General features: G+C 44.8%; 61 protein-coding genes and 1 tRNA gene (2 of these 62 only partly in view). 33 read left to right on the plus strand and 29 right to left on the minus strand.

Features of this window, described 5'->3' with window-relative positions; all coding sequences use genetic code 11:
• On the minus strand, window positions 1–584 hold the 5' portion of the coding sequence (secA, locus tag QH73_RS10835; RefSeq protein WP_039716417.1) for a preprotein translocase subunit SecA. 2209 nt of this gene lie to the left of the window's left edge; only the first 584 of its 2793 coding nucleotides appear in the window; its start codon is at window positions 582–584; the stop codon falls past the left edge of the window.
• A 42-nt stretch (window positions 585–626) separates the two neighbouring features.
• On the opposite strand from secA, the gene QH73_RS10840 reads away from it, so the two are divergent.
• On the plus strand, window positions 627–860 hold the full coding sequence (locus QH73_RS10840) for a hypothetical protein (RefSeq protein ID WP_039716416.1): 234 nt from the start codon (window positions 627–629) through the stop codon (window positions 858–860).
• A gap of 58 nt (window positions 861–918) precedes the next feature.
• Here QH73_RS10840 and QH73_RS10845 read toward each other — a convergent pair whose 3' ends face one another.
• Window positions 919–1449, minus strand: coding sequence for a diheme cytochrome C (locus QH73_RS10845; RefSeq protein ID WP_039716415.1), 531 nt, complete (start codon window positions 1447–1449; stop codon window positions 919–921).
• 212 nt (window positions 1450–1661) lie between these two features.
• Between QH73_RS10845 and QH73_RS10850 the strand changes: the two genes are divergently transcribed.
• Complete coding sequence (locus QH73_RS10850) at window positions 1662–2738, plus strand: DUF3616 domain-containing protein (RefSeq protein ID WP_039716414.1); 1077 nt, start codon at window positions 1662–1664, stop codon at window positions 2736–2738.
• 61 nt (window positions 2739–2799) lie between these two features.
• Here QH73_RS10850 and QH73_RS10855 read toward each other — a convergent pair whose 3' ends face one another.
• Window positions 2800–3204, minus strand: a complete 405-nt coding sequence (locus QH73_RS10855) for an NIL domain-containing protein (RefSeq protein WP_015156053.1) — start codon at window positions 3202–3204, stop codon at window positions 2800–2802.
• A gap of 140 nt (window positions 3205–3344) precedes the next feature.
• Here QH73_RS10855 and QH73_RS10860 point away from each other — a divergent pair, with 140 nt between their 5' ends.
• Complete coding sequence (locus tag QH73_RS10860; RefSeq protein ID WP_039716413.1) at window positions 3345–3935, plus strand: thioredoxin family protein; 591 nt, start codon at window positions 3345–3347, stop codon at window positions 3933–3935.
• A gap of 97 nt (window positions 3936–4032) precedes the next feature.
• Here the strand turns inward: QH73_RS10860 and QH73_RS10865 are convergent, their stop codons facing one another.
• The 6 genes from QH73_RS10865 to QH73_RS10885 all read right to left on the minus strand — a co-directional run bounded on the left by QH73_RS10865 (window position 4033) and on the right by QH73_RS10885 (window position 7738).
• Window positions 4033–4947, minus strand: coding sequence for a pyridoxamine 5'-phosphate oxidase family protein (locus QH73_RS10865; protein ID WP_039716412.1), 915 nt, complete (start codon window positions 4945–4947; stop codon window positions 4033–4035).
• A gap of 80 nt (window positions 4948–5027) precedes the next feature.
• The gene (locus QH73_RS10870) at window positions 5028–5624 is read right to left on the minus strand and encodes a glutathione S-transferase family protein (protein WP_039717643.1); all 597 of its coding nucleotides are present in this window, start codon (window positions 5622–5624) and stop codon (window positions 5028–5030) included.
• Window positions 5625–5761: 137 nt separating this feature from the next.
• Window positions 5762–6076: a nuclear transport factor 2 family protein gene (locus QH73_RS10875; protein WP_039716411.1), complete on the minus strand. Its 315-nt coding sequence runs from the start codon at window positions 6074–6076 to the stop codon at window positions 5762–5764.
• 56 nt (window positions 6077–6132) lie between these two features.
• A complete protein-coding gene (locus tag QH73_RS29140; RefSeq protein ID WP_309476470.1) occupies window positions 6133–6651 on the minus strand; it encodes an alpha/beta hydrolase in 519 nt (172 codons plus the stop codon).
• Window positions 6555–7001, minus strand: a complete 447-nt coding sequence (locus QH73_RS28130; RefSeq protein ID WP_236146962.1) for an alpha/beta fold hydrolase — start codon at window positions 6999–7001, stop codon at window positions 6555–6557. The genes QH73_RS29140 and QH73_RS28130 overlap by 97 nt, the downstream gene beginning before the upstream one ends.
• A gap of 74 nt (window positions 7002–7075) precedes the next feature.
• Window positions 7076–7738 (minus strand): DJ-1/PfpI family protein, encoded by a 663-nt coding sequence (locus tag QH73_RS10885; RefSeq protein WP_039716410.1) that lies wholly within the window; start codon window positions 7736–7738, stop codon window positions 7076–7078.
• A gap of 103 nt (window positions 7739–7841) precedes the next feature.
• On the opposite strand from QH73_RS10885, the gene QH73_RS10890 reads away from it, so the two are divergent.
• On the plus strand, window positions 7842–8390 hold the full coding sequence (locus QH73_RS10890) for a TetR/AcrR family transcriptional regulator (protein ID WP_039716409.1): 549 nt from the start codon (window positions 7842–7844) through the stop codon (window positions 8388–8390).
• A gap of 13 nt (window positions 8391–8403) precedes the next feature.
• On the opposite strand, the gene rnc is transcribed toward QH73_RS10890, so the two are convergent.
• Window positions 8404–9129 carry a ribonuclease III gene (rnc, locus tag QH73_RS10895; protein ID WP_039716408.1) on the minus strand — a complete coding sequence of 242 codons (726 nt, stop codon included), beginning with the start codon at window positions 9127–9129 and terminating at the stop codon, window positions 8404–8406.
• A 228-nt stretch (window positions 9130–9357) separates the two neighbouring features.
• Between rnc and QH73_RS10900 the strand changes: the two genes are divergently transcribed.
• Window positions 9358–10224 (plus strand): alpha/beta fold hydrolase, encoded by an 867-nt coding sequence (locus tag QH73_RS10900; RefSeq protein WP_039716407.1) that lies wholly within the window; start codon window positions 9358–9360, stop codon window positions 10222–10224.
• Window positions 10225–10357: 133 nt separating this feature from the next.
• The gene (locus tag QH73_RS10905) at window positions 10358–10963 is read left to right on the plus strand and encodes a cytochrome b N-terminal domain-containing protein (protein WP_039716406.1); all 606 of its coding nucleotides are present in this window, start codon (window positions 10358–10360) and stop codon (window positions 10961–10963) included.
• Between the two features lie 94 nt (window positions 10964–11057).
• Here QH73_RS10905 and fghA read toward each other — a convergent pair whose 3' ends face one another.
• Together fghA and QH73_RS10915 are read right to left on the minus strand one after the other, a co-directional pair.
• Window positions 11058–11903 (minus strand): S-formylglutathione hydrolase, encoded by an 846-nt coding sequence (fghA, locus tag QH73_RS10910; RefSeq protein WP_039716405.1) that lies wholly within the window; start codon window positions 11901–11903, stop codon window positions 11058–11060.
• A gap of 31 nt (window positions 11904–11934) precedes the next feature.
• A complete protein-coding gene (locus tag QH73_RS10915) occupies window positions 11935–13245 on the minus strand; it encodes an acetyl ornithine aminotransferase family protein (protein ID WP_039716404.1) in 1311 nt (436 codons plus the stop codon).
• Window positions 13246–13464: 219 nt separating this feature from the next.
• Here QH73_RS10915 and QH73_RS10920 point away from each other — a divergent pair, with 219 nt between their 5' ends.
• A complete protein-coding gene (locus QH73_RS10920) occupies window positions 13465–14490 on the plus strand; it encodes a hemolysin family protein (protein WP_039716403.1) in 1026 nt (341 codons plus the stop codon).
• 40 nt (window positions 14491–14530) lie between these two features.
• Here the strand turns inward: QH73_RS10920 and QH73_RS10925 are convergent, their stop codons facing one another.
• Window positions 14531–16027: an aldehyde dehydrogenase family protein gene (locus QH73_RS10925; RefSeq protein WP_039716402.1), complete on the minus strand. Its 1497-nt coding sequence runs from the start codon at window positions 16025–16027 to the stop codon at window positions 14531–14533.
• Window positions 16028–16593: 566 nt separating this feature from the next.
• On the opposite strand from QH73_RS10925, the gene QH73_RS10930 reads away from it, so the two are divergent.
• Window positions 16594–17898: an efflux RND transporter periplasmic adaptor subunit gene (locus tag QH73_RS10930; protein ID WP_039716401.1), complete on the plus strand. Its 1305-nt coding sequence runs from the start codon at window positions 16594–16596 to the stop codon at window positions 17896–17898.
• Window positions 17899–17902: 4 nt separating this feature from the next.
• Here QH73_RS10930 and QH73_RS10935 read toward each other — a convergent pair whose 3' ends face one another.
• A complete protein-coding gene (locus QH73_RS10935) occupies window positions 17903–20098 on the minus strand; it encodes a pentapeptide repeat-containing protein (protein WP_039716400.1) in 2196 nt (731 codons plus the stop codon).
• Window positions 20099–20152: 54 nt separating this feature from the next.
• Window positions 20153–20506 (minus strand): hypothetical protein, encoded by a 354-nt coding sequence (locus QH73_RS10940; protein ID WP_039716399.1) that lies wholly within the window; start codon window positions 20504–20506, stop codon window positions 20153–20155.
• A 620-nt stretch (window positions 20507–21126) separates the two neighbouring features.
• Between QH73_RS10940 and QH73_RS10945 the strand changes: the two genes are divergently transcribed.
• Complete coding sequence (locus QH73_RS10945) at window positions 21127–21582, plus strand: hypothetical protein (RefSeq protein WP_039716398.1); 456 nt, start codon at window positions 21127–21129, stop codon at window positions 21580–21582.
• A gap of 101 nt (window positions 21583–21683) precedes the next feature.
• On the opposite strand, the gene QH73_RS10950 is transcribed toward QH73_RS10945, so the two are convergent.
• The 4 genes from QH73_RS10950 to petB all read right to left on the minus strand — a co-directional run bounded on the left by QH73_RS10950 (window position 21684) and on the right by petB (window position 24137).
• Window positions 21684–22055 carry a hypothetical protein gene (locus tag QH73_RS10950; protein WP_039716397.1) on the minus strand — a complete coding sequence of 124 codons (372 nt, stop codon included), beginning with the start codon at window positions 22053–22055 and terminating at the stop codon, window positions 21684–21686.
• A 180-nt stretch (window positions 22056–22235) separates the two neighbouring features.
• A complete protein-coding gene (locus QH73_RS10955; protein WP_015156070.1) occupies window positions 22236–22679 on the minus strand; it encodes an ATP-binding protein in 444 nt (147 codons plus the stop codon).
• A gap of 218 nt (window positions 22680–22897) precedes the next feature.
• Window positions 22898–23380 (minus strand): cytochrome b6-f complex subunit IV, encoded by a 483-nt coding sequence (gene petD / locus QH73_RS10960; protein WP_039716396.1) that lies wholly within the window; start codon window positions 23378–23380, stop codon window positions 22898–22900.
• 88 nt (window positions 23381–23468) lie between these two features.
• A complete protein-coding gene (petB, locus tag QH73_RS10965) occupies window positions 23469–24137 on the minus strand; it encodes a cytochrome b6 (RefSeq protein ID WP_039716395.1) in 669 nt (222 codons plus the stop codon).
• 323 nt (window positions 24138–24460) lie between these two features.
• Here petB and ctpA point away from each other — a divergent pair, with 323 nt between their 5' ends.
• Window positions 24461–25699: a carboxyl-terminal processing protease CtpA gene (gene ctpA, locus QH73_RS10970; protein ID WP_039716394.1), complete on the plus strand. Its 1239-nt coding sequence runs from the start codon at window positions 24461–24463 to the stop codon at window positions 25697–25699.
• Here ctpA and QH73_RS10975 read toward each other — a convergent pair.
• Window positions 25661–25960 carry a hypothetical protein gene (locus QH73_RS10975; RefSeq protein WP_132866905.1) on the minus strand — a complete coding sequence of 100 codons (300 nt, stop codon included), beginning with the start codon at window positions 25958–25960 and terminating at the stop codon, window positions 25661–25663. The two genes, ctpA and QH73_RS10975, sit on opposite strands and share 39 nt — an antisense overlap.
• On the opposite strand from QH73_RS10975, the gene QH73_RS10980 reads away from it, so the two are divergent.
• Both QH73_RS10980 and QH73_RS10985 read left to right on the plus strand, forming a co-directional pair.
• Entirely contained in the window at window positions 25949–26512 is a 564-nt protein-coding gene (locus QH73_RS10980) for a DUF2854 domain-containing protein (protein WP_039716393.1), read from the plus strand. The genes QH73_RS10975 and QH73_RS10980 overlap by 12 nt on opposite strands.
• A gap of 45 nt (window positions 26513–26557) precedes the next feature.
• Window positions 26558–27148: a DedA family protein gene (locus QH73_RS10985; protein ID WP_039716392.1), complete on the plus strand. Its 591-nt coding sequence runs from the start codon at window positions 26558–26560 to the stop codon at window positions 27146–27148.
• Between the two features lie 49 nt (window positions 27149–27197).
• Here the strand turns inward: QH73_RS10985 and QH73_RS10990 are convergent, their stop codons facing one another.
• Window positions 27198–28205, minus strand: coding sequence for an ABC transporter ATP-binding protein (locus tag QH73_RS10990; protein ID WP_039716391.1), 1008 nt, complete (start codon window positions 28203–28205; stop codon window positions 27198–27200).
• A 233-nt stretch (window positions 28206–28438) separates the two neighbouring features.
• Here QH73_RS10990 and QH73_RS10995 point away from each other — a divergent pair, with 233 nt between their 5' ends.
• Window positions 28439–28609: a hypothetical protein gene (locus QH73_RS10995; protein ID WP_165587659.1), complete on the plus strand. Its 171-nt coding sequence runs from the start codon at window positions 28439–28441 to the stop codon at window positions 28607–28609.
• Between the two features lie 43 nt (window positions 28610–28652).
• Here the strand turns inward: QH73_RS10995 and QH73_RS11000 are convergent, their stop codons facing one another.
• Window positions 28653–31481 carry a CBS domain-containing protein gene (locus QH73_RS11000; protein WP_039716390.1) on the minus strand — a complete coding sequence of 943 codons (2829 nt, stop codon included), beginning with the start codon at window positions 31479–31481 and terminating at the stop codon, window positions 28653–28655.
• 261 nt (window positions 31482–31742) lie between these two features.
• Here QH73_RS11000 and psbZ point away from each other — a divergent pair, with 261 nt between their 5' ends.
• The 6 genes from psbZ (at window position 31743) to QH73_RS11030 (ending at window position 35513) form a co-directional block, all read left to right on the plus strand.
• Window positions 31743–31934, plus strand: a complete 192-nt coding sequence (psbZ, locus tag QH73_RS11005; RefSeq protein WP_039716389.1) for a photosystem II reaction center protein PsbZ — start codon at window positions 31743–31745, stop codon at window positions 31932–31934.
• 128 nt (window positions 31935–32062) lie between these two features.
• Window positions 32063–32647, plus strand: a complete 585-nt coding sequence (gene ribH, locus QH73_RS11010; protein ID WP_039716388.1) for a 6,7-dimethyl-8-ribityllumazine synthase — start codon at window positions 32063–32065, stop codon at window positions 32645–32647.
• Between the two features lie 284 nt (window positions 32648–32931).
• The gene (locus QH73_RS11015; RefSeq protein ID WP_039716387.1) at window positions 32932–33246 is read left to right on the plus strand and encodes a hypothetical protein; all 315 of its coding nucleotides are present in this window, start codon (window positions 32932–32934) and stop codon (window positions 33244–33246) included.
• Between the two features lie 240 nt (window positions 33247–33486).
• A tRNA-Gly gene (locus QH73_RS11020) sits at window positions 33487–33558 on the plus strand.
• A gap of 277 nt (window positions 33559–33835) precedes the next feature.
• Complete coding sequence (locus QH73_RS11025) at window positions 33836–34243, plus strand: hypothetical protein (protein ID WP_015156083.1); 408 nt, start codon at window positions 33836–33838, stop codon at window positions 34241–34243.
• A 4-nt stretch (window positions 34244–34247) separates the two neighbouring features.
• Window positions 34248–35513, plus strand: coding sequence for a glutamate-5-semialdehyde dehydrogenase (locus tag QH73_RS11030; protein ID WP_039716386.1), 1266 nt, complete (start codon window positions 34248–34250; stop codon window positions 35511–35513).
• Between the two features lie 38 nt (window positions 35514–35551).
• On the opposite strand, the gene QH73_RS11035 is transcribed toward QH73_RS11030, so the two are convergent.
• The gene (locus QH73_RS11035; RefSeq protein WP_039716385.1) at window positions 35552–36373 is read right to left on the minus strand and encodes an acyl-CoA desaturase; all 822 of its coding nucleotides are present in this window, start codon (window positions 36371–36373) and stop codon (window positions 35552–35554) included.
• 87 nt (window positions 36374–36460) lie between these two features.
• Here QH73_RS11035 and QH73_RS11040 point away from each other — a divergent pair, with 87 nt between their 5' ends.
• Window positions 36461–37693 carry a methionine gamma-lyase family protein gene (locus QH73_RS11040; protein ID WP_039716384.1) on the plus strand — a complete coding sequence of 411 codons (1233 nt, stop codon included), beginning with the start codon at window positions 36461–36463 and terminating at the stop codon, window positions 37691–37693.
• On the opposite strand, the gene QH73_RS11045 is transcribed toward QH73_RS11040, so the two are convergent.
• The 3 genes from QH73_RS11045 to QH73_RS11055 all read right to left on the minus strand — a co-directional run bounded on the left by QH73_RS11045 (window position 37690) and on the right by QH73_RS11055 (window position 41197).
• Entirely contained in the window at window positions 37690–38745 is a 1056-nt protein-coding gene (locus tag QH73_RS11045; RefSeq protein WP_039716383.1) for a DUF4082 domain-containing protein, read from the minus strand. The two genes, QH73_RS11040 and QH73_RS11045, sit on opposite strands and share 4 nt — an antisense overlap.
• 369 nt (window positions 38746–39114) lie before the next feature.
• Window positions 39115–39915, minus strand: a complete 801-nt coding sequence (locus tag QH73_RS11050) for a hypothetical protein (RefSeq protein ID WP_132866907.1) — start codon at window positions 39913–39915, stop codon at window positions 39115–39117.
• 295 nt (window positions 39916–40210) lie between these two features.
• Window positions 40211–41197, minus strand: coding sequence for a DNA-methyltransferase (locus QH73_RS11055; protein WP_039716381.1), 987 nt, complete (start codon window positions 41195–41197; stop codon window positions 40211–40213).
• A 120-nt stretch (window positions 41198–41317) separates the two neighbouring features.
• On the opposite strand from QH73_RS11055, the gene QH73_RS11060 reads away from it, so the two are divergent.
• From QH73_RS11060 to QH73_RS11080, 5 genes are all read left to right on the plus strand, one after another.
• Entirely contained in the window at window positions 41318–41500 is a 183-nt protein-coding gene (locus tag QH73_RS11060) for a hypothetical protein (RefSeq protein WP_132866911.1), read from the plus strand.
• A complete protein-coding gene (locus QH73_RS11065; RefSeq protein WP_039716380.1) occupies window positions 41472–42683 on the plus strand; it encodes a hypothetical protein in 1212 nt (403 codons plus the stop codon). The genes QH73_RS11060 and QH73_RS11065 overlap by 29 nt, the downstream gene beginning before the upstream one ends.
• A gap of 240 nt (window positions 42684–42923) precedes the next feature.
• The gene (locus QH73_RS11070) at window positions 42924–44417 is read left to right on the plus strand and encodes an OmpA family protein (RefSeq protein WP_309476471.1); all 1494 of its coding nucleotides are present in this window, start codon (window positions 42924–42926) and stop codon (window positions 44415–44417) included.
• Between the two features lie 55 nt (window positions 44418–44472).
• Window positions 44473–44688 (plus strand): hypothetical protein, encoded by a 216-nt coding sequence (locus QH73_RS11075; protein WP_132866913.1) that lies wholly within the window; start codon window positions 44473–44475, stop codon window positions 44686–44688.
• Window positions 44689–44778: 90 nt separating this feature from the next.
• Window positions 44779–47790 carry a CHASE domain-containing protein gene (locus tag QH73_RS11080; RefSeq protein WP_132866915.1) on the plus strand — a complete coding sequence of 1004 codons (3012 nt, stop codon included), beginning with the start codon at window positions 44779–44781 and terminating at the stop codon, window positions 47788–47790.
• Window positions 47791–47841: 51 nt separating this feature from the next.
• Here the strand turns inward: QH73_RS11080 and QH73_RS11085 are convergent, their stop codons facing one another.
• Complete coding sequence (locus tag QH73_RS11085) at window positions 47842–48102, minus strand: hypothetical protein (protein WP_015156093.1); 261 nt, start codon at window positions 48100–48102, stop codon at window positions 47842–47844.
• A gap of 38 nt (window positions 48103–48140) precedes the next feature.
• Window positions 48141–48593: a hypothetical protein gene (locus tag QH73_RS11090; protein ID WP_039716378.1), complete on the minus strand. Its 453-nt coding sequence runs from the start codon at window positions 48591–48593 to the stop codon at window positions 48141–48143.
• 368 nt (window positions 48594–48961) lie between these two features.
• Between QH73_RS11090 and QH73_RS11095 the strand changes: the two genes are divergently transcribed.
• From QH73_RS11095 to QH73_RS11120, 6 genes are all read left to right on the plus strand, one after another.
• Window positions 48962–50491, plus strand: coding sequence for a DEAD/DEAH box helicase family protein (locus tag QH73_RS11095; protein WP_039716377.1), 1530 nt, complete (start codon window positions 48962–48964; stop codon window positions 50489–50491).
• A gap of 353 nt (window positions 50492–50844) precedes the next feature.
• Entirely contained in the window at window positions 50845–52059 is a 1215-nt protein-coding gene (locus tag QH73_RS11100; protein ID WP_039716376.1) for a DUF790 family protein, read from the plus strand.
• Between the two features lie 13 nt (window positions 52060–52072).
• Entirely contained in the window at window positions 52073–52246 is a 174-nt protein-coding gene (locus QH73_RS11105; RefSeq protein WP_165587660.1) for a hypothetical protein, read from the plus strand.
• A gap of 24 nt (window positions 52247–52270) precedes the next feature.
• Window positions 52271–53836 carry a MocR-like pyridoxine biosynthesis transcription factor PdxR gene (gene pdxR / locus QH73_RS11110; protein WP_236146963.1) on the plus strand — a complete coding sequence of 522 codons (1566 nt, stop codon included), beginning with the start codon at window positions 52271–52273 and terminating at the stop codon, window positions 53834–53836.
• A gap of 177 nt (window positions 53837–54013) precedes the next feature.
• Window positions 54014–54436 (plus strand): pentapeptide repeat-containing protein, encoded by a 423-nt coding sequence (locus tag QH73_RS11115; protein WP_039716374.1) that lies wholly within the window; start codon window positions 54014–54016, stop codon window positions 54434–54436.
• A gap of 79 nt (window positions 54437–54515) precedes the next feature.
• Window positions 54516–55286 carry a Uma2 family endonuclease gene (locus tag QH73_RS11120; RefSeq protein WP_039716373.1) on the plus strand — a complete coding sequence of 257 codons (771 nt, stop codon included), beginning with the start codon at window positions 54516–54518 and terminating at the stop codon, window positions 55284–55286.
• 24 nt (window positions 55287–55310) lie between these two features.
• Here the strand turns inward: QH73_RS11120 and QH73_RS11125 are convergent, their stop codons facing one another.
• Window positions 55311–55895 carry a PAP/fibrillin family protein gene (locus tag QH73_RS11125; RefSeq protein ID WP_039716372.1) on the minus strand — a complete coding sequence of 195 codons (585 nt, stop codon included), beginning with the start codon at window positions 55893–55895 and terminating at the stop codon, window positions 55311–55313.
• Window positions 55896–56129: 234 nt separating this feature from the next.
• Between QH73_RS11125 and QH73_RS11130 the strand changes: the two genes are divergently transcribed.
• Complete coding sequence (locus QH73_RS11130) at window positions 56130–56387, plus strand: DUF3134 domain-containing protein (protein ID WP_015156101.1); 258 nt, start codon at window positions 56130–56132, stop codon at window positions 56385–56387.
• A gap of 162 nt (window positions 56388–56549) precedes the next feature.
• Window positions 56550–56819, plus strand: the 5' end (the start) of a protein-coding gene (gene mraY / locus QH73_RS11135; protein WP_039716371.1) for a phospho-N-acetylmuramoyl-pentapeptide-transferase. Its footprint extends 840 nt past the window's final position; only the first 270 of its 1110 coding nucleotides appear in the window; its start codon is at window positions 56550–56552; its stop codon lies off the right edge, out of view.

Raw genomic sequence — 56819 nt, forward strand, 5'->3', positions numbered from 1 at the left:
ACGACATCATCCATGTGGGTAGCCATGTTGTCCCGCAGATAATCAAAACCTACCTCACTATTGGTGACATAGGTAATATCGCAGGCATAGTTGCGCTTGCGCTCGTCTGGGGTCATGCTTTGTTGAATCAGTCCGACGCTCAACCCCAAGAAACGATGCACTTGACCCATCCATTCAGCGTCCCGCTTTGCCAGGTAATCGTTGACGGTGACTACGTGCGCTCCTTTACCAGTCAATGCATTGAGGTAAGATGGCAAGGTTGCCACTAAAGTCTTACCCTCACCCGTTTTCATCTCGGCAATTTGACCTTGATGCAGGATAATACCACCTAATAGCTGTACGTCAAAGTGCCGCAGTCCCAATACTCTACGTCCCGCCTCGCGCACGACAGCAAATGCTTCTGGCAGAATGTCATCCAAGCTTTCACCTTTTTCGAGGCGCTGTTTAAACTCTGCTGTCTTACCAATTAGTTGCTCGTCAGGGAGAGCTTTAATGTCTTCTTCTAATAAATTAATTTCTGTGACGTAAGGCTGATATTTTTTGAGCTTACGAGCGTTGGGGTCGCCCAGCAAGGTTTTTAGCATGGTAGGTCAGGAGAACTTAAGGATTTCTAGGAAGTTTAATTTGTGAGTTTTGATTTTGCCATCAGCTCGTACTGGTGGGACGCTAGAACTCAAATACTAGCCTTTTGGATGGACAAAATTGGTCAATTGTACAGTGTTTTGGCTATCGGTCTTGATATAAACTTTATAGATCGTATCATTTTACCCCAATTCTATAATGGTGCGGATAGGCGATCGCTTTTTGTCGGGAGTCGGGGAAGAGAGCTGAGGGAGCTGAGGGAGCAGAGGGAGCAATAACCGTCAACCGTCAACCGTCAACCGTCAACTAATGACCGATGACAATGACCAATGACCATTATTGCGAATTCTCCCATTCTGGTGTAAGGCTACGGAAGTTGAAGGCGTTGGCGCTGGGATGACAGGTGACACAACTGCTCAGGTGAGTTGGTTTTGGTAATTTGACTCTGGGATGCAAAGCTTTGAAATAACGCGAGTTGGCAATGCGGTATGGTATTTCTTCGTCTTGGTTGAGGGGACGGGAAGCAAATCTCAGATAATTCCACACTAGAATGCGGGGTGGATCGACCAATGGCTTGATTTGTACGCCGTAGTGTTGCGTATCTTGTAGCAACCGCTGCCAAGTCTGCACGGGTAGAACGGCTGGCGGAACGGCGATGTGGCAAGTAGCGCAGTTTTCCAAGTAGAGTTCTTGTCCCAATTGATAGCGTTGGGGAACTGCATCAATGGTGTTAGCTGGTTGGGCATGAGTCGCCATTGCTAAAATCCAAGCAGCAGCAATACTCCAAGCTAAGATTAACAGCAATAGGATCGGGGTCGATCGCTTGCTTTTTGGGCGGTGTGATTTTGATTTGAGGGCAGGTAACATAAATCAGTCTTTTTCAGCAGGGCTGATAGCAGCTCACACTGTAATATCACATCTAATGGCTAGACAGTTGAGTGTTGACAGTTATCAGTTAACAGTTAACAGTTAACAGTTATCGGTGAAAGCGTGAAAGCGCGACTAGTAACTAGAAGAGAGTTCAGTCACCAGCCATCAGCCACCAGCTACTCACACAATTACCACATTTATTTTGAGTTATGAATCATTCCACTAGCAAACGCGATCGCATTCTACTCAAATTTAATGACAGCTTCAAAAAAAGTCGAACAGATCTTTCAGCAGTACTACTTTTTCCCAAACCTCATTTGTGGGTTGGTTCGGATGAAACATCGACTATCGAACGTCTAACTTTTGTAGAGCAGCAAAATTGCTTTGCCGAACATCACACATTTCACGTTCAAGATTTTATTGAGTTACCAAAACCAGAAGATGAAGAAATTGATATTGAAGGATTAGCTTATCACGATTACTATCTCTGGTTTATTGGTTCCCATAGCTGGAAGCGCAAAAAACCAAAACCAGAACATACTGATGTGGAAAATATTGAACGATTAGCTAAGATAAAAACAGAAGAAAATCGTTATATTATTGGGCGTATTCCCTTAGTTGATGGCAGTTTGCGGCAGTCTTGTCCTCATCCTGAAAATCCAGATGTCACCTTGACTGCGGCAAAAGTCAAACTAACAGAGGGGGGAAATATGCTGACTGAAGCTTTAGCGACAGACCCTCATTTTGGCGATTTTGTCAAGACTAATATTCCTGGCAAAGATAATGGCTTTGATGTAGAAGGAATAGCAATCTATCAACAAAAAGTTTTTCTTGGTTTACGGGGTCCAGTATTGCGGGGCTGGGCAGCGATCTTAGAGTTAGAGTTAGAAATAGATACTACAGAAGACACTTTAAAGCTGAAACCAATTGGAGCAGAACAAAATCTTTATAAAAAGCATTTTGTTTATTTGAATGGTTTAGGCATTCGAGATCTACACGTAGATGAAAAAGATTTTTTGATTTTAGCAGGACCAACAATGGATTTAGATGGTCCAGTCCGAGTTTATCGCTGGCACAATGGTGTAAATATAGCTGAAAATACGCTATCTTATCCAGAGGTTATGTTAGAAATCCCCTTCGGTATTGGAGACGACCACGCAGAAGGAATGATTACGTTTAATGAATATACTCAAACTCCGTCGCTTTTGGTGATTTACGACGCGCCCGCCGCAGCTAGATTAGAGGGTGAAGGTGGCGTGTGGGCAGACGTATTCAGTTATCAGTAAACAGTTATCAGTTATCAGTAAGTCCCGATTTACGACTTACGACTTACGACTTACGACTTAATTAAAGGTTTGTTGAGATTGCTTGCGTTGGACAAGTAGGAATGCATTGTTCGCAGACAATACAGCGCGATCGCGTGAATGTCAGTTCAAATGTGGCAGAATTAAGGGTCAAGGCTTCGGTGGGACAAACTCCAGTACACAAACCGCAGTCTACGCAAAGTTCGCGATCGATGGTAATTTCAGCCATTGCTGAAGAGACGTTGATGTTTTGCGATCGCATCCAATCAACCGCCGCATCAAGTTGATCGATATCTCCTGAGAGTTCCACAACTAATGTACCAACTTGATTGGGAGCAACTTGAGCGCGGATAATATTAGCAGCAACGTTAAAATCTTTCGCCAGTCTGTATGTCACTGGTACTTGTATGGCACGGCGAGGGAAGGTCAGCGTAACTCTTTTTTTCATTAGGGAGCAGGGAGCAGGGAGCAGGGAGTAGTGATTTTCTACTTCCGAATTTTCCTATCTCCTCTTTTGTAACAAAAACCTTTTATGGCTGTTCGATTAAAATGAGAGCTGTTGCTCGATCGAATTTTAATAAAAGCCTTATGAGTGCCAAGACTCCCAATCCTTCAGCGCAGCCAACTGAATTGACGTTAGGAAAGCGCATCAGAAACTTCATCATAGTTTTGGTAGCGATCGCTCTCAGTGTCGCATTGTTTTTGGGCTTACGGACTCAAACGGGTGCGGTGACACTCGCAACATTAAGCGATCGCTCGACACCGCTAGAAGTGGCTTTGAGCAACAGCAAGCCGACGCTGATGGAGTTTTATGCTGACTGGTGTACGGTATGTCAGAAAATGGTTCCAGATATTGCTCGGCTAGAACAAGAGTACGCCGGCAAGGTAAACTTTGTCATGCTGAATGTGGATAACAGCAAGTGGTTGCCAGAGATTCTGAAATATCGAGTTGATGGGATTCCCCATTTCGTGTACTTAGGCAAACAAGGAGAGGCGATCGCACAGGCGATCGGAGAACAACCGCGCAGTATTATGGCAAGTAACTTAGAAGCGTTATTAAATGATGCCCCCTTGCCTTACACTTCCGCCAGCGGTCAAGTTTCCAAGTATGAAGCAAATGTCACCCCATCCTCTGAGACCGACGATCCGCGTTTGCATAGTTCTCAGGTAGTGAAGTGATGGATGGTAGTTGGTAGTTGGTGGTTGCTCAGAATTACTCTGTTCCCTGTTCCCTTTCTTCACTGATAACTGATAACTGATAACTGTCAACCGTCAACTATTTTGGATTGTACGGCGAGTATTCTGCAAACTCCCAGCTGAGATTAGTTGCATTTATTGTTTCCAACACGCGATCGATTTGGAATTCTACTAAGCGTTCTGCACCGATAAATTGTGCTATGCGATTTGTATCCCAAATAATATTAGCTGTGCCAGTTAGCTGTAGGGTATTTCCGCTGACGAAATCAACGAACAGTAAGCCGATTTGAGGATACTGGGCAATGTTACCAAGGGTATTAAACATATTATTGCCCGCATAATCGGGAAATACTAATTCAGTTGCGTTCAAAACTTGTACGAAACCTGGATATCCTCCTCGATGAGATGTATCAGCACCGCTTTGGGGGTGGAAACTAGCGATGAAAAATGTATCTGCTTGAGTAATCCATTGCTGTTGTGCCGGAGTCAAAGCCTTGTAACTATAAACTTCAGTTATAGCCGCTTGGCGATCGCTATGAGCTACTAAATCCCGTACTTGAATGTATTTGGGGCAGTTAAAGTAGACTTGCTGTGTACGCACATCAATATATCCATTTGGCTGAACCATCGCTTTGCCATTAATCCGCAAGCGCCGCCGAGTTGCTAAATCGATCGCCAGAATACCAATGTCATTATGTATTGATAGGTTCTCTAGTAGCGGATCGCTAGGATTGACTTTTGTTTGAATCTGAACTAGTTGTTCTGCTACAACTTCTATAAAACCAGGTTTTCCTACAAGCAGCGATGTCCAGACTTTACCATGCCGATAGATTGTACTAGCGATCGCCAGTCTTTGTGTACTTAGAAAATCTCGTGCTGTTGAATTAATACTCGCACCAATAATTTTGGTTAAACGTGCTGCTTCTGCCTGCACTCCCGCTTGTGCCTGAACTGCTAGTTCCCCAGCATGATAAGTTGATAAACTGTTACGCATTTAGTTTACAAAATGTCTGGAACCAAAATACGCTGCATAGTGAGTGTCACAATTTTGACTTTTAACTTTTGAATTTTGACTTACAACCCTGGCATACTGACGTAACCTGGAAGTTGCTTAACGCGATCGCACCAAGTGATAACATGAGGATAGTTATCTAAAGCAACTTTTGCGTCTGCGGCTAGTCCAACATAGGGGAAGCAGGCAAGATCGGCTATTGTAGGATGGCTGCATTCCAACCACTGGTTATTCGTTAAATGGCGATCGAGAATTTGCAATACCTGATGAGCTTTCTGTTGAGTCAAATCTATATCGAGTTGTCCTTGAAAAATAAAATATCTCCTCGCCGCCGCTAGACTGTTAGCAATCTCATTCGCGGCAAAAGATAACCACTGCATAATTTTTGCGATCGCTTCAGGCTCTAGATGTAACCAATCTTCGCCGCCGTAGCGTCGGGCTAGGTAAACTAAAATAGCTTGGGAATCTCGTAATATTACATCACCATCCATCAAAACTGGGACTTGTCCGCAAGGGTTGAGTTGCAGAAATCGTTCTGTTTTGTGTTCTCCTGCCTTTAAGTTGACGGGTACTGACTCATAGTCTAGGTTCAACATTGACAGCAACAACCTTACTTTGTGGCAGTTTCCCGATAATACAAAGTCATATAGCTGAATCATTAGTTCCTCTCCATTTGTCATCTTGGATAGCTATCAAATCTGTTATCGTATCATCCCTTTTAGGGACGCATAGCGTTACGCACGATCGCCGTGTCCGAAATCTGTAAAAACTGGACGAGTTGCCCGTCTGCACCCTCCTAGATGTAGGCAAATCGCGCATTTAGGCGTGGGCTGCTATCCCGATATGCTCCCATGTAACGTCCCAGAACTACTACCGTTGTACCTACTGAGATGAACCGTTCTGGCATCACAACAAACTCTATCCAATCAGCAAAACGGGCGAATACGCCATTGCAGACGGACTGAGGGCTGTGGTACGAACCACCAGTAGGAAATCCCTCGGTAGAAATCCAGTTCACATCGTCTGCTAGTAGATTGAGAGCGCCATCGAGATCGCTAGCGGCGAGGCGTGCGTAAAACGTGCTGACTAAATCGAGTACGGGTGAATTCATTTGACTTTCTCCTGCGAATTAAGGTGAAAAAATCAGCAACCAAAATTGGCACGGAGTCAGCGAGATTGTCCTGGCAGCCAACATCCGAGAAAGTCTTGGATTGCAGTTGCGATCGCCTCTCCATCTTCCTCTAATGCAAAATGTCCGGTATCCAACAAATGGATTTCAATTTGTTTTAGATCGCGCTCGTAAGGGTATGCACCTGCTTCTGGAAAAATAGGATCGTTTTTGCCCCAAACAACTAAAGTTGGCGGTTGATATTGCCGGAAATACTCTTGCCACTGGAGATAAAGTGGTGGATTGGAGCCGTAATTGTAAAACAATGCTAGTTGAATTTCCGCGTTGCCAGCTCGATCTAAAAAGTATTGGTCTAGATTCCAATTATCAGGGCTAATTGCTGCGGGCTGTCGCGTCCCATTGGTATACTGCCATTTGGTTGCTTCTAATGTCAGAAATTGTCTCAATCGATCGGCATTTTCTAGAGTTTTATCTTGCCAATATGCTCTGAGTGGCTGCCAAAAGTCTTGTAATCCTTCTTCATAAGCATTGCCATTCTGTACGATGAGCGCCTGCACTCCTCAGGATGCCTCACCGCAAGCCTGTATCCAATCGGTGCGCCGTAATCCATCACATAGAGGCTGTATTGTTGCAAATTCATTACCTCGATGAATTTTTCCATTACTTCTGCTAGGCGATCGAAAGTATAGTCAAATTCATCCACGGTTGGCATGGAACTATTACCAAAACCAGGATAGTCTGGTGCAATTAGATGAAATTTATCTGCCAGAGCTGGAATTAGATTGCGAAACATATGCGATGAAGTCGGAAAGCCGTGGAGGAGCAATATAGTCGGAGCATCCGGCGCACCTGCTTCGCGGTAGAAAATTTCCAAACCATCAATGGTAGTCGTGAGATATTTAGTCATGGTTCAATCCTTTACCGAACGTTCGGTACAGTAAATTCAAAAAAATATATCGATTCGCTTTGCAGTCGCGTATCCTAAGAATTAACCACTTCAAGATCGTGGCGATAAAGCTCGTATGCCTGGTGATATTCCATTGTTCGAGCTACTTCGCTAACAAATTCTTCTTTGTAACCAGCGCGTCTGAGTAGGTGAAAACCCATTTCCATTCCTGATGCAATTCCGCCAGCTGTAACGATTCGTCCTGCATCAACAACTCTAGCTTTGCTAATACGGCACGCTGGTGCAATTTCCGCTAAGCGATCGATGGGAACTTTACCAGCAGTAGAGGCTTCTAAACGGTCTGGTTCTTTGCGGTTAGTGGCTGGCAATCCATCAAGTAGTCCCATCTTGCCATAAATCCACGAGCCAGTACAAACGCTGGTTAACAAGCAGGACTCTGGTAGCTGGTGAATGAACTGATGCAGATTTTTGTTATGAAGTTCTTGGCGCGTGCCAAATCCGCCTGGAATCAAAAAGGCATCCATTGCAGGGCGATCGCTAAAGCCATAGTTAGGTACTACCATTAATCCAGCTTGAGTTTGAATTGGACGTAAATTTTCTGCCACTAAAAAAACATCTAATTCAGCATCAAAGCGTCGCGCTACCGAAAACACGCCGTAAGGTGCGGCAAAATCAATGACTTCTGCGTCTTTGAAAGCGTAGATTCCTAAGCGAAACCCAGGTATTCGGATTGACATTTATCTTTTCTCATCAAATTGTGTACCGATCGTTCGGTATAAATCTAATATACCGATCGTTCAGTACAATGTCAAGTAGAACCAGAAATTTTAATTTTTGTTGATGTCCAAAGCAGCAGCGATCGCCCAAATCTTAAAAGTCTTTCGGCAGTATGGTTATGAAGGAACAACCCTATCGCGCCTGTCAAAAGCGACAGGTTTGGGTAAAGCCAGTCTTTACCACTACTTTCCCAACGGTAAGGAAGAGATGGCACAAGCCGTACTCGATTATATTGATGAATGGATGAAAACTAATATTTTCGTTCCCTTAAAAGGTGCTGGTACGCCGCGCGATCGCTTAGAGAAAATGAGCGAGAATGTAGATCGGTTGTACTGCGGTGGCGAACAAACGTGTATATTAGCCGTGCTGTCTTTAGGAGAAGCAAAAGATTTATTTAACATTCAAATTCAACAAGCACTTAAGAGCTGGATCGATACCTTAGCCGAAGTATTAGTAGAAGCAGGTATTGACTCAACACTTGCCCGTCATAAAGCAGAAGACGCTATTATTCAAATTCAAGGCTCTCTCGTCTTAGCTAGAAGCATGGACGACACTGCACCCTTTCAAAGAGTACTGAAGCATTTACCAGAAATGCTAATGGATAATCGGTAATTAATAGTTGCCCTCAGCTCTCTTTCCCCGGCTCCCTGCTTAAAGACATAAAAGCAACTTGAGCCGCAGCTTGTTCGGCTGCTTTGATGGAACGTCCCGTACCTTCACCTAAGCATTTACCTTGAAGCCAGACTTCGGCTGAAAATCGTGTCGTGGCGCTATGGGGTTGGGGTGACTCTTGGACGCGATATTCTGGTAAGACCTTAAAATGAGCCTGAGTCCATTCTTGTAGTGCGGCTTTATAGTTTAGCCTAGCTGGATCGGAGCGAATTTCTGCTGCTAGTTGCTTGAAGTGCGGATCGAGCCAAGGACGCACGAGTTCTTGGGTGTGGGTGCTGAGATAAAGAGCGCCGAGAACGGCTTCAAAAGCATCTGCTAGGCGCGATTCTCGTCCGGCCTTATCGGTAGAGGCACTATTAGACACAAGAAGATAGAGTTCTAAACCGTATTCTGCTGCTAGTTGTGCCAAAATGCGATCGCTGACCAAAACTGACCGAATTGCGGCAAATTCTCCTACCGGACATTCAGGGTAAGTTTCCCATAAGACTTCAGCTGCTACGAGTCTTACAACGGCATCTCCGACAAATTCTAATTGTTCGTAGTTTGCTGTAGCTGAGACAGTAGGATGGGTCAATGCTAAATCTAGCAATTGCCAATTAATTTGAGTTGAGGTCGGGATTCCCAGTTTATTGACTAAGCTTTGTAGCTGCTTTTGCCGACGCGGATAGAATAAGGTCATTGGTCATTGGTCATTGGTCAATAATAAATAATAGACGATCGCTCGCCTGCTATATCTTCTATCTTGTCGCGATCGCGCTCAGGGAGACATGTGAGAAAGTCATCCTTAAGACAGAGAGAAAATTTAACTACTGTGGTCTAATTACTACGGTCAGCGTCCCCATAGCCAGATACAACTATCAGTTTTGACTTTTGACTTTTAACTTTTGACTTTTGAGGAGCGATTGCTATGTCCGTACTAGAAGGTACTTGGCAACACGAATACATTATCAGTAACGGGCTGAGGCTGCACTACGTCACCCAAGGTGAAGGTCCGTTGATGCTGATGTTACACGGCTTTCCTGAGTTTTGGTACTCTTGGCGACATCAAATCCCTGAGTTTGCCAAGGATTACAAAGTCGTAGCATTAGACTTGCGGGGATATAACGACAGCGACAAACCAAAAGCGCAATCAGCTTATGTCATGGCTGAGTTTATCAAAGATATTGAGGGTGTCATTAAGGGACTGGGATATGACAAGTGTATTTTAGTCGGACACGACTGGGGAGGAGCGATCGCGTGGAGTTTTGCTTACGCTCACCCTGAAATGGTAGAACGCCTCATCGTATTAAATATCCCGCATCCAGCCAAATTTGCTGAGGGTTTTCGCACGCCTCAACAATTGCTGAAGAGTTCTTATATGTTCCTATTCCAGCTTCCTGTCTTACCAGAAATGCTGATCCAAGCAGGAGACTACCAAGCACTTGAAAATGGCTTTAAAGGTATGGCTGTGAATAAGAGCGCTTTTACTCCCGCAGATATTGAGGCTTACAAAGATGCAGCAGCTAAGCGTGGAGCGTTAACAGCAGCCCTCAATTATTATCGCAATATGTTGCAACAAGGCATGACTAACCCAAATTGGGGTGTACTCAACGTACCAACATTAATGATTTGGGGTGAAAAGGATACAGCCTTGGGTAGGGAATTGAGTTATGGTACTGCTACTTACGTAAATCCATTCCAAGTTAGATACATTCCAGATGCTAGTCATTGGGTACAACAGGAAAAACCCGAATTAGTCAATGAGTATATGCGGGAGTTTCTGAGTAATTCTTAATAGTTGACAGTTGACAGTTGACGGTTAACAGTTAAATTAGCCGTCAACCGACAACCATTTGACATTTCAGTAATAAAAATTCATACTGAGGTAAAAATACCTAAACAATTTCGCTCGAAAGCAGGAGTCAGTCATGAAAGATGGCTATTACGCTTTTGTACTGCGACGACTGGCTACAGTTCTGGCTGTAGTGATGCTTACTTTAAGTTCGATCGCTGCACTGACAGGAATTTTACTGGCATTTTACTACGAACCAACAGCAGGGGGAGCCTACAATTCTCTGAGGGCGATCGCAACTCAGATCCCTAACGGTTGGTTAATCCAACGGATTCACTCTCTTGCTGGTAATGGCTTAATCGGAGTTTCCTTGGTTGAAATCGTTGTCATGTTTTTAGGTGAAAGATTTCGCTCTAGCTGGATAACTGCCTGGATTAGCGGTATTTTACTAACACTCACCGCGATCGGTTTAAGCTGGACGGCAATATTACTCGATTGGACGCAAATTGGTTACTGGCGATTCACAATTGAGTTAGGTACGATTGAAGCGCTTCCAGCGATTGGTTCTCAGCTTCGTAATATCCTTACGGGTGGCGGCGCGGTAAATACTGTCACAGTTCAACACCTGTTTACCATCCACAGTTACCTGCTTTCCGGTGGCGCGATCGTTTTAGCTATTATTCATTTAACGGGTTTATTGCTACAGGAAAAAGAGGTAAAGCAGCTCGAATCGGCAAATTAGATCCAGATCGTTGTAGGGGCGGGTTCACCAAAAAGCTTTACTGCCAACTGCAATTTCCCGCAAACCCGCCCTTCTGGAAATAGAGCAGTATATTTCATTGACACAAAGTCGCAGCGTGGTGGCGGATATGATCGCCCACAAAGGTAGCAATAAAGTAATAACTGTGGTCGTAACCTTCCTGAAAGCGCAAAGTTAAAGGTTGTTCTACCGAATGACAAGCTCGTTCAAATACCTCTGGCATCAACTGTTGACTTAAAAACTTATCTGCTGTACCTTGGTCGATTAGAATGGGAGAAGTGTATTTACTAGTGAGTATCAATTCACTTGCATCGTAATTACGCCAGGTTTCCCGCTCGCTTCCCAAATAATTTGTAAAAGCCTTTTCTCCCCAAGCACACTGCATTGGTGCAGCAATAGGTGCAAAAGCAGAAACAGATTTAAAGAGTTCGGGATTGCGCAAAGCACAAACTAACGCCCCATGTCCGCCCATAGAATGACCGAAGATCCCCTGTCGTTCGACTTGGACGGGAAAATGTGAGGCAATTAACGCGGGTAATTCTTTCACGACATAACTATACATCTGATAATGCGATCGCCACGGTTCCGCTGTTGCATCGACATAAAAACCCGCACCCGTACCAAAATCCCAATCTTTATCTTCTCCCTCAATTCCTGTATTGCGGGGGCTAGTATCTGGAGCTACTAAGATTAATCCATGCTCGGCAGCATACCTTTGCGCCCCTGCTTTAGTGATAAAATTTTCTTCGGTGCAGGTTAAGCCAGAGAGAAAATAGAGGACGGGAACGGCTTTCGATCGCGTCTGGGGTGGTTGGTAAACGGCAAATCGCATCTCGATATTGCAAGTTTGGGAATGATGGCTGTAAAAACCCTGCATCCCGTCAAAGCATTTGTATTCTGAGATTAAATTAATTTCGGTCATGAATTTTCCTGTATGGGCATTGCCCACCCTACTAGCGATCGCTCGCTTCCACGAATATATCTCTAAGGATTTGCAGGGCGACTTGAATTTGAGCGCTGTCGATAACTAATGGCGGACAAAAACGAATTGCTGCTTTGCCACAACCTAAGAGTAACAAACCCTTTAAGAAAGCCAGATCGACAATGCGATCGCGTCGCTCTGGATCTAACTTACCATCTGCATCAAAAACATCAACTGCCACCATCAATCCTTTACCGCGTGGAGGGGAGATACAAGAAAATTGCTGTGACAGCTCCGTAAGCCCGGACATCAATAAGTTGCCCATGTTTTGAGCATTTTCAATCAAACCATCTTCCAACAACCGTAAGGTTACGTTAGCCGCCGCACAAGCCACGGGATTACCCCCAAATGTCGTAGCGTGAGAGCCGGGTTGCCAAGTCATCAGGTGCGATCGCGCTAAAATTGCGCCCAAAGGTAGACCGCTAGCAATGCCCTTTGCCAAAGTAATAATATCCGGAACTACACCCCAATGCTCGATCGCGAATAAGCGCCCAGTCCGACCCATCCCCGCTTGCACTTCATCGACAACCATCAAAATACCGTGGCGATCGCAAATCTGCCGAATTCGTTTTAAAAAACCATCTTCCGGCACAATATAGCCACCTTCCCCTTGAATCGGTTCGACGAAAATTGCTGCAACATCTTCTGGGGGAAGAACGGTAGGAAAAAGCTTTGATTCTAAATAGTCTAACGCTGCATGAGTGCCATAGGGAATGTGAGTCACTCCTGGTAGTAGAGGACCGAAGTGCTGACGTTGCACGGCTTTAGAACCCGTCAGCGACATTGCCCCGTAAGTACGTCCGTGGAACGCACCCAAGAAAGCAACAACCTGAGAACGTCTTGTATGGTAACGAGCAAGTTTCAGCGCCCCCTCATTAGACTCAGCTCCAGAATTGCTAAAAAAGACTTTTGCCGGAATCAGAAAAGGGGCGCGAGTCGCTAAATTTTCCGCCAACTCCACCATCGACTCGTAGTAAAAATCAGTCCCCGACATATGTAGCAAATTGGCAGCTTGGGCTTGAACTGCTGCGACAACTTCAGGATGAGCGTGTCCAGTCGATGCTACGGCAATACCTGCGGTTAGGTCTAAAAATACGTTACCATCGACATCTTCCACCATGCAGCCTTCACCACGGGCAACCACAAGCGGATAGCCACGGGTATAGGAAGGAGAAGTAACAGCGCGATCGCGTTCTACCAATGCTTGAGCGCGGGGACCAGGTAAGGAAGTCACTAACTGAGGCACGCGCGGCAGAGGGCGTTTAGTTGGGATACTTAGCATAGAGAAAGGACAAGGGGGACAAGGGGGACAAGGGGGACAAGGGGAATAACTACCAACTACCAACTACCACTTTTCAGTGATAACTGATAACTGACAACTGATAACTGGTCACTGATGACTGATTCTGTCTCCTTTTTGACCAAAAATACACCATAAGCCCGATACCTTCACGATGATTTCTAAATTAATAATTATGAATTCTGAGTTCTCAATTCTGCCATGCTTGCCCTAGTTGTTGCCGTACTGATTGTCATTTCTGGTTCTGCCCTCTGTTCTAGCGTAGAAGCTGCTTTATTTTCTGTCTCTACACTTAAAGCCAGACAGCTAGCGCAGTCAAAAAATCCTGCCGCAGTCGCACTACTAGCAATTCGCGATCGCATGAATCGCCCGATCGCCACAATCGTGATTCTCAATAATATTTTCAATATTGTTGGTAGTATTGCGATCGCCCGTATTGCCGAGACAGTTTTAGGTAACACTTTATTGGGGGTTTTTTCTGGACTTTTGACTTTTCTGATCATCATCTTTGGTGAAATTATTCCCAAAACTTTAGGCGAACGATATTCTCAAAGATTAGCGCTCCTTGCTGCTCTACCTGTAACTGCACTGACTTTTATTTTCACTCCGTTAGTTTGGATCATGGAGAAAGTCACAGCACCTTTTACCCGCAAAGAAAAACTGCCGACTACAAATGAATCGGAAATCATGCTACTAGCAAAGATTGGCTATCAAGAGGGAATTATTGAAGATGATGAAGCCGAAATGATTCAGAGAGTGTTTATGCTAAACGACCTCACGGCTGCCGATTTAATGACTCCTAGAACAGCTTTAACTTACTTACGAGGTGATTTGACTCTAGCTGCAAGCAGAGTAGACATAATTAATTCTCAGCACACGCGAATTATTGTTATAGAAGATTCATTAGATCGAGTTATTGGAGTTACTTTAAAAGATGAACTTCTGACCGCAATGGTAGAAGGAAAGCGCGATCGTAAAATTGCTGAATTCACCCGTAAAGTTCGATTTGTGCCAGAAACGATTCATGCCGATCGCTTGTTGAGAGCATTTCAAAAAAGCCGCAATCACCTCGTCGTCGTCGTCGATGAATATGGCACAGTTTCCGGTGTTGTCACTCTTGAAGACGTATTAGAGATCCTTACAGGCGAAATTGTCGATGAAACAGATAGAATCATCGATTTGCAAGCAGCGGCAAGAAATAGATTAGCAAGAATGTTGAAAAGATAGGATTTTCTTTTTGACTTTTAACTTTTGACTTTTGACTTCCTCATTCTCGGTTATCAATTTGGGCGCGTTGCAAACTTCCAGAATAATCTACATAAACAGTCTTCCATTCTGTAAACACATCTAAAGCCGCAGTTCCTACCTCCCGATGTCCGTTCCCTGTCTGTTTCATACCACCAAAAGGCAAATGGACTTCTGCCCCAATTGTAGGACCGTTAATATAAGTAATTCCAGCTTCAATATCGCGCATTGCCTGGAACGCCAGATTGACATCGCGAGTGTAAACAGAAGAAGATAAACCGTATGGGGTGTTGTTGAGAATTGCGATCGCCTCTTCAAAAGAATCGACTTCTATTAGTGCCACTACGGGACCAAAAATTTCTTCTTTTGCTACGCGCATCTCTGGCGTGACTTTATCTAATATTGTTGGCTGAAAGAAAAAACCATGTGCGAGATTTTCTGTATTAGCTATCTCCCCACCAGTTAATACTTTTGTCCCCTCAGCACGGGCAATTTCTAAATAATGGTTTACCCTTTGCAATTGGGCAGAATTAATCAGCGGTCCTACTTCAGTTTGCGGATCTGTACCAAGACCTAATCGTAACTGATGAACTCTTTCTAACAACAAGTTAGTAAACTCTTCCTTAATATCGCGGTGGAGGATCAGCCGACTCGTAGCAGTACAGCGCTGTCCGCTAGTGCCAAAAGCGCCCCAAACAGCCCCATCTAGAGCCAGTTGTAAATCGGCATCTGCCATCACGATTTGAGCATTCTTACCCCCCATTTCTAAACAAGAACGCTTGTGAGTGCGTCCGCAAACAGAACCCACCTCAGCCCCCGTTTCTGAAGATCCGGTAAACGACACCAAATTTACGTCAGGATGTTCGACTAACGCCCGTCCTGTCTCTTCTCCCAAACCATGCACGATATTAACAACGCCATTTGGTAAGCCTGCTTTGTGAAATAACTGGCTGAGATAATGAACGCAAGTTGGAGTATCTTCCGCTGGCTTGAGAATGACTGTATTACCGCAAATCAAAGCGGGAAAAGCTTTCCAGCAAGGAATAGCCACAGGAAAATTCCAGGGAGTGATGAGGGCGCAAACTCCTACAGGTATCCGCATTGTCATCGCGAACTTATTAGGCATTTCTGAAGGGGTAGTTTGCCCAAACATCCTTCGTCCTTCTCCTGCCATGTAGAGGGCGCAATCAATGCCTTCTTGCACGTCTCCTCGCGCTTCTGTCAGGGGTTTACCCATTTCCCTGCTAATGAGTTGAGCGAGTTTCTCTTTGTGTTGGAGCAATAATTCTCCTGCACGATAAATTATTTCAGCACGGGCGGGAGCAGGTACGAGTCGCCAAGATTTAAAGGCTCTACGGGCAGCTACTACGGCTGCATCGACATCAGCAGCACTGGAACGGGGAAAAGTTGCTACTACGTCACGCCAGTCAGAGGGGTTACGGCTTTCTAAAGTTTCACCTGATGCGACAACCCATTGACCGTTGATGTAATTCTGGCACTCTAGCAGGGGGGCGGTCATGAGGCAGGACCTCCAACAATTTCTGTAATTCTATGGTAGTTGGTAGTTGGTAGTTGGTAATTGGTAGTTGACGGCTAACTCGCGCTACGCAGCATAAGTTGTTTGTAAAGCGAATGAGAGCGTCGATCTCAGTAAAAATACGATTATTTTGTTGATGGTGTTTATTAAAATGACAAGTTTCTATAGTTTTGAATTAAGTGAGTGTGAATTTACACTGTGATTTTAAATACCTATGCCATACTGATTTTAGTTCCACTAAGTTATAGATCCGAATTTCTACGTAGTTCTCTGGCAGTTAGTTAAGTTTACACAAATTGGTGTACAACACTTGTTTGCAGCAGTAAGGCTCTATATCTGATTGCGAGGCAGCTAAATTTATTTTTTTGTAACTAGGCTACTTCAGTAAAACTATGCCATAGAAGATCCCCCCAATCCCCCTTAAAAAAAGGGGGGGGTAAGAATGGTCTAGCTTTCACTTTTCTCCCTTAAAAAAGGGAGTAGGTTAAGAATGCTCTCCAAGTAAATATTAGCAACAAATCATAAACGTAATAGGTTGTAGTCAGACAATGCTTCTGTTTGGAAAAAACCCTTTAAATAACAACCAGCAAACCCCTAGCTGGAATGACAGCGATCGCCTCATTTTTAACTGGTTTAAAGATATCGGCTTGCGGGAATCATTATTACTATCAATTTATGCATTTGGCTTAACTACAGTAATTTATCTTACTTGCCAAAATACCCAACCTTCATTCGCATCATCAAGGGTTGTTAGACAAGATCTTCTGGTGGAAAATTTAGATTTTGCTGGTACAATTTATCCAGCCAAAAAAATGAATATTTCTGCTAATTCAGCAGCAGTTGTAAAAAAAATCTATGTTGATATTGGCGATCGCATTCAGCCCGGTCAACCGATATCAAAACTAGAAAATTTAGTGGATTTGCAAAAACTCGATCGGTTGCGAAAAGAACGATTTCAGACTGATTTAGAACTTGAAAAAGCTCGACAACAACACGAAAACGCTGCTCAAAAAACAGTGCAACTCCAGCTACAAACATCAATAATTAATCGCAAAATCGGAGCGATCGCCCAGCTGTATGATACAGAGTTACGTCTGAGTACGGCTAAATCGAGTTTACAATTATGGCAACAACAGCAAGGTGTCGTTCAAAAAGCTAAAGGCATATACCTAAGAGCAGCAATGCAGCACGATCGCCTTAAGAAATTAGCTAGACAGGGGGCAGTTTCTGCAAGCGAAGTCGAGCGATCGCAAGCTAAGTTAGCCGCCGCTAAAACAAATTTAGTTAAAGCAGAAACAGGCGCAATCATACAAGAAATCGAGCAACAACAACGCCGACAATGGCAACTTCGCAAACAACTAACGCTACTCGAACACCAACAACAACTTGCTGCGATCGAAGGGCAGACACAACTTGCTCGTTCGCAGTCTCGTCAAGCAACTCAGAGGCTCAATCTGCTTCACCAGCAGCGTTCTCTGTTACCAAAAGAATCAGAACTCACAGGATCGTTTCCAGTCACGGCTCAAGCAGCAGGCGTTGTTGTCAATTTGCCCGTAGTTGTGGGCGATCGCATTTACGCAGGTAAAAGTTTAGTAGAATTAGCGCAACTAAAATCTTTAAAAGTACGAGTTTCTGTTAGTACTAGTTTAATTAATACATTACGTTTAGGACAAAGAGCAGTCGTACAACTGGGCAAGGCAGCTGAAGCCAAACAATTTGAGGCAACAGTCGTGACAATTAATCCGATTCCAGAGCCAGATCGGACTCATATAGTCGAGGTACAATTTCAAAACCCGCAGGAAGCTTTATTAGTCGGTCAAACTGCTAAAGTTCGCTTTGTTGCAGAAGAATAGAGCGTTAAGGACAACGTGGATGGTATCCTCCGTAAACGCAAATATAAGCAATCTGCTGGGCATCTAAATTTTTCACCTGGCTAAAATTAACACCCTGCACTAATGCTGCTTGAGTATATTCTGGTGGCGTGGCAATGAAGCGATCGCCTGATGCCGGAGGTTGAGGACTAAACAGGATCGTCCCCTGGAAGTCAGCCCCTGCTAAATTTGCCCCACGCAAATCTGCCATTCGCAAATCTGCCTGACGCAGGTTGATGTTTTGCATTTGGGCATGACTTAAATTAGTGTTGCTGAGACGCGCTAGGCTCAAGTCAGCATGACTGAGATTGGAATGACTCAGATCCGCACTCGATAAATCTGCCCCCTGCCAATTCGATTTGGTTAAATTAGCTGACTGCAAGCGCGTGCCTAAAGCACTGACGCGGCTCAAGCGGGCTGCGTGTAAATTAACATCAGACAAATTTGCCGTACTTAAGTTTGCTCCTGTCAAGCTAGCATCTACGAGAGTTGCTGCTTGTAAATTAGCCCCTACGAGTTGGGCGCTACTGAGATTAGCATGACCGAGACTAGCAGCAGATAAATTGGCTTGGTTTAGATTTGCCTGCATCAGCTCGATCCGCTCCATCGGTACGCGGCTGAGATTAGCTTTAGTTAGGTTAGCACCCTTCATCTGAGCATGACTCAAATTGGCGATCGCGTCGTCAAAAGTATCCCAGTGCCGATCTGCCCCAGCATCGCGCCACTGGCTGGATGGTAGACTCGCGTGGTTCAGATTAGCACCTTTGAATCCTATGCCAGCAAAATTGACCCGTTCTAGCTCTAGAGTAAAAACCCGCTCTTGACTAGTGCTAGGGGCAAGATTAATGCGGCTCAAATCGATGCCCTGTAACCTACCACCATAAACTGCCAAAATTTTGCCGATCGCCTGTTGAGTGGCTTGCAATTGTTGCGTCCTGCGAGCTAATTCAGTAGGGCTACTACTATAACGTCCGGCAGCTATTTCATTGGCGACCGATTGGTTCAAGCGGTGTAAATATGGCAAAGCCGAGGAACCAGAACTAACCAAAGCTTGCTGTACCGTGGCGATAATTTCGCGACGTTGCTCTTGTCCGAGCAAATCGACAAGTAACTGAAGTACCTGCGGATCGCCAATCGTACCCAAAGCCAGAATTGCCCTTTGGCGATCGCTTAGGGTAGTCCCACTAGCATCTAGGTGTTGAATGAGAGTGAGAAACTGCGTGCTTTTATTCTCTGCTAACTGCCGTTGGTATTTTTGCGCCTGAATGTAGATTTGAATTCCAATCAAGGTTCCTAATACTGCCACCATGCAGGACAAAAAAGCTAAGAATAGTAATAAATTCGGATGTTGGCGCATCAACTGCCACCAACTACGCCGCACTTTCGGTTTATTAATGACAGATTTAGCAACTGATGGCTGAGTCTGTAGCTGAGGCGAAGGACTATTATAAAGCCCCTTGCTCCCTGCTCCCTGCACCGAAGCGCTCCCTATTAACTGTTTCGCTCTAGTCCCAGGCAAAATAGTCATAGCGCGATTGGCATCCACTACGTAAGTGCCTGCAATTAAATCGTGCCAACAACGCCGCTGACGGTGAAAACGGGCAGTCATGCCTTCACCTAGTACGAAGAAACAAGACAAACCGAAAAATATGCCCAAATGAGGAAAAGCCGTCGCCCGCCACATAATATAGGCTACGGAGAGTGGTAAGCCCCACATTCCCAAAGTTTCTCGGATCGCGATCCGAGATAGACCTGGAACCGTGCCAGCAGCAGAAACAACCCGTACCCCCAACCAGCGCTTGGGTAGAGTACTGCCTGTTTTTCCCAGTAAATACAGCTGCCATCCCCCTACTAACAAAGGAGTGATGACAGCGACAGACCAAAATATATTCGTTAGGGGTGTGACGAGACGGCGATCGCTCGGTTCGGCGGATATAGTTAGGGTACTGGCGATCGCTTTTTGAGTTAGGGCGACCACTGGATTTGGGGTGACTTGCTCCCCTGATGGCTCCAATTTTGCCTGTTCTCCTAAGCTATAGGGTATCAGTCCGCTGAGTGCAACGAGCGATACTTCTACTGCCCATGCCGCAAAGCGTCTAGTTGCTAGTGGTAGCGGTTTGCTTTTCGCCTGCACCGAACGACGAGCGCGATTGGCATTTCTCCTCACACTTGAATTCGCCATCTTAATAGTTCCCCTTCTCGTTGTTTTCACTCCTCGATCGCAGACATTAAGTTATCAGTTCTTTGTTTCAGTATTGCGACTGACAAAAAACCGATATCCTACATACAACACCAGTGCCAGCACTCCTAAGCTGATGACAGCTGCTACTAGGTTTAGCACCGCTCTGAGAATTGCAATTCCAAACACAGCTCCAACACTTATGACTATAAGCTTGCTGACACGCGATAGATGACTAAACCAATTAAAAAACTGTCCCAAAGGCGATGGCTCGCTAGCAGCGATTTTTGTCTCTTGTACTATCTGTGGCGTTGCAGGCTGCGATCGTGCTACCTCCGCAGATGCCGAATTTGCTTCTCTTTCTAGTTGTTCTAAGCGTTGTTGCAAATCTTGTTCTGATTGAGGATTCATATGCTTTTACCAAAAAGTAAGAGAGTGGCGAGCAGTCACGAGTCACAAGGTCACAAGTCACAAGTCGGAAGCATCTAGCCACCAGCCACTCGTCACTGCTCACTGTTATTAGGGCGATTGTAGCTAATGCAAAGCACAACTACACGCCGACTTGGATAGGAAAACTTGACAAACAACTAATATAGCGATTCTATTTGAGTCATGAACCGCTCGTTGTGGTGGTTGACGGTTAACAGTTGACAGTTGACAGTTAACCGTTAACCGTCAACCGTCAACCAGCAATAACCCAGATTCACAAATCATTTAGGCTCGCTATATATGTTCGTTATGAATGGTTTTCCGCCCAAAAAATGGAGAAATTACGCAAGTTTTTGAGAAAAGTCAATTGTTATAATTAGACTCAATAGCGGTCTAACGATCGCTGTAAATTAATTGCGAATTACAGCTAAAACTCTATCAAAAGAAGCAGATTTAACAGTGGAGGTTATGAAGTAGTAACAGATTCAGCCTTGCGATAGTTGCAGTAAATCCAAATATTTGATTCTTGAAAAGCAAATAAATGTCCTGCATTTCAGGTGATTTAAACCTAGTAATTGAAAGTCCGTAAGTGGATAAATAAAATGACAAAGCAAGCTACTATGTACAAGTTAATAAAGTGGACTATCCTACCTTCCATTTTAATTATGAGTTGTGCGATCGCAGCTACAACTTTCGCTCAGGAAGCAGTAGTAAAAGTCCCCCCCCAATTAGAAGCAGACCCTCTAGTTGTTAAAGGTAGATCTGGAGGAGAAAAAAACAGCGATTGCGGTAACATCAGTACGACTCCCAGTCAGGTGCTACAAGTACCAGAACCTTTACCATATCTCAAGCTACAAGTACAGAGCGAAGGAGAACCTACACTACTGATTGAAGGACCAGGAAAACGGCGTTTTTGCGTACTGGCGGATACAGCAGCAGGAGAAGCTCCCGAAATCTCGGGTTACTGGGAAGCAGGAAAATACTCGCTATACGTTGGCGATCGCACTCAAGGACAATATCCCTATACCCTTTCAATCTCTCAGAAAAAAGGTGAATAGATTTGTCATTGGTCATTCGTCATTTGTCATTGGTTAACACTGCACTCACGACCAATGACAACTGACAACTGATAACTGTTCACTGATAACTGACAACTGAATTATGACTCTTCCGCGCTAGCTGCGACTTCCACAGCTTGCACGTCAATCGTCCCTGGAGGTGTTAAGCGATTCAGCTTGCCTTGCTCTACTTTCAAAAGTTCGCCACAACTAGGACACTGAAGTTGGGTACGATTGAGTGCTGCTAGTTCGTAGCTACACACCGGACATTCAGACTGAACGAGGTTGCGTTGCAGCCACCAGCGAAACCAGACGAATGCGATCGCTGGAGCCAACAATAGCAGTCCCATTAAAATTAGAAATGAGTTGACCAACCAGCCAAGACCTACCGCACCCAATAACCAGATGAAGAGGAATAGGGTGAGCCAACCGGAGAGGCGGGAAAAACTAAGTTGAAAAGACTTGAGGCTCATGTTCTTTCTATTAAGCTGCTCTGCCTCTAGGATAGCTAGGGGTCGGGAGTTTTAGGGGCGGGTTTTCAGCATACCTATCGCAGAGCAAACAATTCTACGGTTAAACCCGCCCGTACAGGGGAGTAGGAGAATTGTAAAAAATTTGTCATTAATTACACAACACCAATTACCCTGCGCGATTTATGTCTTAACTTCTTGGCGGTTTTTATCACTTTTTACAATGAGTAAGCAGTTTCTGCCGTCAGCAGCCCGTTCGTATACGACTCGATCTGCTAAGCGCCGCAATAGAAACCAGCCATAGCCTCCTTCTTGTAAGGTTCCTGGTTTAGGTTCGGCAATTGCATCGGGATTAAAAGGCTGACCCCGATCCCAGATTCTAATCTCAATGCGATCGCTCCATAATAACAGGTCGATATCTATCGCCGTTTCTCGCGGTAGGGCTTGATGGGCGTGTCTGACCGCATTCGTAAATCCTTCTGCTAAAGCTAAATTTAAGCGATATAGTTGACCCTCAGACCAAGGTATTTGACCGCTATGTTGAAGACAAAAATCTTCAAACCAGTCTTGTACCTGGTTCAGTAACTTTAAATCGCTACACACCCTCAGATGATTTTGCTCCAACATGCCACGGCTTGACCGCGATCCGATGTTAATTGCTTGTCAACTCAATAAATGTTTACTTATTCTTTTTTTATTCTGTAATCGCGACTACTATCAAGCCTCTGTAACTAAAATTGACACCTGTTAACGTTTCTCATTCAGTAGATATACTTTTTGAGAAACCCACAGGTGTCAAGACAAATCCGTACTCAATACACTTGATTAAGTGCAGAACTGAACGATTAGAACAGACCGAAAGTGAAAGATTTGTCGATCGGGAAAGCAGCACCAATACCGAGCCACAAGGTAACTAAAGTACCAACTAAAAACACAGTTGTTGCGACTGGACGGCGGAAGGGATTTTGGAACTTATTGACATTCTCAATAAATGGAACCAGAATTAACCCCAGTGGTACGGAAGCCATCAGCACGACTCCCAATAATTTATTGGGAACTGACCGCAGAATTTGGAATACTGGGTATAAATACCACTCAGGTAAAATTTCCAGAGGCGTAGCGAAAGGATTTGCTGGTTCGCCTACCATTGCTGGGTCTAGTACGGACAAAGCGACTATACAAGCACCCGTTCCCAAAATTACCACAGGGAAAATATAGAGCAAGTCGTTAGGCCAAGCAGGTTCGCCATAATAATTATGACCCATGCCCTTAGCCAGCTTGGCACGTAATTGAGGGTCGCTCAGGTCTGGTTTTTTTAGTGTTCCCATCTTTAAAGTTGTTCTCCTTTGTTTCAGTTATCAGTTATCAGTTAACAGTTAACAGTGACAACTGATAGCTGTTAACTGTTAACTGTAATTACAACGGACCAGAAATACCTTGCTTGCGGATCATCAGGAAATGCAGCAGCATGAAGACAGCGATCGCCCAAGGTAAGACAAAAGTATGAGCGCTGTAGTAGCGAGTTAGCGTTGCTTGACCTACACTCGAACCGCCGCGCAATAAGTCAGCAATGAGAGTACCGACGACTGGAATTGCTTCTGGTACGCCACTAACGATTTTTACCGCCCAATAACCGACTTGATCCCAAGGTAAAGAGTAACCCGTTACACCAAAGGAAACAGTAATGACTGCTAAAATCACGCCACTAACCCAAGTCAACTCACGGGGCTTTTTAAAACCGCCAGTGAGATAAACGCGGAATACGTGCAGGATCATCATCAGTACCATCATGCTGGCTGACCAGCGGTGGATGGAGCGGATCAACCAGCCGAAGTTCACATCTGTCATGAGATACTGTACGGAAGCATAAGCTTCAGTTACAGTCGGCTTGTAGTAGAAAGTCATAGCGAATCCAGTCGCAAACTGGATTAAAAAGCAAACCAGGGTGATACCACCGAGACAGTAAAAAATGTTGACGTGTGGGGGGACGTACTTACTGGTTACATCTTCAGCAAGAGCCTGGATCTCCAAGCGCTCCTCAAACCAGTTGTATGCTTTTGAATCAGTTACCTGTTTACTAAACATCAACCAAAAGTTCCTAAAAATGGATTGCGTCTGTTCAAATTCCCGATCGTCTTTGCAGGGATCGTCTTTTCAAGGTCTTCTAATGGCTGGAAATCCAGTCACTTCGATCTTAATTGCGATCGCGAACAATTTGCTCGTCCAGACTGCATCAGATTCTATAAAAAAAGTAACATAGTCGAGAGGACAGTTGGAAGAAGTTGTAAGTCGTAAGTCGTAAGTCGTAAGTTGGCTGTTGGTTTTTTTCTCCCTCAGCTCCCCCAACTTCGCGGCTCTCCCCCTGCTCCCTGTCCCCTACTCCCTGATAACTGAATCACTGATAACTGATGATGTCAAAGCGAATTTTCCAGATCGGAGTTTTGTTGGTCATGCCAATTCTGCTAGCGTTGGGTATTTGGACTCAGCCAGCAACCGCCATCACGGAAGAGCAGAGAGTGGTAGTAGAAGCATGGCGAATTGTCAATCGCGCCTATCTGGACGATACGTTTAACCATCAAAATTGGTCGGCAGTGCGGCAACAAGCACTCAAACAACCCCTTGACAACCCAGAGTCAGCATATACAACAGTCGAGAAAATGCTGGCAAGTTTAAACGAGCCTTTCACTCGCTTTTTACGACCAGAACAGTATCGTAGTTTACAAGTTAATACTTCTGGCGAACTGACAGGTGTAGGACTGCAAATTGCCCTTAATCCAAAAACAGGACAGTTAGAGGTCGTAGCACCAATTGCTGGTTCTCCAGCGGAAAAAGCAGGTATTCAATCTCGCGATCGCATTCTCAAAATCGATGGTATTCCGACCACCCAATTAACTCTAGATGAAGCAGCAGCCAAAATGCGGGGTCCGGCGGGTAGTAAAGTCATGCTGATCGTAGAACGGGATGGTTCGCCAAAAGAAATCCAGGTAGCCCGCGATCGCATTGCTGTCAATCCCGTAGTTGCCCAACTTCAAACCTCACCTAGCGGAGCAGAGATCGGCTACATACGCCTGATTCAATTTAATGCCAACGCCACAGCAGAAGTTGCCCACGCGATCGCCAATTTAGAAAAACAAGGTGCCAATGCATACATTTTGGATTTACGCAATAATCCTGGAGGCTTATTGCAATCGGGAATTGAAATTGCCCGTCTGTGGTTAGACGAAGGCACGATCGTCTATACGGTTAACCGCCAAGGCATCCAAGGAAATTTTGAAGCTTTTGGCTCGGCATTAACTCACGACCCCCTAGTCGTCTTAGTCGATCGCGGTACGGCTAGCGCCAGTGAAATTCTCGCTGGAGCGCTGCAAGACAACGGACGAGCGAAAATTGTTGGTGAAAAGACGTTTGGTAAAGGCTTAATTCAATCTTTGTTTGAACTATCTGACGGTTCCGGTATGGCTGTTACCGTTGCCAAATACGAAACCCCAAGTCATCGAGACATTCACAAGCAGGGCATTGTCCCAGACCTCAATGTAGCTACCGATCGCCTCAGCCGCGACCAAATCGCCACCGCAGCAGACCCACAATACTTAGCAGCAGTAGAATTATTAAGCAATACACCAGCTATTGCTAAAAGCGACAAATGATTTGATGGGAATGGGTAATTGGTTGTTAGTTGACAGTTGACGGTTAACGGTTGACAGTTGACGGTTGTTTTTTGCTCCCCCAACTTCCTCTGCTCCCTGCTCCCTACTCTCTGCTCCCTGCTCTCTGCTCCCTGCTCTCTGCTCCCTGCTCCCTACTCTCTGCTCCCTGCTCTCTGCTCCCTGATAACTGATAACTGATAACTGGTCGCTGATAACTGATAATAAAGCAGAAGTTGTTAAGCGATCGTTATGTTGCGACAAGTATCTTTAGGAAAGCTAGGTTTAGTTGTTGGTGGTTTAATTACGATTGTGGGATTCGTTGCCTATTTTATTGATAATCCCACACTCAACCTTGTGGGTTTTTTTTATGGCATTCCCCTTTTATTAGGAGGTTTGGCGTTGACGGCAGCGGAACTGAAGCCAGTGCCATACACTCAACCAACTTCCCCTGAAGTAGTTGCTTTGCGCCAACAGCAAGCTACAGCAACTCAAAATCAAGTCCGTCTGGATATTACCCGCTATCGTTACGGTCAGTCAGCTCATTTAGATACAGCGTTAGAACGGCTGGGACTTGCGCCAACAGATGAAGAAAGACCGATTGTTAAAGGCGTGCGAGAAACACAAATCGATGGTGCTTATGGGTTGATTTTAGAATTTGATTCTCCCTTCGTGACACTGGAACAGTGGCAAAAAAAACAAGACAAAATGCAAAGTTTTTTTGGTCCTGGGGTACGTGTTGAAGTCACGCAACCTGCTGAAGATGAGATTGAAATAGCAATGATTGCGGCTTCTAGCCAAGAGACTTCCAGCTAGGTGTTAGAACAGTAGCTAACACCATACTTAGCAGGAAGCGATCGAATGCTAGAAGGAATGACCGATGCTATTAACTCTTTTGGATATCTGGGCATCTTCCTGCTAGTTTTAATCGCTCCAACTCCACCAGAAATTGTTTTACCCTTCGCGGGTTTTTTAGCTGCTCAAGGCAAGCTCAGCTTACCATACGCGATTTTAGCTGGAGTTTTGGGTTGTACTCTATCAATCGTACCTTGGTACTTAGCAGGTAAATACTTGGGCGAACGGCGCTTGAAAGTATTTGCTAGGCGCAACCGCAAGTGGTTAAAACTCTCCTTTGGAGAAATAGAGCGAGCCAAACAATGGTTCGATCGCCACGGTGGGAAAACTGTCTTTTTTTGTCGCCCCATCCCCAGCGTCCGCACGTTAATTGCGCTACCAGCGGGTATTAGTGGCATGAGATTGCTACCGTTCTTATTCCATGTCATATCTGGTGAGGCAATCTGGCAAACTGCCTTGGCTTATGCTGGATACCTGCTTGGCAGGCGTTATGCAGTCGTTGTTTGGTATACCGCTCCCATTGCCAGAATTTCAATTGCTGTACTCCTGTTAGCACTCCTATTCTGGTTAATTAGGCGTAACAGGTCGAATAGTTAAACTGCGGTGACGTTAAGCTAGTTTACCAGTGCGATCGCCTGCCAAACACTTACACCCTGCTCCCTGCTCCCTGCTCCCTACTCCCTGATGTAGCAGAAATTTGTTGCAAGAAAAACTCTTCCAAAGAAGGACGAGACAAATTCATGCCGACGATCTGCCCGCCGAGAGAACGCAACTTTGCCAGAAAATCGTAGGGTTCGCCACTAAGTTCGCCTTTCCAAGTCCCATCGGCTTCTATTTGCAAATTAGTTAACCATTGGCAGAGTATTTCTACATCACCACCTTTGCCTTTGACGTGATAAGCATCAGTCGTTCCCAATAATTCATCCAGGGAACCGCTACAAATTAAATTTCCTTGAGCTAGGATGGCAACGCGATCGCAAATTTGCTCGACTTCAGACAAGATATGACTGTTGAAAAAAATAGTCTTGCCTTGAGCTTTGAGAGAAAGAATAATCTGTCGCATCTGGTAGCGTCCTAACGGATCTAAACCAGACATCGGTTCGTCTAAAAACACTAATTCTGGGTTATTGATCAAAGCTTGTGCCATCCCTACCCGCTGCACCATACCCTTAGAATATTGGCGTAGTTGCTTTTTGCGGGCAGCAATTAAAGGCAGTCCGACTAATTCCAGCAGTTGAGGAATGCGCTGACGTTGAACGCTGCGGGGAATTTGAAACAGTCCCGCTGCCATTTCTAAAACTTCCCAACCAGTTAGATAGTCGTAGTAATAAGCATTTTCTGGTAAATAGCCAATGCGTTGTTTGATCGGGCGATCGCCTAAAGGTTGACCTAATAATAAACCTTGTCCGCTCGTGGGGCGAAGAATACCCAACAATAATTTTAAGAGCGTTGTTTTACCCGCTCCATTCGGTCCCAGAAGACCAAAAGTTTCGCCCTGATATACCGTTAGAGAGCAACCTTTGAGCGAGGGAATTTTCTGATTCATCCAAAAGCCAGTCCGGTAAACTTTCCGCAATTGAGAAGTTTGAATGACTGCTGGGCGCTCGGAAGGATTAGATTCAAAAGTAGGCGAATCAGTAGTAACAGTCTTCATCGCGTCAAACTACCTTTGCTCCAAACAAAAATGACAACAGTTATTATGGCTCACTCGATCGCTCCATGCCGACAGCGATCGCACCTATACTCATCCTAGTTAAGATTATTGGTGAGGATGAGCTGAGGAGGCTGAGGAGGCTGAGGGAGCTGAGGGAGTGAAGAAAGTTAAGTATGGGTAAAAATGCCAGATTATATATAAGTAGTAAAAAAAATTAACTTTTGAGGCAATTCATGAACCGCTCAAAAATCGTTGCTATTATCACAGGGGCAATTTCAATCCTACTGGCGATCGCCTATCTCCTCCTCGTGCAACTACTAGACTTTCGTGGCGAAATGCAACCAGCACCAGTCAGTCAGTTATCAGTTGTCAGTTATCAGTGGCTAGTGGCTGGTGGCTGGTGACTAGAAATGCTCCCTTGTCCCCCAAGTCCTCCTTGTCTCACACCTAGCGGGGATAATGCTCAAATAGATAACTCTTAGCCTCCGTGCGATCGCGGATAGTTCCATCTAGGGTGGCAGCAAGTAGATCGTCGAGAATTTGACGATATTGAGGTCCGGGTTTGTATCCCAATTGTTTCAAGTCGTGACCGTTTAATAGTGGTTGGACGTTAGCCCCATGGGTGACATATTGCCAGACAAGCGATCGCACAGGACGAGGACTGCGTAGAGCAATTAAGATTAGCATCGGTAGGTCGTATTGCCGCAACAAGTCAAATACTTGACTGGGTAGCCGACAAGAAGGTAAAGCTGTCAAAACTCGCTCCTGTGCCTGTTGCAAATGGCGCAAGCGATTAATACTGTCATCGGGTAATTGTAAATTTTGGGCAACGCGATCGCGGTATTCTGGGGCAAGATAGGCGATGAGAACCTCTAGACGTAACAGCCAATCAGGAGTGAGGAGTGAGGAGTGAGGAGTGAGTGGTAATATTTCTCCTCTGCCCCTCTGCCTCTCTGCTCCCTTTCCCGACTCCCGACTCCCGTACGGGCGGGTTTCCAAACCCGCCCGTACCGACTCTCGATTAAATCGTCTCAAACAACGCTCCAAAAACCGCAACTGCTGCCAAAGAGCTTTATCTAGTTTCAAAGTTTCATGCAGGCATTGCAAAGCATCTAAATCTCCCAGTAAACGTAAAGCTGCTTGCCAGTAGGGTGCTTGCAAAATGTATTTCAGCTCGTTTTTCAATCGCGTTTGTAAGGCAGGCGCTCTGGAATTATTGCCTTGTGTGCGTTTGTAGATACCGCTATTAATGGCATAGCGAATATAATTTTCCGTCTGAGGTTCGATCGCGAATTCTAAACGAACGGCAAAGCGGACGGCACGATAAATTCGAGTTGGGTCTTCGATAAAGCTGTTGGGGTGTAAAACCCGAATTTCCTTTGCCTGTAGATCGAGCAATCCGCCAAAGAAATCTAACATTTCCCCCGCTCTTGGTGGTGTCAAACGGACGGCAAGGGAATTAACTGTAAAGTCGCGTCGATACAAGTCTTGGCGAATGGAACTCGCTTCTACTTCAGGATTGGCAGCAGGATAGGGATAAAATTCCGTGCGTGCAGTGGCAATATCAATCCAAAGAGAGCCGAAAATAGGGTCTTTGTGCCACAACAATGCTGCTGTTTGAAATGCCCCATGAATTTCGAGACGAGCAGCAGGGTAAAGTTGCTGAAGGGCGCGAGCTAACTCTACTCCCGCCCCTACATCAGCAGCGCGATGAAAGCCATCTACAACTAGATCGATATCTTGTAGATACAGGGGTGCTGCACCGTTCTGTTTTGCCAACAGTAAATCGCGCACTCCTCCCCCAACCAAATACAAGTGCCAACCGCGTTGTTCTGCCTGGGCAGAAGCCTTAGTCAACAATTCCCAAAAAGGTGCAGCAAGGCGATCGCTCAACAATCTTAAGAATGCCCCAGGTGGAATAATCCCAACAGCATTCCCTCTCACCCCTCGCTCCTCGCTCCTCGCTCCTTCCTGATGCAATTCTCGCAGTACGTCGGTACGGGTGACGATGCCACGCAATTCTCCGTCTTGCAACACTGGCAAGCGTCCGATATCGTATGTCACCATCAACGCTTGAATTTCTGGCAAGGTTGTATCTGGGGTAATAGTCTTGATATTTGTCGTCATATACCCCTTGGCGGGAGCGTGACTGAAGCCGTGGTGCAGGGCAATATCAAGATCGCGGCGGGAAATAATTCCTACCAACTTGCCTGTAGGATCGACCACAGACAATCCAGAGTGACCGTAACGCAGCAAAATCCGTTGTGCCTCGGCAATAGTTGTATCTGGGCGGATCGTGCGAACGGGGGATGACATTAATTCCCTAGCTGTCGGCGGATGGGGAATCGTGGCTTTGAGTCGGTCTACCAAGTGTTGTAAAGTTGCCTGCCCATCGACACCCCGTAACGAGAGGGATGCAGCTTGAGAATGTCCCCCACCGCCGAGGGGCTGAAACAAGTCATTTAGATTTGTCCCAGGAATTTGCGATCGCCCGATAACTGTCAGCCTTTCCTCACCACTGTCTCCCAAAGCATACCTTGCCCCCAGTAGGACGGCATCGCTTTCGGTCAATTCCATCAGCCGTGCTGCCAAGCTAGATAATCCAGATACATAACCTGGAGTTTTTAGCAAGACCCAAGTGACTGTATATCCCCGCAAGCGATCGCAGTGGAAGTTATCCAGTGCCTCAGTTAACAATGCTTGCAACTGCGGTGAAAACCCAGGATCGATGTAATCCCGCACGACATGCAAGCTAGCTCCCTGCTGCATCAACCATGCTAGAGCCAACGCATCGCGATGGTTAGCTTGGTCAAATGAAAGCGAACCCGTATCAACGTGGATGCCTAACGTCATCACAGTTGCTTCAAACGGCGTAATTTCCACCTGCTGAACTTGTAATTCTTCGACAATTAGCGTCGTAGTCGCTCCCACATCAGCAATATGAGTTGCCGTAGCCGAAATATCGCTGTCAATTTCTAAGTGGTGGTCGTAAACAACAATCTGTTCGACTTGGGGCAAATCCAGCCACTCCGCCGCCGCACCCAAGCGATCGCGGTGTTGTGTATCGACGACGATCAGCGATCGAATTTGTTTCGGATTCACAGAACGGCGCTCGATCAAAGCATATTCGTCTCGATGCAGTGCCAAAAAATCCTTTACCGCTGGATGACTACCACCCGTCAGCACGATCTTCGCTCCCGCCCACAGCCGCGACAGCCCCACAGCCGCACCCAAAGCATCAAAATCCGCTGTTGTATGACAAAGAATTAAGTCCATGAATGAGGAGTGAGGAGCGAGGAGTGAGGAGTGAGGGAGACTAGGGAGTGTGGGGAGTGTGAGGAGAGGAGATTAAACAACTTCTGGCTCCTGACTCCTGACTTCTAACAAATAACCAATGACGAATGACCGATGACGAATGACCACTCCCTATATTGTGACAATTTCTGATAGGTTACATATAGGTTATAAGCAAAATTAGCAAGCTTTAAGCTTAATCTAGATCTGTTCTGGTTTGTTGCTGTGTAGGGAGACATACTGATGTTATCTGCTTTGTTTCAATTGACTTTAGTTGCCCTGGTATTCTTGTCCTTTGCTTTGGTGATTGGCGTTCCCGTGGCTTACGCTACTCCCCAAAATTGGGTGGAATCAAAAAGGCTGCTTTGGATCGGTTCGATCGCCTGGTTCGGTCTAGTGATCGTCATCGGTGTTTTGAACTTTTTGGTTGTATAAGCAACTTAAGGCGATCGCCCTTGTCGATCGTCGCGATTGACAAGCAAGCGATCGCTACTTTGTAGAGACTTACACGTAATGTCTTTACGCTGACAACTGACAACTGATAACTGACAACTGATTTAGTAATGGCAGTTTTCGAGGGAACTTTTACTCAGACAGAACCTTTACGGTTTGCGATCGTCATCGGTCGGTTTAACGATTTAGTCATTGGTAAGCTGTTAGAAGGATGTCAAGATTGCTTGAAACGTCATGGCATCGATCCGAATCCTCACGGCAGTCAAGTCGATTATGCTTACGTTCCTGGTAGTTTTGAAGTGCCAATTGTGGCGCGACAATTAGCATTATCTCATCGCTATGATGCCGTGATCTGTCTTGGAGCAGTCATTCGCGGTCAAACTCCCCATTTCGATTATGTTGCGGGAGAAGTAGCTAAGGGCATTGCTGCGGCAGGATTTCAAACTGGCGTACCAGTCATTTTTGGTATTTTGACTGTAGACTCGATGCAGCAAGCTCTGGAAAGAGCCGGAATTAAGAGTAACAAGGGTTGGGACTACGCCATGAACGCGATTGAGATGGCTAGCTTGATGCGGCAACTACATGCCGATATAACTGTAGAGTCTTACAACAATAATTCTCAATCCTTGCCCGCTGCCTCGTTGAAAAGTGCCGTTGCTAACGAGCGATCGCCAATTGCAGAAAGTGGCGAGTGACAATGCAGGAGTAGCAAGTGAAAAATGCTACTCAATACTCTGAAAAATGGTGGGTAGCGTTAGTTATATGCGCTACCTTTTTTGTCTAGTAAAAATCCTCCAATAGAGGTATATCAATAAGTCGAAATTAGGTTAAGTTCGTGGCAGTTGAAGTCTTTGCTTTGAGCCGATCTCCAGCGCATATATTGGCATTAATCTAGTGACAAACCACAAGTTATTAATGTACGCTATCAAACATAACTTTCCAGTTTAAAGCAGACCAGAATATATTTTAGGTAGCACAAATGCGAGGAAACACAATTGGTATTGAGTTAGAACCAGAAGATATAGAGTTATTGACAAGAATTGAACGGGAAACGGGTAAGTCAATTCACCAACTCACAGGTGAAGCCATTAGAAATACTTATAATACAAAATATAATAATAGCGATGGCGATGATGCTACTCCTCTGCTAGAGGCTATAGACAAAATCGGCAAACAAGTGCAGCAAGTCATGGTAGCTGTAGAAAGACAGCGCCAGGAGATCGAGCTATTTTCAACTAGCCCAAAAAAACACTTACAGCAATCGTACCCCCCCCCACATAGTATTTATACCTAGTACCAAAACTTAAGAAGGGACAAGGGGGACAAGGAGGACAAGGGGGACAAGGAAGCAGGGGAGCGCAAGGTTGCTGAGGGAGCGCAAGGTTGCTGAGGGAGATAAAATAACTAACTGGTCACTAGTCACTGGTCACTGTCACCCTACACCCTACACTCTGTTCCCAGGTTCCTGACAATCGCGGAAAAAAGCTTGACAAACTCAGCCAAATCTGCGACATTAATAAATGCACAGTAAATTGCGGGTATAGCTCAGTGGTAGAGCGCAACCTTGCCAAGGTTGATGTCGCGCGTTCGAATCGCGTTACCCGCTTAAGGTAAGTCGAAAAAATAAAGCAAAGTTCAAAGGAATAAGTTAATTAAACGATCGCTTCAGTCGGAGCCAAAGGACTTTTATCTGTTCTAGAATCTCAGATAGGAGGTAAAATCTACCAACCTCGCGTTGCGTTAAGCAACAACAAACAATCTGAGTCGAGCGCAAATAACTTGGCATTTGGAAAATGTAATGGAAAGCTGAGAATTATTTGGTTAGACTTAGGAAGTATTATGTAAACTCGTAGGATAGCCACATTTTGGTTCTACGGCGGCTCGTGCAACCTCAAAAGACCCAAAAAATCGATCTGAGTGTAGATTACCCTTGTCCCTGTCGCCGACACGGGCGATTAATTCCGATTACGCTGACAGAAGCATTTGGTTGCGATCGCTGTCAGCAACTCTTCGTTGTGGAAGAAAACGGGTATGTATTAGAACAATTATCCACCAGCTACCCTTACAAGAGAGCATGGCGCTGGCTGGGCAATCGCTGGAGCGTAGCTAAGCCACGTTTGGGACAGAGCTATCTTCCAGTAGCACTATTAGTAGTGTTTGGGCTGCTAATTTTTTGGTTGCCTTTGGCACTGCGATCGCCACACCATGCCAGTATTCTAGTATGGGCATTAGTAGCAGTACTCCTAGCAGTACTGCCAGCACTAATGGTCTGGCTGATTTACAGACGTTAAGTCGATGACAGGTGACACATCTCATACTCACTCAGGCTTGGTCGCTACTGCTCGTCGCGCCTACGGAGCTTCCCTAAAACTAGGAATTAGTAAGGGGGCAGACCGCAGTCGTGCCGTGCAAAAAATGGCAGAAGCACTCAAGCAATCTTTCGATGACATTTTGGAAGCCAACACTTTGGACTTGGAAGCTAGTCGCGAAATGGCAGTGCCAGAATTAATCGTGGATTGGCTGAAGTTGACTCCCGAACGCCTCCAAGCTGCGGTAGAAATTTTGCAACGCCTCGGCGAACTGTCAGACCCTTTGCGACGGATTAGAAATGCTGACTACCAGCTTGCTGATTCTCAAACTTACTGCCAGCTGATGCCGTTGGGAACGATCGCCCTAGTTTACGAAGCGTTTCCAGAACTTGGGGCGATCGCAGCAGGACTGTGTATCAAGACTGGTAACAGCCTCATTCTCAAAGGTGGAGGAGAAGCCAGTCACTCTAATGCTGCTATTGCTAAGGTGCTGCAAATTGCCTTAGAGGAAAGCGGAATGCCTTCCGGTTGTCTGGAAAGAATTGAGACAGAGGAAGGGAGCTTAACACAGGAATTAATTACCCAAGACCAATACATAAACCTCGTCATTCCCTACGGTCGCCCCAGCTTAGTTCAACAAGTCGTGCGACAGTCCACTGCCCCAGTTTTGAAATCGGCGATGGGGAACTGTTACCTTTACTGGTCGTTATCTGGCAGCATCGAAATGATGCGCTGGACGATCTTAGACAGTCATGCTAGCGAACCCGATCCGGTCAATGCGATCGAGAAAGTCTTGATTCACCGCACGACCAATCCCTCGTCCCTCGTTACCCTGTGGAACAGCTTGCAAGAAAAAGGTTTTCAAGTTAGGGGAGATAGCGCCTTAGTCGAAGCATTTCCCCAGCTACAACTGGCAAAGGATTCCGAGTGGAGTCAATCATATTTAAACAAAACAGTAGCTTTTAAGGTAGTAGACAACTTAGAAGCAGCCATTTCGTGGATCAATCGTTATAGTAGCGGTCATGCCGACTGCATCGTTACCGAGTCCTATCAAGAAAGCCGTCACTTTGCTTTGCGGGTGAATAGTGCCTCCACTTATATCAACGCCTCCCCGCGCTTTTGCCGCAATCCCGCCCGAGGAGAGTCAATATTTCTGGGGATGTCAAATCAAAAAGGACACCGCCGAGGACTGATCAGCCCCGAAAGCCTGACGACGGTAAAGCATATCGTGCAGGGTAATAGCAGATTTTAATGGTTGACGGTTAACACTTAACCGTCAACCGTCAGCCGTCAGCCGTCAACCTTTCCAGCTAACTTCACATTCTTCGCCAAGCCAAGAGCTTGTAACAAGCAGATTGTCATCCAGGTGAGATCGATTTCCCACCACTCTAAGCCGTGTCGGGCAGAGTATTGAAAGGCATGGTGGTTGTTGTGCCAGCCTTCGCCAAACACCAACAGGGCTACCCACCAACAGTTGGTCGAGCGATCGCCGGATTCGTGGCTGCGATAGCCAAATTTGTGCGTGGCGCTGTTGACCAACCAGGTGCAGTGGTAGACGAACACGACTCGTACGAAAATTCCCCAGACGACAAACGACCAGCCACCAAGTAATAGCAGGACTACACCCAGAGCGATCTGGATGAAAATCATATTTTTTTCTAGAAACTGATAGACTGGATCGCCAGCAATATCTTTTGTAAAACGAGCAAGATCTAATTCAATCGGTCTGCGATAAATTAACCAGCCGATGTGACTCCACCAAAAACCTTTGTTAGAGTCGTGGGGGTCTGGATCGGTATCGGAGTATAGGTGATGGGCGCGGTGCGTCCCGACCCATTCAATTGGTCCTCCTTGACAGGCAAGAGTGCCGCAAAAGACCAAGAAATACTCCAGCCATTTTGGAGTTTGAAAGCTGCGATGGGTGACAAGACGGTGAAATCCTAGAGTAACTCCCAAACCGCCAGTGACCCAGTAGAGAAACACGGCAACACCAACTGCTTGCCAGCTGAAGTTGCTAGGGAGTAGAGCAAATAAAGCTCCAAAATGCAAACCAATAAAAAAGAGGGTATTGACCCAGTTGATTGTTAGTTTGGTTGAGGTAGCAATCGTCATGCGATAACCTAAATTCAAAAACTAGCGCCCGATCTGCCAAAATCAAAGATCCACTCATTAAGTTAAACTAAAGCGATAAATTTGACGATGAACAGCTACGAACAGCTGCAACTAGCAGAACAGGCACTATCTCCGATTTTTTCTGGAATTGACGCTCAGGTCAAGCAAAATCTTAAACGAGTGCTGAGTGCCTTTCGTCACCAGCGGGTGGGGGCGCATCATTTTGCTTCTGTCAGTGGCTACGGTCACGACGATCTCGGTCGTCAGACGTTAGATCGGGTGTTTGCCGAGGTGATGCAAGCAGAAGCAGCCGCAGTGAGAGTCCAGTTTGTCTCTGGAACTCACGCGATCGCCTGTGCTTTATTTGGCGTGTTGCGCCCAGGGGATGAGATGCTGGCAGTTGCCGGTGCGCCCTACGATACGCTGGAAGAAGCGATCGGGCTGAGGGGCAGCGGGCAAGGCTCCTTAATAGAGTTTGGCATTAATTATCGTCAAATAGATCTGACCGCAGCAGGAAATATTGATTGGCAGGCGTTAGAAACGGCGGTACGCGATCGCACCCGTTTAGTTTTAATTCAGCGTTCTTGCGGTTATTCCTGGCGTTCTAGCCTTTCCATTACTGAGATTGAAAAGATCGTCCACATCATCAAACAGCAAAACCCGAACACAATTTGTTTTGTCGATAACTGCTACGGCGAATTTATCGAAGATCGAGAACCTACGGCTGTCGGTGCGGATTTGATGGCGGGGTCTTTGATTAAAAATCCTGGTGGAACGATCGTCACTGCTGGCGGCTATGTCGCAGGGAAAGAGGAGTTGGTAGAAGCGGCTACCTGTCGCCTCACAGCCCCAGGAATTGGTAGTGCTGGCGGGGCGACGTTCGACCAGCATCGACTGATGTTTCAGGGGCTATTTCTCGCACCGCAGATGGTAGGAGAGGCGATGAAAGGCAATCACCTGACTGCATACGTGTTCGACAAGTTAGGATATCCGGTGAATCCCGCCCCGCTGGTTCCGCGTCGAGACACGATTCAAGCAGTTCGATTAGGTTCGCCACAAAAATTAGTGGCTTTTTGTCGGGCAATTCAGCAAAACTCGCCCATTGGTTCTTATCTCGACCCCGTACCCGCCGAGATGCCTGGTTATGAGAGCGAGTTAGTCATGGCTGGGGGGACGTTTATCGATGGTAGTACCTCGGAATTTTCCGCTGATGGTCCTTTACGGGAACCATACGCGATCTTTTGTCAAGGGGGTACTCATTGGACGCACGTTGCGATCGCGTTAGAAGCTGCAATCGAGGCAATAGGAGCTGCCAATTAATCTCCAATCGGAGTGTACAGAACGTCTACCCAGTAATTGCTACTTTTATAAGTTTGGCTGGGGAAGCTGGAGCTACCGTATTTATACACGCCATTATTACCATCAAGAAATTGCAAACCAAAATTGCTTATAGGGTTAGTAAAGTGATTCAGCGTGTAAGCGTAGTTACCTTTTGGAGCGTGATAGGAAGCTACGTAAATTGCATCTGCCGAGATCCGAATTGGCTGGTCGAATTTAAGTTGTTGCCAGCCAGAAGTTGTTTCGGAAACAAACGTACCGCGTGCGATGAGCTGACCCCCAGCAGTCCATAAAGAGCCGACGTGCGTACCAGTGTTAGTGGCGGCTTTGTAGAACCGAATGCCAGTCACAAAGCCCTCTTTTGTAGCTTTAAACTTTACACCTACCTCTATTGCTCTAGAATCAAAAGTGGCAATAGAAGATGGCGCTACAGAATCATTCCAAATACTCGTTGTTTTAGGTTTGAAGACAACATCTATCCAGTAGTTAGTGCTGTTGTATGACTGAGTTGGAAAACCGCCGCCGTAGCCGTAAATGTATGTACTGTTACTTCCAGCTTCACCATTACGCAGAGCGTGTAAAAATCCATTATCTACCCCAGCACGCTCGAAGAATTTTTCGCTGGCGACATATCGCCCAGAGTTGACGTAATAAGAAGCAATATATGTTTGTTTTGCCTTAATTGGTATGGGTGGGTAGAATTGTACGGTTTGCCAACCTGGAGCGGTTTGCTGTCCTTCAACAGCCATGCCCGTACCGAGCAACTCTCCAGTGGTAGTCCACAGATGAACGATGTAACCGCTATCATTTGCCACGGCTCGATAAAATCTAATTGCCGATACTTCTCCATCTACATCGCTACGGAACTTTAGACCTAGCTCCACAGGGTTAGTATCTTCATCTACAACTACATTTAAAGGTGTAGAGTCAGACCAAATAGAATAACTTGACGGTTCGGCTAGAGAGCGCGGAGCGGCGATCGCCAGTAATGCTGTAATGACACTGAAACTTGATAATAATAATTTTTTATACATAATTTCTCCAATTTTTTATAATTAATATCTGCATTTACAAACGAACAGCTTAAAATGAATTCAAGTTACTATTTAAACTCAGTTTCACCTATTACAATTTTCTAATTTCTAAGTAATCCGTGATTGATTTGGGATCTCAATCCTTCATATTTTCCAAAACAAAACTGCATAGATTTTTCAATGACTCACACTAAGATTGGCATGAACAACACTAGTATGGCTCAATTTTATAAATTATTAAACTAATTTATAAAATCAACATTTATTCAGTAATTTTACAGACAGAAAAACAAAGCTATGTTAAAGTTCGGCAAGTAACTCGATGAGTGCCGAGAATAAGAAAGCGTATAAAAACTCGATTTTATTGAATTAACGGAATGGAATTAAATTGTATTGAAGAATGAGAGGAGTAGATTTTGCCACAACACGATCGCTAATTCTAGTGACATCGTAATGCAAAATTCCTCGTCCATTATGCGTCATTTTCCCCAAACTAAATTGGATTCTAATATTAGAGTTAGTATGGCGGTCGAATTGCTCTAATTTCCACATGAATCCACTCCACGCACCAGTCAGATGTTGTCGCTCTGCATGAGCTACAACTACTAATAGTTTTGCCGTTGTTCCGTAAGGAGTTTCCAGAAGATTGCGTTCGAGATCGAGTTTAATTCCAGTTAAATTAGACAAAGAATTATTGCCTAGAAATACGTACTTATTACCCTCGCGTTTGATTTGTAAGATAGACGTTCCTGTCTTCTTAATGATTAATTTGTGAGAGAGGCTAAGAAATTCTTGATACTCAGTTTTAGAAACGCCAAGCCGAGAATCGTAAGGTAGAGGTTGTCCGGCGGGAGTATTTTTGATTAAGCTCGATAACCATTCGCTATCGGAATTTTTTTGCAATGCTATTTTAAATTTCTGGCTCAGTTCGACTAAACGAATTGGTGGTACAATTTGCATCAGATCGACAGTTGTACGATCGCCAGGAATGAGGGCTTCCACATTATATATTTTAGTATTATTATATAGGTTTATTTTATTTATCTGAGGAGAAGATTTTATGCTTGTATGTGAAACAGCGATCGCCTTGACAAATGGATTTAGATAAAATAATAATCCCGTTACTAAATAGCAGAGCGAGAGATAAGAAATTTTGATTTTGATTTTCATAGAATTAAGTCATATAACTTCATTATAATAATGAGTTTTAGGTTGGCACGCTAAGATTAGCGATCGCATCCGTAATATTGACGAACGCGACCGATTGCACTAAAGTTTAAAGTTTAGCTATACTAACTTACTTTTTTGTACAAATAGCTCAATTTGATAAATAACTATTCTAGATAGACCGAGTTGAATCTATCAGGAATATCACAAGATTCAGTCAAAGGTTTACAATTCTAATTTTGATGCAATAAATCTATTTTTATATGCGATCGCATAGAGAAAACATTAGTAACAGTATTTAATCAACTATGCGGTGAGTATCGAATGACTTCAAAGCTACTGTCTGCGAACTTGACATCAACTGAGTATATAGAGTAGTAACTTGTGCTTGACTCAGATTAGCATCAACAAATCGAAATGCAGAAGCTGCTAGATACGATCTGTTTTGTTCAAACGCGATCCAATGTCGTTGTAATGATTCAGCTGCTGCACCTGTAGTATTAGAACCTGCAAAGATATCGAGGATTGTATCGCCTGGTTCTGTCAAAAAATTAATAAAGAACTGGGGAAGTTTCTGCGGAAAACGTGCTGGATGTGCGCCAATCTTCGCTGTTTTACACAATTGGATGTAGCGAGAGCCGCTTTCAGTATTGGGTATTTGTAATAAATTAGAAGGGATTGCTCCTCCATTATTGTTAGCAAAAGCTTTACCAATATCGTGTCCTGACGGACGTTCTTTTGGTTGATAAAATTTTTCTGGATTCTGGAGTAATTTCTTCATGCGCTCTGAGTAAGGCACGAGTACATTACTCACATTTGCTTTGGGATGATCGGTTTTTGATAACCACCAAATAGTATTGACAGCATCCTTAGTGCGGATCTTGCGTTTATTGACCCACTCAATCGGAGATGGTAATTTTGAGGGATTATACCAAAAAAACTCCTCAGCCAGCCGGAAATCTAGATCGTCGCAAAGTTTAATTAAAATGCGGTAGTTATAGAGCGATCGCACGGGACGTTTACTTTGATATGCTCCTCCTAAATCGAGGACAAAACTACCGTGGGGTGCCAAGACTCGATAGACTTTTTCACAAAAATTAAATAACCAATTGACATAAGCCTCTTGCTCGACATTACCATAACTCTTTTCACGTTGTAGGGCAAAAGGTGGAGAAGTCATAACTAAATCGATAGAATTGGATTCGAGGCAGTCAAGTAATTCTAAAGCATTACCAACATATGCAGAACCATAATCAGTATTGTATAAAGGGCAACATAGGAACATATTTACTTTGCTATTAAAACACAATGCGTAACTCATTTTATTTGCAGTCGATAGAATATATTAATGCAACAAGTTGAAATAATTTAGGAAATATCTACTTGTACTTGGCGACTGCGAGTCGTGGAACTATGCAGATGCAACCTGCCGATCGCGCTGGCGCTTTGCGAAGCGCACCACACAGGTTCAAAAGCTGTAAATTTCCTCAGTCCGCGCCAGCGAACTTCCCTTTGGGAAGCCGCTACGCACTCGTATTTGTGTAGTTGGAGTTTGGAACATGGTGCTAGAAGGCTGGCAGCCTCATGATGGTAAACAGGAAGATGCTATTTTACTCTTCAACTTCAATAGCAAGGACGAGGAGAGCGTTGCGCTGTTACACCATCTACTTTCTAGGGTGAAAAAAAGTTATCAGCAGTTGGCTGACTTACAATTCCTACCTGTCCGCTTACCTGTGCCTGATTTGAAGTTGTGGAGTTACTGGTTGGCGGCTCAACTGATTGCACAATGGCGCGATCGCGCGGCAGAGCAAATTGCTGTAGGTACAATTCTCGATCGACTGGGATTCATCAAGACAGAAAATACTTATCCCCTTGTTACAGCTCTGGATCGAATGGAGCAAGGAACGCTGATTTCTGTAGAATTGGTGGCGAACGTTAAGTCGATTGACAAATTCGGCTGGCAATCTTCAGATTCTGATATAAAAGAATGGATCGAGCAGAAAGCTGCCGATCTAGTTGGATTTACTCAAGAGCGCACATCTTCTTACCCAGCCGACGGCTTCAGAGCGCAATTGCACTCCAATGTGGAAGCAATGCGATCGCAGCACCAAGTTCAGATGCAAGAGTTCTTTGACTCACTACAGCACTCCGGTTCGCGCTCGGTGCTAAGAGTATTAGAAACTTTGAGCGCGATCTTCCAGCGATTAGCAGAGGAATGCGAGGCTCAAAAACAAGAGTTATTGCAAAAAGCGATGGCAGCGGAACGCGCTTACAGCAATTTAAAAACCAGAATTGAACCGCGCGATCGGCAATTCGGTCGGCGACAAACTGACTGGGAAGCAGTTGTAGAAGCACTTGCCAAGCGATACTACTTTACATTTAATGCTGAAATTTACGACCGATTCGCTCAATTAGTTAGCCAGCTCATACAACAGACAGGCGATCGCGTTGCCTCCATAACTCATACAGATCGCTCTCTTGCTATTTTGCAAAGCTGGTTTAGCCAACAATGTCCTCAAGAGCCAGTCTTTGCACCTATTTTAAAACAGCGGTTAGAGCAAAAGGTAGACATAATCAAATTACTCAGCGAGATAGAAGCAACAGTAAGCTGTCCTCTGCAAAAATGGCATAGTTTAAGCTGGACTCAAACAGAATTATTGTGTCAGGAAATTTTGATAAAACTGCATCCAGTTTGTATGGAAGTATATATAGAGTGCTACCAATATTTACTAAAAATCAATCGAGCTGAAATTTCAGACCAAAATAGTTAAGCAAATAATTGGTTTTTGTCAAGCAGAAATATGGCTCCAAAACCACCAAAATTATTCATAACTTGTCATAACTGTGGCTATGATGGCAATTCTATCACTGCCATTCGATGTGATTTATGCAAGCAGCCACTAGAGCTAAATTATGCTTTAAATAGAAATAGTACTTTTAGAAATAGTGTATCTAATAGTAAAAAAGTAACTCGGCATCGGTTTTATCTCCCCAATACTTGGTTGATATTAGTGTCAATACTATCACTGCTACTGGGAGGAAGCTTGTTCTTTTGGCGCAGTCAAAGCATTAGCACTCAAAGTTTTCAGCGGTTAGGAGATAAGGGTAACTCAAAAGCGATCGCAATTTTGGGCGACACCTTTAGCGGCTACAGTACTTTTCGGAGCGATCGATTGCGGCAAGCACTCAAAGAAGTTCAAATTGAAGCGTACTATAAAGATGAATTTAATCAAGCTCGACGCGCTCGACTTTTAAATGAAGGACAAGCCGATTTCTTAGTCACAACTCTAGATCAGTTTTTGAAACAAAAACCTCAAGGGAAAATAGTTGGTTTAATTAACTATACAATCGGAGGTGATGCGGTTGTTTTAAACACGAAACAATATCCTAACCTCAGATCGCTCCAAGCTCTGAACCAATTAGTACAACAGAGGCGATCGCAAAACCAGTTAGGCATCATTTTTGCTGGCGATTCTCCCAGTGAATATCTAGGTTTGTTGCTAGATGCTAAATTTGAAGCATTTAGGTTATTAGATTTTCAAACAATAAAAGTAGTCGATGCTGCTGATGCCTGGAAGCAATTGCAATCTAATTCAAATCTAGCAGCAGCTATACTTTGGGAACCTTTTGTCACGCAAGCTCGGCAACAAGGATATACAGTGGTCTTGTCAAGTCGAGATACTCCAGGTGCAATTGTCGATGTTATTGTTGCTAGCGATCGCCTTCTTCAATCGCAACCTGAAAAAATTTCAGCTTTTTTAGAAGCTTATTATCGTTTAATTGATACGTCTATTAGCGATCGTCTGTTGTTGCAAAATCAAATTGCCCGGGATAGCAATTTATCACCCAGCGATGCAAGATCTGTCTTGCAAGGAATTGATTTTTTTACGTCAGTTGAGGCGAAAAACTGGATGAGCGATGGCACGCTAGAGAAAAGAATAAATTCTACAGCTGCGGTGTTGACGTTAACAGGTAGGATAGAACAAGTACCTCCAGTTCCTCAGAATTTATTTACTTACCAGTTCCTCAATCGCGCTGCTAGTCAAACCCAAAAACTCATTAGTTCGATCCGCATTGACAATCCAAAACTAGCAGATAGTCTAATGGAAGGAGTAGCGAACGATTCTAATTTTGAATTTGAAACCACTTCTAATCTAGGAAATTTGCGCGTACAAGGGGAGATAGAGTTTCAATTTGGCTCGACTACACTAACAAGGAAAGGTAAGCAAACACTCGATAGATTGGCTAAGCAAATAGCCGAATTTAATTTGCAGACTGTAGCTATAAGAGTTATCGGTCATACTTCTAGAAAAGGATTAGCCGATTTAAATCAAAAACTCAGCCAACAAAGAGCGCAAGAAGTTGTTAATTATCTCAAACAACGCGGTCTGCAACACAAAATGTTTGCAGTAGGAAAAGGCTTTAGCCAGCTTAGAGGAGATCTTTCTCCCTATGATAACCGGAACCAACGAACAGAGATTCAATTGTTGCGATTGAAGAGTTAAATTTCTGTCTGAATACAGATAACAGTTATCAGTTATCGTAGGGGAGGACAGTTGCGTGCGGGGGTATCCCCCGTTGAGCAAACTGTCCGTGCGGGTTTTGACCAAAAATTTAGAGCTGTGGTTGTCAATCTATCTGCGCGCACCCGCCCGTACAGTTATCGGTATAGAGAGGGCATGGTGTGTAGAGATGAGCGAGAACTTCTCAGATTATCTTTGGAATTTGTTAATGTTGTACGTAGCAATATATGCAGTCTTAATTTATCAAGTGTAGTTTGGGGGAGCGATTGCCTGAAAAGTCACGCGCGACTATGACTAACTTTATTGCTATCTTAGGCTGATATTCTGTAATTCGAAGCGACGAATGAAAGCGAACTTATTTGGGAGGTATCTACAACTGCGTCGAAGTTGGATTCCCTATTTTGTATTGGCGATCGCGCTCTTATTTACTACGGCAGCTACTTATTATGTATCGAGTACGGTTCAAAATAAAGAGCGGTTGCGGTTTGAAAATGATGTCCAAACAACTCAAGCCAAGATTCAAGATCGGATTGAGGCTTACATAACTCTGTTACGGGCAGGAAGTGGTCTATTTGCTGCAAGTGAAGCAGTAACACCGCAAGAATTTCGAGCTTTTGTCAATCGGACGAAATTACGCGGTAGCTATCCTGGGATTCAAGGAATTGGCTATTCGGCGCGAGTGCCAGCAGCAGCAAAAGATGCATTTGTCAACCAGATACAGCAACAGGGAATTGCTTTGAGCATCCGCCCCAACTATCCTCGCTCGGAATATCACACCATTATCTATCTAGAACCACAAGATCGCCGCAACCGAGTCGCAATTGGTTACGATATGTTCTCTGAGCCAGTACGCCGCAATGCGATGGAACGCGCCCGAGACACTGGTAGTCCAGCTGCTTCAGGTAAAGTGACTTTGGTTCAAGAAATCGACAAACACAAGCAAGCGGGTTTTCTCATCTATGTTCCGGTTTATCGTGGTGGTGATATTCCCGCCACGAAAGTACAAAGACAGACAGAGTTAGTTGGTTTTGTTTACAGTCCTTTTCGAGCTGACGATTTGATTAATGGTATTTTTGGCGATGAAGACCGCTTGGTGAATTTTGAAATTTACGATAGTAACAACGTCAGCTCGGCAAATTTGCTACACTCATCCAGGTCTCATACGCTAAATAACCGCTATCAGCCGCAATTTCAGATTATCAAAACGATCGATCTTGCCGGACGTACTTGGAGTTTAGTTTTTACCTCTCACCCTGAATTAGAACTGGCTTCAGACATCAATCTCGCACCTTTCGTCGCCTTTATTGGAGTGGCGATGAGTATGATTCTATTTGCCATGACGCACTCGCTCTCTTCGTCGCGCAAAGCCGCCGAGCGATCGGCAGCAGCTCTGACAGAGAGTGAAAAGCGGTTTCGACGTTTGGTAGAGTCAAATATTTTTGGCGTTGCCTTTGGTGACTTTCAGGGGAAAATTCATTATGCAAACGACTATTTTCTCCAACTTGTAGGTTACGAGCGAGAAGATTTGCTGGCAGGAAAATTGCATTGGAACAGTTTAACTCCTGCGGAGTTTCTTCCTTTAGATCTTCAGGCAGCTGAAGAACTGAAAAAACACGGAATTGCAGCTCCATTTGAGAAACAATATATCCGTAAAGATGGTACGCGAGTCCCAATTCTGATTGGTGGCGCATTGTTAGCAGATACAAATACGCCTCGATCGGAAATTATCGGCTTTATTCTAGATTTGAGCGATCGCAAAGCTGCGCAGGAAGCTCTACGTTGGAGTGAAGAACGTTATCGTTCTCTAGTAGAAGCGACGACAAACATTATTTGGGATACTCAAGCAGAAGGGGAAGTCCTTACCGAACTGCCTGGATGGAGTGCTTTTACCGGACAGAAGTTTGAAGAATATCAAGGATGGGGATGGATTGAAGCGATTCATCCAGAAGATCGCGATCGCACTGCGCAAGCATGGTTAAAAGCTCTAGCTCATCGCAGCATGTACGAAATTGAGCATCGGGTGCGGCGCTACGACGGCGAGTATAGATACATGACTGCCCGTGGCGTGCCAGTTATGGAGACAGATGGTAGCGTGCGGGAATGGATCGGCGTTCATACTGACATTACGGAACGCAAGCAAGCGGAAGTAGAACGAGAACGATTGTTACAACGGGAAAAGGTAGCTCGCGAAGAAGCAGAAACAGCCAATCGAATCAAGGACGAGTTTTTGGCTACCCTATCTCACGAATTACGCACGCCTTTAAATGCGATGCTGGGGTGGACGCAGTTACTTCGTAACCGCAAGTTTAACGAAGAGACGACAGCGCGCGCTTTAGAGACTATCGATCGCAATACAAAATCTCTGGCGCAGTTGATCGAAGATATTTTAGATATGTCGCGGATCGTTACGGGAAAGCTGCATTTAGAGATCCGCACGATAGACATTGCACCAGTTATCGTTGCTGCGATTGAAACCGTATTACCCGCAGCAACAGCCAAAAACATTCAGATTGAATCGAAATTAGATTCTAGCGTTAGACCAGTCATGGGAGATGCCAACCGCTTGCAGCAAGTATTCTGGAATTTGCTGGCTAATGCCGTTAAATTTACTCCCAAGGACGGACGGATTGAAGTGCGTGTATTTCTGTTGGATTCTCAGGTACAAATACAAGTCGCTGATAACGGAAAAGGTATTAGTCCCGAGTTTTTACCCCATGTCTTCGATCGCTTCTTGCAAGCAGACAGCACTACGACCAGAGAGTATGGTGGTTTAGGACTGGGTTTATCGATCGTGCGGCATTTGGTAGAACTGCATGGTGGTACGGTAAGAGCTGAAAGTGCAGGATTGGGTAAAGGGGCTACATTTACCGTAGTTCTGCCAATTCGCGCCGTAGATTACAATCTAGATGAGCCAGAACAACCTCAGAGTCAAAAAGCAGAAACTGCGATCGCACCTCCCTCCCTAGAAGGTTTACGGATCGTCGTCGTCGATGATGAAGCCGATGCCAGAGACTTACTCGATACAGTTTTGAGCCAGTATGGAGCTAAAGTTGTGACTTGTGCAACTGCACGGGATACGATTGAGGCGATCGCTCAATTTCAGCCGCACGTCCTCGTTAGCGATATTGGAATGCCACAAGAGGATGGATATGCTTTGATTCATCGCTTGCGACAACTACCACCAGAACAAGGCGGACAAATTCCCGCGATCGCGCTGACAGCCTATGCTAGAGCAGAAGATTGCGATCGAGCGTTAGCAGCAGGTTTTCAACGTCACATTGCCAAGCCAGTCAATCCCGATAAATTAGCTGCGGTTGTAAGTGAATTGACTCGAAAAGTGACTAGTGGCTGGTGACTAGTGGCTGGTGGCTAGTCACTCACAAATGACCAATGGCCAATGACAATTTCACGCATGTAAATTTGCTTGTTCTTGCAACCAAGGATCGACTGGTTGTCCGTCTTTGCGCCGCAGTTCAATTTCAACTGCAATGACGGCTTTGGAGCCTGGTGGAGCTGGTTTTTGATGGAAAAGAATGTCGTAGTCAGCAGGATTTTCGTTGCGTTGTTTTAACCAATCTTGCACTTTAATTGTGGCAAAAAACGATTGTCCCTGCTCGAACAAGCGGGTAATTTCCATCTGCAAGTTGTAGGGATTGTGTCGCGGCATAGTTATATTTTTCGTTATGTTTTCTAATACATGCTGTTCTAAAAAATGTAAATCGATCCAGTCTTGGCAATTCTGACTACACTCATGCTGCTATCTTCTCTAGATAAAACTTGGACTGTCACATCATTGTTTTGTTTATCAACAGTTGTTTTATACTTCAATCCGCCAGTCTTACTAATAGGCGTTTGAGGCGCAGGATCGTAAATAGCAATATCGATGGGGAGGAAAGAAATTTTTTCTTGAACGCTGTCCCCGACTGGTAAATCTTTCTCGTCGCGATCGTCGAGAAAATTATATTTCAACGGTGACTTGGTACGATTAACTAACATTACATTGACAGGACCACCAGGATTCACCCGCGATACTGGCTGCCAGTAATTAGACTGATAAGCTCTTACAGGGGAGTTTTGGGCAAAAATTGGCACGGCTACGCTGATACAGAGCGAAACTATCGTCAGCCAAAGTAATTTTTTCCAAGCCTGCCCTAGCATAACTTCCCTACCTTGCAGCGACTGCTATCTAAACAAGTGAGATGCTAATTAACTCAAGTTTGTATATTATGAGTCATATTTTGCGAAGTGTGAACCACACTGACGTAGATTTACGTAAGTAACCGCAATTGCAGGCGGGAGTCGGGAGTCGGCAAGAGAGACAGGGAGGACAAGGGGGACAAGGGGGATAAGGGAGAAAAACACCAATTACCAACTACCAGTGATAACTGATAACTGACAACTGACAACTGACAACTGATTATTGCCAGCCGTTCCAATCTCTTTATAGAGTGAATAGAGCGAACAAAAATTAGCACTCGTTAATCAGCCGCTCGTCACTTACGACTTACGACTTACAACTTTTTTTAATGCCTCGTACTCCTACTCTATCGTTCGATCGCGGTACGTTAATTTTGCACCCGCCACCCAGAGGTAAATCGTGGGTGGACTATGCGACGTGGGATGACAGGGTAGAAAAATTTCGCATTCCCGCCATTCAATATCGCCAAGTTGTAGAAGCACTACAAGCAGAAGGAAGTTACTTTAGTGACGAAGCCAAAGCCTTTGAACCGCTAGAACTATCTCCTAGCATGGAAATGGAGCCATATCCGCATCAAAGCGAGGCGCTGGCAGCCTGGAAACTAGCTGGACGTAGGGGAGTCGTCGTGTTACCAACAGCGGCGGGAAAGACTTATCTAGCACAGATGGCGATGCAAGCCACTCCCCGCAGTACCTTGATTATCGTGCCAACTTTGGATTTGATGCACCAGTGGTACGCTCACTTAACGGCTGCATTTCCCGATGTTGAAGTGGGATTATTAGGAGGTGGTTCCCGCGATCGCACGCCCATATTAGTATCGACATACGATAGTGCGGCAATTCATGCCGAAGCATTAGGCAATCGTTACGCCCTGTTGATTTTTGACGAATGCCATCACCTACCCACAGATTTTAATCGCGTCATAGCCGAATACGCGATCGCGCCTTATCGTCTCGGACTGACTGCAACCCCAGAACGCACCGATGGCAAACACTCAGACTTAAATCTACTCATCGGACAAGAAGTCTATCGCAAAACAGCCGCCGATTTAGCCGGTAAAGCGCTGGCAGAACACGAAGTCGTGCAGATTAAAGTCAAGCTATCACAACACGAACGCGATCGCTACAACCAACTGATTCAAACCCGTAACGACTTTCTCCGCGAAGCCAAAATCTCTCTTGGTAGCCTCAAAGGATGGCAATTATTCGTCCAAGCCAGCGCCAGATCCGCCGCCGGACGCAGAGCCATGCTCGCACACCGTCAAGCCAAAGAAATCGCTTTAGGCACAGATGGCAAAATCAGAATTCTCGCCGACTTGTTAGCAGAACACTATCCAGAACGCACGCTAATTTTCACCGCCGACAACGCCACAGTCTACCGTATTTCGCAAGAATTTCTCATTCCCGCCATCACCCACCAAACCCCCGTCAAAGAACGCCACGAAGTTTTAACCAAATTTCGGGAAGGGGAATACAAAACCCTCATCGCCTCCCACGTCCTCAACGAAGGCGTAGACGTACCAGCCGCCAGAATTGCCATTATATTATCCGGTACAGGCTCGGCACGGGAATACATTCAACGCTTGGGGCGAGTTCTGCGTAAAGGCAAAGATAAAGACAAATTTGCCCTGATGTATGAAGTCGTAGCCGAAGACACCAGCGAAGAAAGAACCTCGGTGAGGAGACGAGGAGTTAAGAGGAGTGAGGGGCGAGGAGTGAGGAGTGAGGGGAAAGTTACACAGTTGGAGATCGTACCTACTAAAGAGATTACCTATGGAAGTGGCGATCGCACCAGCCAACGCGCCGCCGAATCTCCAGGAAAATGGGACGATAATAATTCCCCAGAAACCGAAGAATAACTTTGTCCCTTTGCGCCTTTGCACGCCAGTTGCTACAACGGAGGGAACCTCACCGGACAGTTTGACGCGACGTGCTACAACGGGGGGCGACGAAGTCCGCGATAGCGCCACCCCCGCACGCAACTGTCCTCCGCAACGCACTGGCTCGTCTTTGCGTGACATTAATCTATGAACTTACTGCACCAACATTTGGTAAGGGCGGGTTTTGGGGGCAGATTTCTTGTCATAGTCGTGAATATGCTTGCTAAACCCGCCCCTACGACAACTGATGACTGATAATTTTGTAGAGACATTACATGTAACGTCTCTACACTGACAACTGACAACTGATAACTGATAACTGATAACTGATAATGCTCCCAACCGACTTACTCATGCACCGCCAAAACGGGGAAGAAATCACCCCAAAGCGACTCAAAATAGACAAACACAACCTAGAAATCGCCACTGATATTATTACCACGTTCCAAGAAAATCTCGGTAACATCCAAGCAGAACTCGACCGACAACTACAAGAACTGGAAGGAGACAGCCCCGATTATCGCCTTAAACGCGGCTTGGCATATCTCCTGCGCAGTGGCTTTTGTGAATTTGAAATTGTCAGCCCCCTAGAACCACCAATGCTGCGCGAACGAGTCTTCGCTCTTGCAGCACAATCGGCTCCCAGTCCCCAGCAGAGCCACCAAGTATTGGAACAGTTAGCATTACAACTCAGCCGCGAATTAGACAAAGAAGTCTTCCCCGAACAAATTCGCACGGGTTTGTATGCAGACTTAGTAGAAAACCGCATCATGACACGGTTCGAGCCGCCAACGCCAGAAGCTCTACTACACCGTTACAATTTATCTCAAGTTCAAGGGGTATTTTATCGTGCCAGCCACCTGACTCTCAATGCTCATCGCAACGTCCCAGGAGAATACAAGCTGTTATTTCGCTATCTCAAATTATTTCAATTGATGGCATATATCGAAGGAGATGCCGACCACGGATTTACAATTACGGTTGATGGTCCAGCAAGTTTATTTAATCCTAGTACGAGATATGGACTAGCGATCGCCAAACTTATTCCGGCTTTACTTCACGTCACGAAATGGAGTTTGAGCGCAATTTTACAAACCCGCGATTTCTATACTAATAACTGGAAAACAGGACGATTCACGCTAAATTCTGAGTGCGGTTTAGTCTCTCATTATCCGCCAGGTAAACCTTATGACAGTATGCTAGAAGCAGCTTTTGTCGAGCGTTGGAATGCCACAAAAACCGAATGGGTACTAGAGCGAGAAGTCGATTTAATTCCAATTCCTGGTAGCGTCATGATTCCCGATTTTCGTTTGGTACATCCTGACGGACGAGTGTTTTTGTTAGAAATTGTTGGATACTGGCGACCGGAATATTTGCAAAAGAAATTTTCTCAAGTTCGTCGCGCTCAATCCGAGAACTTGATTTTGGCAATTTCCGAGCGATTGAATTTAGAAAAAGCAGGTGTCAAAATGAATGACGTGCCAGCTAGGATTGTTTGGTTTAAGGATAAACTCTTGCCAAGAGATGTATTAAAGGCAATGGATTAAACTTCACCGTTCGATGAGAAAAAGCAGTTTACATACCAGTACAGCGATCGCAATTCTCAACTGTCCTAGTTCAAATATGCCAAATTGTACCGTGTGCAGTTCGGAAAAATCTTTTATAGTGCGGTTATCAGCTATCAGTTATCAGTTAGCAGTTATCAGTCAACCGTCAACCACTCATTACCAATGACCAATGACCACTGACCAATGACAAATGACAAATTACCAATTTATTATGAAAATTATTTTAAATCGCCACTCTTCCCAACCGCTTTACTTACAAATCCGCGATTATTTGAGTCGCTTGATTCAATCTAGTAAACTTGCGCCCGGGGAAAAATTGCCTTCAATTCGGAATTTAGCAGCCAGTGTTGGTGTGAATAAATTGACGATTATTGAGGCTTATGGTGTATTAGCAGCTGACGGTTTAATTCAATCTCGTCCAGGTGCGGGATATTTTGTCAGCAGTGCTGTATCCTCGCCACAGCGCCAATCGCATTTTGCTCCGACTCAAAAAGTGACGATTTCTGAAACGGGAGAAACTTTTTGCGAGCAAATAATGGCTGCTTTGCAGGCTCAACAACAAAAAGAAATTATTAATTTCAGTTCTGGATTTCCGCTGACTCAAGAGTTAGAGAATTTTCAGCGCATTGCTAAACGGGCGATCGCCAATTCTACCGATACTTTATTTCGCTACGATCTACCCCAAGGACAACTTGTTTTACGCCAACAAATAGCCCAGATGCTATTAAACCAAGGTCTAGAAGTTTCCCCTGAAGAAATTATCGTGACCAATGGATCGGAACAAGGATTATCGCTGGCAATGCGTTACTATCTTCAGGCTGGAGATTGGGTAATTGTTGAAACGCCTACCTATCACGGAGCTTTGGGAATACTAGCAAATTTGGGCGTTAAAGTTATTGGTATTCCCATGACAGCAGAAGGTATGAATTTGGAGTTGTTAGAACAATATCTTTGCAGTCATCGTCCTAAATTAATTTATACGATTAGTACTTTACACAATCCGACCGGAATTACGACTTCTCAAGCTCATCGCCAAAAATTGTTAGCACTGGCTCAACAATACGAATGTCCTATTTTGGAAGATAATGCTTATGAAGCTCTAAATTTTGAATTTGAGCCTGTTGCAGCTCCAATTAAAGCTTTAGATCGCAGCGATATTGTCACCTATATCAGTACGTTTTCTAAAACTTTAATGCCTGGTTTGCGAGTCGGTTATACGGTTGTGACGGGCAAGCATTATCAACCAATTTTAGAACAGAAAATTCTGCAAGATTTGCACTCATCTACAGTTTCACAAGCAATTGTCAGCGAGTTTTTGGCTGGCGGACATTATCGTCGCTATCTCAACCGCTTGCGGACAAACCATCTTCAAAGTCGTAACGCCATGCTTCAGGCTTTAGAGCGTTATTTTCCTGCCCAAGCCAGTTGGACGATTCCCCAGGGAGGGCTATTTCTTTGGGTACATTTACCAGAAGGTATATCCGTACAAGCGATTTGTCGAGAAGCATTATCTTGTAAGATTCTCGTCGCCTCTGGAACGGCATTTTTTCCCAATCACCAAGGTTATCCAGCCCTGCGCTTAAATTTTTCTAATTCCCTTGCAGACATCGATCGCGGGGTTGCTGTGTTGGGTGAGTTAGTACAAAAATATTTAGCAGCAGTCGTACCTCAACCTAGCCGTGCGATTAGCGATCGCCCTTTGGAGATAGCGAGCAACGTGCGCGTTCCCAATCTGGGAATGTTGACAAAAAATTAGGTGCAAGGCTATTGACAAATTACATATTTTTTGCAATCAGCCTTGATATTTTCTGTCTAAGGTTGAGTATAATTGCTATCCAGTTCCGCCTATTGCCTGATGGAAATAGCAGATTAATTGCGCGATCCTAATAACAAGCTACTAGATAGCTGCATCCGTGAATTGAGGTTAAGCAAGATGAAACTAGCAATGCTCTCTACTACGGTTGCGATCGCTGCTCTTTCGATTGCGACTCCTGTACGGGCAGAAAACCCCGCTCATGTCAGACAATTACTGGCAACTGGAGAATGCCCGAGCTGCGATCTTTCTGGGGCAAATTTGAGTGGCGCTCATTTAATTGGTGCGGATTTGCGAAATGCAAATTTATCAGGTGCTAACCTAACAAATGCGAACTTGGAAGGTGCAGATTTAGAGGGTGCTAACCTACAAAAAGCTAATTTGCAGAAAGTTTTGGCTAGCGATACAAGTTTGATTAATGCAAATTTAAAAGGTGCTAATTTTCAACAAGCACAATTAGCAAGCACTGTTTTTGATGGAGCAGTTGTAACTGGCGCGAATTTCCAAGGCGCAAAACTCTACACGGCAAATTTTAATAATTAGTGACTAGTTATAGCGATTGTCTCCTACTTTCTTGCACTAAACTATAATATGTCGGTCTACATTCCCAGGTTTAAATGCGATGTCCCTGGCAAAAGACTTAGAAACTCCAGAATTTGAACCAGAAGATGTTATCTTTCCTCCTGGGGACTTATGGAGTGATGAACCGCCTTTGGAAAGCGAACTGCATTTACGCCAACTGCTACTGCTGATTGAATGCCTGGAATTGTGGTGGAAACACCGTCAAGACTTTTATGCTTTCGGCAATCTCACCATATATTACAGTCTTCGCCAACTCAAATCAGAACAATTTCGGGGTCCAGATTTCTTTGTCGTGCTAGGTACTGAACGTAAACCACGCAAAAGCTGGGTTGTTTGGCAAGAGGATGGCAAGTATCCGAATGTCATCGTAGAAATCCTCTCTGATACAACTGCCAAAACTGACAGAGGTTTAAAAAAACAAATTTACCAAGATACCTTTCGCACTCCAGAGTATTTTTGGTTTGACCCAAAAAGTTTAGAATTTAAAGGCTTTCAATTGGTTGGAGGTCAATACCAAGAACTACAGTCAAATCCTCAAGGTTGGTTGTGGAGTCAGCAACTAGAGTTGTATTTAGGGATTTCTGAAGAAAAGTTACGTTTTTTTACTCCTGATGGTCAATTAATACCGACTCCGCAAGAAGCCGCCGCCGCAGAACAGCAGCAAAGAGAGTTAGCACAACAGCAAGCGCAAGCAGCGCAGCAACAAGCACAAGCAGCGCAGCAACAAGCACAAGCAGCACAACAACAGGCAACAGAGTTAGAGTCTATGTTGGCACGCTATCGGGAACGTTTCGGTGAATTGCCAGATTGAAATAATGACTGTATTCTCAACAAATTAAACTTTAGTCAATACGAAGATACTACCCTCATTACCCCGTCCGATGCGTAAATCGCTATCAAGGTAAGTAATATCTACCCAGCCTTGTTGTCTGTTACTGTTAATCTTAGTATCCAAAGCTGGAAATTTCTTTCCCGCTTCTATTTCTTGGATAAAACTAGCAGGAGATTGATAGCTAAACAAGCGTTGTAAACCAATAATCGATCGATCGAATTTAACTTCGATCCGGCGTTCTGAGACAGGATTAAATTTAGCGACAACGCTAATTACCCCTTCAAGAAAAGGTAAGCCGTAAACTTCAGCGATATTGTAAATACTTTGAGTTTGAACGCGAACGCATTGATAAATCTGACCGAGTTTGAGTAATGGGAATTGGTCGATATTTAACAATCCCTTACTCGTCGTATAGAGTAAGCGCCAGTCTCCATTCAAGAGTTCGCCAGCTTCTACCGGACGAGGTGTAGGATTGCGGTCTTCTAACTGAGCGATCGCGGCGAGAACAGCTTGTTTATCTACTTCTGTTGATAACAATCCGCGATTCTTACCAGCGATCTTTTCCAAAAGTGTTTCTTTTCCTAACATTTTTATCTCCTCTTTATCGGGAGTTGGGAGTCGGGAGTCGAGAGTTAATTCTGACTTCTGACTTCTTTCCGTATAATCTCATCATACGAAGCCATGTAGTTTTTGCTATCTATGATGAAATATTTTTTTGTCATATTTGTGATTGTCGGAGCGCTTGTCACTTACAACTACCAACTACCAAATGATAAACTTTAGATGTATAATTGCATCTCCTTGTCTAGACAAAGCTTAAATATGCACAACTCTCCGCTTAGAGAAGAACCACGGGAACAGCCAGCTCGCGTCATTCCTTTAAAACAAGAATCGTCACTAATTGACTGGTTGCAATCTAACGGTCGGTTGATCCCCCGCGATGGCGTTCAGGAACCAGATTTGCTAACCGAAGTGGAAGACGGAGATTCTTCTCTCGACTTGCTCGAAGGTGATGATGTCGGCGACTTCTACGATGATGACGATGACTTAGGAGATATTGATGAAGCTGATGATGCGTAGCTGAGCGTCGTTCGTCATCTGTCATTGGTCATTAGCAACTCACAAATGACGAATGACCACTGACTCTTCAAAAATATTACATTTAAATACTTTCAAGGCAGCACTTTCGATTCAGTTCCGATAATGTCCTCAGCACTTATCTAGTCAAAAGGCAACTTTGTTGTGGACGCGAAATCATCTTCTTTCTGGTCTTTCCATCTCTCCGGTACGAGACTGCTTATCGTCCTAAGCCTTGCACTCGCTACTGCCTCGCTGACTCTCGATTTAACAGCGCAGCGGCTACCCTGGCAAGGGCGATCGCTAACTTTTCCTTTCTTATTCTGTGCTGCTGTCACTGCCGCAGTTGGTTTTTGGATAGTCCCGATCCTTCAGCAGTTAAAAGCCGGACAAGTGATTCGCGAAGACGGTCCCCAAGCGCACTTAAAAAAAGCA

Source organism: Scytonema millei VB511283 (genome assembly GCF_000817735.3).
In the GTDB taxonomy this organism is placed as follows: domain Bacteria; phylum Cyanobacteriota; class Cyanobacteriia; order Cyanobacteriales; family Chroococcidiopsidaceae; genus Chroococcidiopsis; species Chroococcidiopsis millei_B.

Bases quoted from the DNA above. Each gene is read 5' to 3' on its own strand.
- pdxR (WP_236146963.1), top strand. From the start codon at position 52,271: ATGACAAATTACCAATTTATTATGAAAATTATTTTAAATCGCCACTCT.
- QH73_RS10905 (WP_039716406.1), top strand. From the start codon at position 10,358: ATGAAAGATGGCTATTACGCTTTTGTACTGCGACGACTGGCTACAGTT.
- QH73_RS10900 (WP_039716407.1), top strand. From the start codon at position 9,358: ATGTCCGTACTAGAAGGTACTTGGCAACACGAATACATTATCAGTAAC.
- QH73_RS11015 (WP_039716387.1), top strand. From the start codon at position 32,932: ATGCGAGGAAACACAATTGGTATTGAGTTAGAACCAGAAGATATAGAG.
- QH73_RS10995 (WP_165587659.1), top strand. From the start codon at position 28,439: ATGAACCGCTCAAAAATCGTTGCTATTATCACAGGGGCAATTTCAATC.
- QH73_RS10950 (WP_039716397.1), bottom strand. From the start codon at position 22,055: ATGAGCCTCAAGTCTTTTCAACTTAGTTTTTCCCGCCTCTCCGGTTGG.
- QH73_RS10945 (WP_039716398.1), top strand. From the start codon at position 21,127: ATGACAAAGCAAGCTACTATGTACAAGTTAATAAAGTGGACTATCCTA.
- QH73_RS11105 (WP_165587660.1), top strand. From the start codon at position 52,073: ATGAGAAAAAGCAGTTTACATACCAGTACAGCGATCGCAATTCTCAAC.
- QH73_RS10925 (WP_039716402.1), bottom strand. From the start codon at position 16,027: ATGACCGCCCCCCTGCTAGAGTGCCAGAATTACATCAACGGTCAATGG.
- petD (WP_039716396.1), bottom strand. From the start codon at position 23,380: ATGGGAACACTAAAAAAACCAGACCTGAGCGACCCTCAATTACGTGCC.
- QH73_RS11090 (WP_039716378.1), bottom strand. From the start codon at position 48,593: ATGCTAGGGCAGGCTTGGAAAAAATTACTTTGGCTGACGATAGTTTCG.
- QH73_RS11030 (WP_039716386.1), top strand. From the start codon at position 34,248: ATGACAGGTGACACATCTCATACTCACTCAGGCTTGGTCGCTACTGCT.
- QH73_RS10940 (WP_039716399.1), bottom strand. From the start codon at position 20,506: ATGAATCCTCAATCAGAACAAGATTTGCAACAACGCTTAGAACAACTA.
- QH73_RS10860 (WP_039716413.1), top strand. From the start codon at position 3,345: ATGAGTGCCAAGACTCCCAATCCTTCAGCGCAGCCAACTGAATTGACG.
- fghA (WP_039716405.1), bottom strand. From the start codon at position 11,903: ATGACCGAAATTAATTTAATCTCAGAATACAAATGCTTTGACGGGATG.
- QH73_RS11045 (WP_039716383.1), bottom strand. From the start codon at position 38,745: ATGTATAAAAAATTATTATTATCAAGTTTCAGTGTCATTACAGCATTA.
- QH73_RS11035 (WP_039716385.1), bottom strand. From the start codon at position 36,373: ATGACGATTGCTACCTCAACCAAACTAACAATCAACTGGGTCAATACC.
- QH73_RS11095 (WP_039716377.1), top strand. From the start codon at position 48,962: ATGCCTCGTACTCCTACTCTATCGTTCGATCGCGGTACGTTAATTTTG.
- QH73_RS11040 (WP_039716384.1), top strand. From the start codon at position 36,461: ATGAACAGCTACGAACAGCTGCAACTAGCAGAACAGGCACTATCTCCG.
- QH73_RS11050 (WP_132866907.1), bottom strand. From the start codon at position 39,915: ATGAAAATCAAAATCAAAATTTCTTATCTCTCGCTCTGCTATTTAGTA.
- QH73_RS11085 (WP_015156093.1), bottom strand. From the start codon at position 48,102: ATGCCGCGACACAATCCCTACAACTTGCAGATGGAAATTACCCGCTTG.
- QH73_RS11125 (WP_039716372.1), bottom strand. From the start codon at position 55,895: ATGTTAGGAAAAGAAACACTTTTGGAAAAGATCGCTGGTAAGAATCGC.
- QH73_RS11115 (WP_039716374.1), top strand. From the start codon at position 54,014: ATGAAACTAGCAATGCTCTCTACTACGGTTGCGATCGCTGCTCTTTCG.
- petB (WP_039716395.1), bottom strand. From the start codon at position 24,137: ATGTTTAGTAAACAGGTAACTGATTCAAAAGCATACAACTGGTTTGAG.
- QH73_RS10920 (WP_039716403.1), top strand. From the start codon at position 13,465: ATGCTTGCCCTAGTTGTTGCCGTACTGATTGTCATTTCTGGTTCTGCC.
- psbZ (WP_039716389.1), top strand. From the start codon at position 31,743: ATGTTATCTGCTTTGTTTCAATTGACTTTAGTTGCCCTGGTATTCTTG.
- ctpA (WP_039716394.1), top strand. From the start codon at position 24,461: ATGATGTCAAAGCGAATTTTCCAGATCGGAGTTTTGTTGGTCATGCCA.
- QH73_RS10955 (WP_015156070.1), bottom strand. From the start codon at position 22,679: ATGTTGGAGCAAAATCATCTGAGGGTGTGTAGCGATTTAAAGTTACTG.
- QH73_RS10870 (WP_039717643.1), bottom strand. From the start codon at position 5,624: ATGATTCAGCTATATGACTTTGTATTATCGGGAAACTGCCACAAAGTA.
- QH73_RS10850 (WP_039716414.1), top strand. From the start codon at position 1,662: ATGAATCATTCCACTAGCAAACGCGATCGCATTCTACTCAAATTTAAT.
- ribH (WP_039716388.1), top strand. From the start codon at position 32,063: ATGGCAGTTTTCGAGGGAACTTTTACTCAGACAGAACCTTTACGGTTT.
- QH73_RS10935 (WP_039716400.1), bottom strand. From the start codon at position 20,098: ATGGCGAATTCAAGTGTGAGGAGAAATGCCAATCGCGCTCGTCGTTCG.
- rnc (WP_039716408.1), bottom strand. From the start codon at position 9,129: ATGACCTTATTCTATCCGCGTCGGCAAAAGCAGCTACAAAGCTTAGTC.
- QH73_RS28130 (WP_236146962.1), bottom strand. From the start codon at position 7,001: ATGACTAAATATCTCACGACTACCATTGATGGTTTGGAAATTTTCTAC.
- QH73_RS10980 (WP_039716393.1), top strand. From the start codon at position 25,949: ATGTTGCGACAAGTATCTTTAGGAAAGCTAGGTTTAGTTGTTGGTGGT.
- QH73_RS10855 (WP_015156053.1), bottom strand. From the start codon at position 3,204: ATGAAAAAAAGAGTTACGCTGACCTTCCCTCGCCGTGCCATACAAGTA.
- QH73_RS10875 (WP_039716411.1), bottom strand. From the start codon at position 6,076: ATGAATTCACCCGTACTCGATTTAGTCAGCACGTTTTACGCACGCCTC.
- QH73_RS11080 (WP_132866915.1), top strand. From the start codon at position 44,779: ATGAAAGCGAACTTATTTGGGAGGTATCTACAACTGCGTCGAAGTTGG.
- QH73_RS10915 (WP_039716404.1), bottom strand. From the start codon at position 13,245: ATGCTAAGTATCCCAACTAAACGCCCTCTGCCGCGCGTGCCTCAGTTA.
- QH73_RS10990 (WP_039716391.1), bottom strand. From the start codon at position 28,205: ATGAAGACTGTTACTACTGATTCGCCTACTTTTGAATCTAATCCTTCC.
- QH73_RS11130 (WP_015156101.1), top strand. From the start codon at position 56,130: ATGCACAACTCTCCGCTTAGAGAAGAACCACGGGAACAGCCAGCTCGC.
- QH73_RS11055 (WP_039716381.1), bottom strand. From the start codon at position 41,197: ATGTTCCTATGTTGCCCTTTATACAATACTGATTATGGTTCTGCATAT.
- QH73_RS11000 (WP_039716390.1), bottom strand. From the start codon at position 31,481: ATGGACTTAATTCTTTGTCATACAACAGCGGATTTTGATGCTTTGGGT.
- QH73_RS11100 (WP_039716376.1), top strand. From the start codon at position 50,845: ATGCTCCCAACCGACTTACTCATGCACCGCCAAAACGGGGAAGAAATC.
- QH73_RS10930 (WP_039716401.1), top strand. From the start codon at position 16,594: ATGCTTCTGTTTGGAAAAAACCCTTTAAATAACAACCAGCAAACCCCT.
- QH73_RS10890 (WP_039716409.1), top strand. From the start codon at position 7,842: ATGTCCAAAGCAGCAGCGATCGCCCAAATCTTAAAAGTCTTTCGGCAG.
- QH73_RS11120 (WP_039716373.1), top strand. From the start codon at position 54,516: ATGTCCCTGGCAAAAGACTTAGAAACTCCAGAATTTGAACCAGAAGAT.
- QH73_RS10985 (WP_039716392.1), top strand. From the start codon at position 26,558: ATGCTAGAAGGAATGACCGATGCTATTAACTCTTTTGGATATCTGGGC.
- QH73_RS10845 (WP_039716415.1), bottom strand. From the start codon at position 1,449: ATGTTACCTGCCCTCAAATCAAAATCACACCGCCCAAAAAGCAAGCGA.
- QH73_RS11065 (WP_039716380.1), top strand. From the start codon at position 41,472: ATGGTGCTAGAAGGCTGGCAGCCTCATGATGGTAAACAGGAAGATGCT.
- QH73_RS10885 (WP_039716410.1), bottom strand. From the start codon at position 7,738: ATGTCAATCCGAATACCTGGGTTTCGCTTAGGAATCTACGCTTTCAAA.
- QH73_RS10865 (WP_039716412.1), bottom strand. From the start codon at position 4,947: ATGCGTAACAGTTTATCAACTTATCATGCTGGGGAACTAGCAGTTCAG.